The sequence below is a fragment of the Streptomyces sp. NPDC002867 genome (genome assembly GCF_053591895.1).
In genome coordinates this window covers 225,942-281,584 of record NZ_JBSFUR010000003.1, presented here as the reverse complement: position 1 = coordinate 281,584, position 55,643 = coordinate 225,942, and the positions used below count along the sequence as shown (strand labels likewise).

Below are 55,643 nucleotides of genomic sequence, written 5' to 3'. Positions count from 1 at the left end.
GTGGCCAGGCGGCTGGCCGCGAAGCACAACCGGATCCTCGGTGTCTTCACCTACGAAGCGGTGTTCCCCAACGACACCAGCGATTTCTACCACCCGTTCCTGGTCGGCATCGAGGAGGCCGCCGAGCGGGTCGGCTGTGATCTGCTCCTGCTCACGAGCGCGTCGGTGACCGGTGGGCGGCGGCGCATCTTCGGCGGCGACAACCGGCTCCGCGTCGCGGACGGCTGCCTGCTGCTCGGCCGGTCGCTCGACCGCGACGACCTCACGCGGATGGTCGCCGACGCCTACCCGTTCGTGACGGTCGGCCGGCGCGACGACGCCGGTGGTCCGGTGCCGTACGTGGGAGCCGACTACGCCAGCGGCGTCGGCGAGTTGGTGCGGCTGGCAGTGACCCACGGGCACCGGCGCGTGGCGTACCTGGGGCTGCCGGCCGACGTGGAGTCCTCCGCGGACCGGCGGCGCGGCTTCCTGCGGGCCACCGAGGCGGTGCAAAAGGACGGTGTCGTCGTCGCGTTCGACGTGCTGTCCCCCGGGCGCGAACCCGACGAGTTGCTGGCGGCGCTGCTCGCCGCCGAGGCCACGGTGGTCCTGGTCGAGCACTTCGCCACCGCCGTGGGACTGGTCGCGGCCGCACAGCGCCGCGGCCTGACGGTGCCCGCCGACCTGTCGGTCGTGACGCTGGGAGATCCGACGACTCCGGTACCGACGGACGTCGACTTCACGGGATTCCGCATCCCGCGGGAGGAAATGGGCCGACAGGCCGTCGCGCTGCTGACCGAACTCCTCGAAGGGGCGGAGGACACGCCACAACGGCTCCTCCCCTGCGAACTCGTGACCGGCGCCACCCTGGCGCCGCCCCGCACCCCGTGAACGGGCCCTGGGACGGGCCGATCAACCGAGCCGTGGGACATCCGGCGCGACAGGCGAGGGGACACAACGGTGGAAGGAGCATGCATGGAGGCGGAAGTCCTCGTCATCGGCGGAGGGCTCGGCGGAGTGGCAGCGGCGCTGGCCGCGCTCCGCGCCGGCCGGAAGGTGGTGCTGACCGAGGAGCTCGACTGGCTGGGCGGCCAGCTCACAAGCCAGGCCGTGCCCCCGGACGAGAACAGCTGGGTGGAGCAGTTCGGCGCGACCGCGAGCTACCGGGCCCTGCGGGAGGGGATACGCGACTACTACCGCCGCCACTTCCCGCTCACCGAACGCTCCCGGGCGTGGCGTCAGCTCAACCCCGGTGCCGGGCACGTCAGTCGGCTCTGTCACGAGCCGCGAGTGGCCGTGGCGGTCCTGGAGGCGATGCTCGCGCCGTACCGGGGCAGCGGACGGCTGCGTGTGCTGCAGCCGTACCGCCCGGTGTCCGCCGAGACCGACGGCGACCGGGTCAGCGCCGTGACGGTGGCCCACCGGGACGGGGACGGCGAGATCACGGTCACCGCGCCGTACGTCCTCGACGCCACCGAGACGGGCGAGTTGCTGCCACTGACGGGTACCGAGTACGTCACCGGGTTCGAGGCGCAGTCCGAGACCGGCGAGCCCAGTGCCCCGGACGTGGCGCAGCCGCTGAACATGCAGGCCGCGTCGGTGTGTTTCGCGCTGGACCACGTGGACGGTGATCACACCATCGACAAGCCGGCCCGGTACGGCTTCTGGCGCACGTACCAGCCGGACTTCCGGGGTGGTTCCCTGTTCTCGCTGAGCGCTCCTCATCCGAGAACGAAGGAGATCGTCGAGCGCGAGTTCACACCGAACCCGGACGACGACCCGCTGGCCGTCGTCGCGGACCAGCGCCTCAGCCCCGGGGACAGCAACCTGTGGACCTTCCGGCGCATCGCGGCACGGCGCAACTTCACCGACGGCGCCTACGAGAGCGACATCACGCTGGTCAACTGGCCGATGATCGACTACCTGCCCGGCCCGGTCTTCGACGTGCCCGACGCCGCCGAACACCTCGCCGCCGCCCGTGAGTTGTCCTACTCCTTCCTGTACTGGCTGCAGACGGAGGCCCCGCGGTCCGACGGCGGCACCGGCTACCCCGGGCTGCGGCTGCGCGGTGACGTCATGGGCTCGGGCGGACGGTCTGGCGCAGGCACCGTACATCCGCGAGTCGCGGCGCATCCGCGCCGAACGCACCGTCGTGGAACAGGACCTGTCCCTCGCGGTGCGGGGCGACGCCGGTGCGGTGGAGTACCCGGACTCGGTGGGCATCGGCATGTACCGCATCGATCTGCACCCCTCCACCGGCGGCGACCACTACCTGGACGTGGCGTCCTGCCCGATCCAGATCCCGCTAGGGGCGCTGCTGCCCGAGCGGATGGAGAACCTGCTCCCCGCGGGCAAGAACATCGGCACCACGCACATCACCAACGGCTGCTATCGCCTGCACCCCGTCGAGTGGAACGTCGGCGAGGTGGCCGGCGCACTGGCCGCCTTCTGCCTGGAGCGCGGAACCTCCCCGCGCTCCGTGTGCAAGGGCGGGTCTCGGGGTCTTCGCCGGGCAGGAACCTGGACCTGGCCAAGGAGTTCTTCCTGTACTCCACCAACACGGAGAACGCCGCGGAACTCGCCCGGTTCTTCCCGCCGCCGCGCGCCTCGCTGCTGACGGCCGAAGCCCTCGCCGAGACGAACCCGCTGCTCAGCAAGGACCAGCTCCAGGAGGTCATCGTCGACTCGCTGATGTCCGGCACCGTGCGCCCTGGGCACACGGGGTACGCCCAGCTCTCGGAGCAGACGCGGGCCGGCCTCGACGCCGCCTGGAAGCCGAAGGCCGACACCCGCAAGGTCCTGCGTGACCTGTGCACCTCCATCCAGCCGATCCTGCGGACCGGGTCGTGAGTCTCCTCGTTCGCAAGGCCCCCCGCGCCACCCTCCCGGCCCGCCCCTGCCCCCACCGGGGGCGCGCCGGCGCGCAAGGACGGCTGGCGGCCGAGTACGTCGCCGGAGCACACGCGCGGCCGTGGACCGGCGAAGGCCCTTCGTCCGACGCGCGGTTCGGGGTCCGGTACCGCACGCCCGACTCGGCGATCACCACCGAGGTCACCGTCACCCGGCAGACGGTGCGCCGTGTCGTGACCACAGGCTCGGCGGCGACCGAGCTGATCCCGCTCGTGGTGCACCCGGCCGATCGGGTGACCTTCACCGACGGCACCTCGGCGTCCTACGGCTCCGCCACGACGGCCATCGCGGACGACCTCACACTGCGCCGGGGCCGCACCACGGTCCAGATCCGGTGGGCTGCCGTGCGCACCGCGAGCCTCACCGCGATGCCGACGACGTACTTGCGCGGCGGCGCGCGGCGCGCCCATCTGCTGCGCATCCCGCATGACGGCACGCTCCACCTGACGGTCGGCTTCGGCTGAACCACCGCATGCGTCGCGGCCCGCGTCGCAACGCCCCCGATGACGCCCGCATGCCTGACGAAACGTCCCGACGTACCGTAGGAAACGGGTGACGTCGTGAAGGGACCGCCATGCTTCGTCGGCCGCCTGTCGCGGATCACGGGCTCATCGGGGACCTGCGCACGGCCGCACTCGTGACCTCCGAGGGGGTGCTCGACTGGTTCTGCACTCCACGATTCGACTCACCGAGCATGTTCGCGGGGCTGCTCGACCATGACCGCGGCGGTCACTTCGCGATCACCGCGCAGACGTCCGGTGCCACCACACGGCAGCTGTACCTGGCGGACACAGCAATCCTGGTCACACGGTTCATGACCGCCGACGGAGTCGGGGAGGTCATCGACTTCATGCCGCTGGGTGAGGCCGAGGCCCCGGCGGACCGGCACCGCATCGTCCGCGTCATGCGCGTGACCCGTGGCACGGTCGGCTTCCGGCTGGCGTGCAGGCCCCGGTTCGACTACGGGCGCGCCGGACACGACCTGGTGCTGGAGCAGGGGGTGGCGTATTTCCGGGGCCCCGACCAGACCGCCTGCCTCCAGGTCGACGGGCCGATGACGCTCGAGCGTGACGGGCAGGACGTGCGGGCGGACGTGGTCCTGCGGCAGGACGAGCGGGCCGCCGCCGTCCTCACGGTGTGCGACGGCCCTCCCGGGCCGCTCGCGCCACTCACCGAGGGAGGCATCCAGCGGGAGTTCCGCTCCACCTACGACTACTGGCACCGCTGGCTTCACCGCAGCCGGTACCGGGGCCGCTGGCAGCAGTCGGTCAACCGCTCCGCGATCACACTCAAGCTGATGACGTACGCACCCACGGGCGCGCCCGTCGCGGCGGTCACCGCGGGCCTGCCGGAGCAGCTGGGCGGCGAACGCAACTGGGACTACCGGTACACCTGGGTGCGTGACGCGGCGCTGTCGGTGAAGGCTCTGCTGGACCTCGGGTTCGAGGCAGAGGCGGATGCCTTCCGGCGCTGGCTCGGCGCCCGGATACCGGCGGGCCCGACCGTAACCGGTGAGCCGCTCCAGGTCATGTACCGGGTGGACGGCGACCCGCACCTCGCCGAGGAGGTCCTCGGCCATCTGGAAGGTTACGGTGGCTCGGCGCCGGTCCGGATCGGCAACGGTGCGGCCGGCCAGCTGCAGCTCGACATCTACGGCGAAGTGGTCTTCGCTCTCACCCATGCGCCCGACGTCGCTCAGATGGCCGGGTACGACGGCTGGCAGCACCTGCGCGCGCTGCTCGACTGGCTGGCGCACACCTGGGACCGTCCCGACGAGGGCATCTGGGAAACCCGCGGCGGCCGCAAGGACTTCACCTTGAGCCGTGTGATGTGCTGGGTGGCCTTCGACCGTGGTATCCGCCTCGCAGCGCAGGTGGCACGGCCGGCCGATGTCGCCGGCTGGACCGCCGCGCGCGATGCGATCTTCGAGCAGGTGATGGACCGGGGCTACAGCACGCGTCGCGGTGCGTTCGTCCAGCACTACGGAGCAGAAGTCCTCGACGCCGCACTGCTGTTGATGCCCTGCGTCGGCTTTCTCTCCCCGAAGGACCACCGCTGGCTGTCGACCCTGGACGCCATGGAGCGTGAACTGGTCTCGGACAGCCTCGTCCACCGCTACGACCCGGCCGCCTCACCCGACGGACTGCGCGGCAGCGAAGGGACCTTCTCCCTGTGCAGTTTTCTGTACGTGGAAGCTCTGGCCCGCGCCGGTCGCCTGGGAGTGGCCCGCTACGCCTTCGACAAGATGCTCACCTACGCCAACCACGTCGGCCTCTTCGCCGAGGAGATAGGCCCGACCGGCGAGCAACTGGGCAACTTCCCCCAGGCCTTCACCCACCTCGCGCTCATCAACGCGGCATTGGCCCTCGACGAGGAGCTGGACCGTGCCGAGACGTGATCCGGCTGGTCGCCCGACGGGGCAGGGCCCGACTCCTGCGGCGCCGCGCTCGCCACTGCGTGCGGTGCGGCCCTCGCTCCCCGACCGGCTCGTGGTGTGCGTCGTCGGCGACGGTGAGGCCGCGACGGGCCCCACGGCCGGTGGTGCCTTGCACTCGTCCCACCCGCCGGGCTCCGGCAGTGCGGTCGGACCGACGGCGGGGATTCCACCGTCTCGTCCGTACGCCGGACGGCTGGTGTTCGGGACGCGCCTGGATGCGTTGCCGCTTCGCCGAGCGGGAGGACCGCAAGCTGCCTGGGCATGACCGCCTCCCCCCACGTGGAGTCCGCAGCCGGCGGCACGCCCACCCTGCGCCAGATCCTGCTCAGCCCCGACTACCGGCGCCTGCTGCTTCTCTGTCTCGTGCTCGGCGTGCCCATCGCCCTTGCGTCGTACTTCTTCGTCAGCCTCCAGCACGCCCTCGAGGAGTGGGTGTGGCATTCCCTCCCCCACGCCGCCGGCTACGACCGCGCCCCCTGGTGGTGGCCTCTGCCCGCACTGCTGCTGGCCGGACTGGTCCTCGCTCCGGTCGTCACCCGGCTGCCGGGCCACGGCGGCCATGTCCCGGTCGACGGGCTGGGCGGTCCGCCGATCGGCCCGAAAGCGCTTCCCGGCGTGGCTGTCGTCGCGCTGGCCGCTCTGCCGCTCGGCGTCGTCCTCGGCCCCGAGGCTCCGCTGATGGCGGTCGGCAGCGGCCTGGCCCTCCTCGCCGTGCGCGCGTTGCACCGAACCGCTGACGCGAGATCCACCGCTCTCCTGGCGACCGCCGGGTCCACGACGGCCATCTCCACCATCTTCGGCGGGCCGGTGGTGGCCGCCGTGATGGTCGTCGAAGGCGCCGGACCCGCCGGAGTACAGCTCGTGGCCCTGTTGCTGCCCTGTCTGTTGGCCAGTGCCACCGGAGCCGTGGTCTTCACCGGCTTCGGTCACTGGACCGGCCTGCCCACCGGGGCACTCACCCTGCCCGAAGTGCCCCCGAACGTCACCCCCGACGCAGGTGACTTCCTGTGGGGCATCCCCGCCGCCGCGCTGATCGCGCTCGTCGTCGCGGCGGGCCGTGCGATCGGCCGCCGGACACAGGCCGCGATGCGTCAGCACACCGCGCTGCGCACGATGGCCGCCGCGGTGGCCGTGGGCGTCTGCCTCACCGCCTACGCCCTGCTGACAGGCCGCTCCCCGGCAGAGGCCGCCCTGTCCGGCCAGGCCGTCCTCGGCGAGCTCGCAGCCCGGCCCCAGTCCTGGTCGGTCGCCGCCCTGCTCGCCCTGATCGCCTGCAAGGGGCTGGCGTGGGCCATCTGCCTCGGCGCCCTGCGCGGCGGCCCCATCTTCCCGGCCGTGCTCATCGGCGCGGCGACGGGCATCGCCTGCGCGGGACTTCCAGGACTCGGTACGACGCCGGGGCTCGCGCTCGGCATGGCCGCCGCGGCCGCCGCGGTGACCGGTCTGCCGTTGACCAGTGCGGTGCTGGCCGTGCTGCTTCTCGGCCAGGACGCGCACCACCAGATGCCGCTCGTCGTCACCGCGGCCGTTGTCGCCTTCGTCACCGCGCAGTTGGTGCAGCGCCGTCCGGCGGGCCGACGCCTGTAGCGGCCTTCGGTGTGACGAGTCCGGCGAGAAGCTGTGCCATGCCTGGCTTGGCGCGCTGCGGCGCACCCTGGCGAGGCAGGTCGAAGTGCTCCACCGCGCCGTGTGCGTGGGCCCGTTGGACACCGGAGCTCCAGGCTGCCTGCCGCACGCATCACGGTCGTGGACCTGCACGGGCGCCACCCGCCGCCTGCCGACGGGCGAACGCCCCTTGGGCATCGCGGTCCTCTGAGCGGGCCACGTCCTCGCCGGCCACGACGGAGCCCACGTCACGGACCCCACCGGTCCTGCCCCGCTCCGTCCGGCCTGCCGCCCGCGAGCGTGAGCGCGAGCGCCGCCTGGTCGTCGTCGCGGTCGCCACCCCGCCGGGCACCATCGTGCCCAGGCCGAGCGGCAGCGCGGGGGCGGTGGTGAGCCGCCTGGCGCCGTCCGGGCCGACGACGACGGGCGGGGGATCCACGAGAAGATCGGCCACGACGGCGACGACCGGCAGCCACCACACCCACCGCTGCCGCAGCAACCCGGCGGTCGGCGTCGTCACGGCCGCGACTCCTCGCGGCGCATCGGACCTGGCGAAACATGCGCCGAGGCAGGCATGATCCTCACCTGCTCAGGCTGGGTCCGGCGGTCTGCCGCCGCAATCGGCACCCGCCCGGGAACACCTGCGGCCTCAGCGAGGTTGGAACTTCCGAAAGCCTTCCCCAGCACCGCCGTTCGGTACCGCGCAGACGAAGGAGAGCACATGTCGCCGGGTCATCGCATCACGATCGAGCAGGGCACGCAGCATGTCCGTGTGGTTCACGACGGTACGGTCCTGGCCGAGAGCCGCCGCCCGCTGCTCCTTCACGAGACCGGCCTGCCGGTGCGCTACTACCTGCCGCCCGACGACGTGAACACCGAACTGCTGACGCCGTCGGACTCGCGCACCCACTGCCCGTACAAGGGGGACGCCTCCTACTGGTCGCGGCCGGGCGCGGCCGATCTCGTCTGGGCGTACCTCGACCCCAAGCCCGATGTCGCCTCGATCAAGGGGCACTTCTGCTTCTACGACACCGAGATCGTGACCGGCTGACGTCAGTCGGCACTCCGGTCCCGCTCGCCCGGCTCGTCGTCGCCGGTGCGGTGGGGCAAGGGACCGGGGGCGTCCGTCAGCAGCTCCAGGAGTGGGGCGATCGGCCGGTCGCCCTCCGCGGGATGGCGGAACTTTCCTCCGGTGTCGATCTGGTACCTGTTCCGTCTGCCCTCGCGCGTGCGGGTCAGGTAACCGGCCTGCTCGAGGTCGGTGAGCAGCGCCTGCACGGTCCGTTCGGTGAGGTCGAGCGCCGACGCCAGGTCGCGGATGCGAATCCAGGGGTTGCGGGCGATCGCCGTGAGGACACGGGTGTGATTGGTGACGAAAGTCCAGGTACTGCGCGAGGGGCCGGACATCTCCATACATCGATCGTACGACCTTCCATACAGGCATCCAAAAACCGGAAATACGTTTCAGGTGTCTTGACGGCCGTACGGGCGCGTCCGAGCATGGGAGGGCAGGTGCTCCGCCCGGAGAGGAACTGCGCATGACCACTCGTGACAGTTCCCGCTTCGCGGTGACGGTGACCGGTAGCGGACGAGGCCGCTCCCTCGCCACCGTCACGGGCGAGGTCGGCTCCGAAGCCGCCGACACGTTCCGCGAGACGCTGACCGCCGCGCTGGACGCCGGCTCCGGCCTCGACGTCGATCTCAGCGGCGTCTCCTCCTGCGACGCCTCCACGGTGCGCGTGCTCAGGGAGGCTTTCCTGCGCGCTCGTGACGCCGGACGGACGCTCGCCGTGGTCGCGGTGTCGCCGCCGGTCGCCGGCCAGCTGGAGCTGCGGGGCGCTACGGACCTGTTGGAACAATGCGCTCCGAAGGACGAGGCCGACGGCGGCCCCGACGACCTGCTGGCCGCGGTGTGCGGTGCCCTGGCCGCCGAGGGGTTCGACATCTGCGCGCCCGACCGGACGGACATCTCGGGCCTCACCGTACGGCCGGGCCCGGACGGTGTCGTCGTGAGCTGGGCCGATCCCCTCGACCTGCGCGCCCGTGGCGAGTTGGTCCGCGGCCACCGGCGCGAGGGGCCGCCCAGGCTGGAGGGCATACTCCGTGCGCTGCACACCGCGGTGACCGCGGCGCTCACGCACGCCGGGTTCATGGTGGAGGAGCAGCCGGGGCAGCGCCGGATCGTCGTCACCGGCCGTCTGGAGCCCGTCGGGCGCCCCGGCCCGGCCGACCACGCGCAGGATGCTGCCGACGGCACCCACGAGACGCCGGGGAGCGACGGCAAGGCCACAACCGTCCTCGGCCGGGTCAGGGACGCCGTCGGTACCGACGCCGTGATCGCCGAAGCGAGCGGCATCATCGCCGCCACGTCGAAGGTGGACGCGGCCGACGGACGGGCCGCCCTCGTCGACGCGTCGCGCCGCATGGACGCATCCGTGCCCCATGTGGCGGAACTCGTCATCCGCTGGGCCGCGACGGGCGAGATCTCCGCGGACCTGCGCGAGGCGCTCCGGCAGAGCGTCACCGTGCCTCACGTCGAAGGGTCCCCCGGGGCACCGGTGTGACGCCGAACGGCCGGTCCTGCGGACGCCCGTCGTCGCCCGGGTCATCAGCTGCGCCGCGCTGATAAGGACGGGAACGGCTCACTGCTGGGCCCGGAACGGCTCACGGCGGGAGTCGGCGGGGCGGGAACTCGTACGACCCGGGGCGCGGCTCGGTCGGGAACTCGTACGACTCGGGGCGCGGCTCCATCTCGGCCACCATGTCGGAGAACCGTGTGCAGACCTGTTTGATCTCCTCGTATGTCCTGTTGCGTTCGGTGATGACAGCTGCGAGGAGGAGAGCCGTGAGCGCCGTCGTGCCGTTGAACGCCTGGAGCGTGACCATGCTGGAGAACAGGTCCTGATCGGCGAACGGTCCGCTTTCCCCGGTCGCGGCCAGAATCGCCAGCGTGGACGCCGCCAGCGCGCACGGTGCGGCGCCGGCCAGCTGGAAGCGGAGGGCCGCCCAGATCAGCACGGGGAAGACGAGGAAGAGCAGGGTCGAGTGCGGTGTGCGCGTGGCCAGGCCCGTGACGAGGACCGTCGCGGCCACCAGCGCAGCTCCCTCGGCCCATCGGCCGGGTCCTGCCCGTCGCGGCCACCGCGCTCCGCGCAGCACGAGCAGGAACGGCGCGACGACAAGGACCCCCATCGCGTCACCGGTCCACCACACCGACCACGTCGGCCAGAACTCGCCCGGCTCCAGCGCCCCGGAGAGGACCAATGCGCCACTGCCGATGGTCGAACTGATCAGCATCCCGGCGAGAGCGCCGAGGAAGACCAGGGCCAGTACGTCGCGCAGGCGGTCCAGCTCGACCCGGAACCGGGCTCTGCGCAGCATCAGACAGGCGCAGACCGGCGCCAGGGTGTTGCCCGCGGTGATGGCGAGCACCGCGGGCACGGAGGGTCCGAGGGACACATTCACCAGGAACGCACCGAGGGCGACGCCCGGCCAGACACGCAGCCCCAGGACGAGCAGCGCGGCCAGCGCGACGCCGGTCGGCGGCCACAGGGGGGTGACCTGGTCGCGTACCAGCTGCTGAATAAGCCCGATCCGCGCGGCCCCGTAGTAGACGGCCGCAACGACGAGGATCCGCAGAGCAGCAGACCCGTAGCGACCGATGTCCGCACTGCGCACGACAGCAGTCTGCGCTCGTCCCGGCTCCCCGGCGACCCCTGGCGGTGCGACGAGGTCAGCCGGACCCCGGCGGGCCGTCGTAACGCACGACGAGGACCGCGGCATCGTCACGGTGGCCGGTCAGGTCGGCCACCTTGACGACGGCCGAGGCCAGCACCTCGGGGTCGGCGTCGAACCCGGCGCGTACCAGCTTGGCCACCTCGTCCAAGCCGGCCTCGATCGGGTAGTCGGGGCCTTCCACCACTCCGTCGGTGAGCAGGACGAGCACTCCCGCTTCCGTCAGACGCCGACGGGTCACCGGATAGCGCTCGCCCGGCACGATCCCGAGCGGCGGCCCACCGCGGTCGAGGGCTACGCCGGATTCGCCCCCCGCCGTCGCCCAGACCATCGGGACGTGGCCGGCCCGGGACACCGTCAGGTCACGGCTGACCGGGTCGAAACGCAGGAAACAGCAGGTGGCGAACAGGCCGCACCCCATCGAGATCAGCACGTCGTTGGCGCGGCTCAGCACCTCGCGGGTGTCGCTGGTCGCCTCGGCGATGGCTCGCAGGCTGGTGCGCACCTGCCCCATGAAGGCGATGGCCTCCACATCGTGTCCCTGCACATCACCGATCGCGAGCGCCAGTGACCCGTCCTTCATCACGAAGGCGTCGTACCAGTCGCCTCCCACGTCGAGACCGTCCCGTGACGGCGTGTATCTGGCGGCGAAGTGCAGCCCGGGCAGCTCCGGCAGCCCGGGCGGGAGCATGTGGCGCTGCAGAGCCATGGCCAGCTCGACGCGGGCCCGCTGGAACTTGATCGATTCCAGGGCCTGATCGACGAGCTGCCCGAGAGTGATCAGGAGTTGCTGCGCACTCTCGGGCGGGTCGGGGCGATGTCGGTGCATCACAGCTCCGGGTGCTCCCGCGGGCTTCTCACCTCACCCTAGACCCAGCCCCACCGGCGATCTCGGCGGCCGCAGCGGCTCCGCGGCGGCCCAGGCCGTCACGGGCTGTCGCCCTCCCAGTCGAACCGCTGGGGATCACCGGGACGCGGCCCGTACAGGGCCCGCCCGCCGGGCCCGTAGCGGCCGAGTTCGGTGGTCAGTGCCGCGCCTTGCCGGAGCCGCTCGGCTGTCCATCCGGTGACGTCCAGGAACAGGCCGTCCAGCGGACCGCCGACCAGGTCGGCATAGACGCGCCCGGGCCGCCTGCCGGCGTCGGGATCGTCGTGGTCGGCCCCGTAGACCCGCCCTCGCATGATCTGCTCGTCCATGCCGGAAGCTTCTCAGCCGCCACTGACAGAGCGAGGCGCCCAGCCGCCGGGACGGCTGCGTGGCGTGGGCGGGGTCCGCACCACTCCCCCGGGGTCCGCTCCCCCGCGGTCTCGGACCGACGCGAGGAGGCTCGTCGAGCGCGACGGCGGTCAGATCCGGCCGCGGGCCAGACGCGTCAACGGGCCGGTCGGGGGCTTCGCCGTGGATCGTCCCAGGGCGAAGGCGGCCCCGGCGACACCCGCGACGCCCGCCGCCGCCCCGGCGGCGATCGCCTTCCTGTGCTTGACGGCCTCCCAGGCGGTACCCGCGGCAGTGGCGGCCTGCGCGGCGTTGGCGGTCACGGCCTGCTGCCCGGTCTGGAGACCCGCGGCGGCGGCGCGCCCCACACGCCTGGTGGCTTCGCCTGCCGCTCGCACGGTGGCCGAAGCGGACTTCCTGGCATCCTGCGCCGCGGACTCGGCTTCGGCGGCGGCGGTCTTCGCCTCGGACCCGGCCTGCTTGCCGGTGTTTGCGGCAGTCTGCTTCCCCTGGGAGGCGGCGGACCGGGTGCCGGTGGTCTTCCTGGCTTTCGCGGCACCGGAGTTCCGGGAGCCGTTGCCTTCAGCGGTCATGACGTTCTCCTTGCCTGTCAGTTGCCTGTCAGGGTCCGAGCGTCCGGGGAAGATCTCTCGCCGAACGCTCTTCCGCACTGCATGACGCCGGTTCGCCTGCCCATACGAACCGGACGTATGCGTGACGTCGCGGCGGGCCGAATCCGGCGGCGGAAAGCCGACGCCCACGTCCGTGCGATCTCTGCTCCATGCATCGGTGACAGACCCTCATCCGATGCCTCGCCGCCATGAACGGCGAGGCCCCGCCTGCCCGTCGACGAATCACCGCGGCCCGCGCGGGTACCCGAGGCGAAGGCCGCGACGTCGAAGGAGGCCATCTGCCATGGAGATCTCCGGGCTCTTCACCGCTCTCGTCATCGGCACGACGATCGGCCTGCTGGGACGGCTCGTTCTGCCCGGCCGTCAGCACATCGGGGTCCTGTGGACGCTCGTCGTCGGTACGGCCGCCGCTCTCGTCGGCTCGCTGGTGGCGTCGGCCCTCGGTGTCGCCGACACCCGAGGGATCGACTGGCTCGAATGCCTCGTCCAGGTCGCCCTGGCAGCGCTCGGAGCGGCCGGGCTCGACCGGGCGTTGGCAGGAAGCACACGCCGCCACGTGAGGTGACTCCGGCCGCGCAGGCGTAAGGACGCCGGTCGGCGGCCGTCCTCCCCCGGCTGCCGCCCGCGCCCCGGTACGCACCGCTCCAGCGGCGCGTACCGGGGCCACGCCGTCCTCCTGACGGAGTCACGGCGCGGGCGGCCCCGGCGAACACCAGGTCCGCGGCCTCATCGGCCGGCCGGCCGGCCGGTTGCCCGCCGGACCCAAGGACCGCGTACCGGTGTCGGCCCCGATGGACGGCTCACGCGATCTCGACGAGGAGGTCGCCGCCCTCCACCTGTTGGATGCGGGTGATGGCCAGCCTGGTCACCCTCCCGCCCTTCGGGGCGGTGATCGCCGCCTCCATCTTCATCGCCTCGATGGTCGCCACCGTCCCACCGGCTTCCACCTCGTCGCCCTCGGCGACCGCGAGCGTCACCACGCCGGCGAACGGCGCGGCGACGTGCCCCGGGTTGCCCCTGTCGGCCTTCTCGGTCGCCGGTACGTCGGCGGCCACCGCGGTGTCGCGTACCTGGATCGGCCGCAGTTGGCCGTTCAGGGTGGACATCACGGTGCGCATGCCCCGCTCGTCGGCCTCGCCGATGGCCTCCAGCTCGATGAGCAGCCGCACGCCCGGTCCGAGGTCGACGGCGTACTCCTTCCCGGGGCGCAGCCCGTAGAAGAAGTCCTTGCTGTCGAGCACGCTGGTGTCGCCGTAGGTCTGACGGTGTGTCTCGAACTCCTTCGCCGGTCCGGGGAACAGCAGTCGGTTGAGCGTCGTCCGCCGGTCCTTCTCGAGGCCGGTGCGGTCTTCCGCGGTCAGCTCCCGCACCGGCTTGGGCTCGGCACGGCCCGCCAGCGCCTTGCTGCGGAACGGCTCGGGCCAGCCGCCCGGCGGATTGCCCAACTCACCGCGCAGGAAGCCGATGACCGAGTCCGGGATGTCGAACCTGCCGGGCTCCGCCTCGAAGTCCTTCGGGGACACGGCGGCACCGACGAGGTGCAGCGCGAGATCGCCGACCACCTTCGAGGACGGGGTGACCTTCACCAGCCGGCCGAGCATCCTGTCCGCGGCGGCGTACATCGCCTCGACCTCCTCGAAGCGGTCGCCGAGGCCGAGTGCGATCGCCTGGGTGCGGAGGTTGGAGAGCTGGCCGCCGGGGATCTCGTGGTGGTACACGCGCCCGGTCGGCGAGGCGAGACCGGCCTCGAACGGTGCGTAGATCCTGCGGACGCTCTCCCAGTACGGCTCCAGGTCGCCGACCGCCTGGAGGTCGAGTCCGGTCGGCCGCTCGGTGTGGTCGGTCGCGGCGACGATCGCCGACAGCGACGGCTGCGAGGTGGTGCCCGCCATGGAGGCCACCGCCCCGTCCACGGCGTCCGCACCGGCCTGGACCGCCGCGAGATAGGTGGCGAGCTGGCCGCCCGCGGTGTCGTGCGTGTGCAGGTGCACCGGCAGGTCGAACTCCCTGCGCAGCGCGGACACCAGCGTGGCGGCGGCCGGGGCGCGGAGCAGCCCGGCCATGTCCTTGACGGCCAGGACGTGGGCGCCCGCGGCCACGATCTCCTCGGCGAGCCGGAGGTAGTAGTCCAGGGTGTAGAGGCGCTCCGACGGATCGGACAGGTCGCCGGTGTAGCACAGCGCCACCTCGGCGACCGCCGACCCGGTCTCGCGTACGGCGTCGATGGCGGGCCGCATCTGTCCGACGTCGTTGAGCGCGTCGAAGATGCGGAAGATGTCGATTCCGGTGGCGGCCGCCTCCTGCACGAATGCGTCCGTCACCTCGGTCGGGTACGGGGTGTAGCCCACGGTGTTGCGGCCGCGCAGCAGCATCTGGAGGCAGATGTTGGGTACGGCTTCGCGCAGCGCGGCCAGGCGCTCCCAGGGGTCCTCCGCGAGGAAGCGCAGGGCGACGTCGTAGGTGGCGCCGCCCCAGCACTCCAGGGACAGCAGCTGCGGCAGGGTGCGCGCCACCACAGGGGCGACGGCGAGCAGGTCCTTGGTCCGGACCCGGGTGGCGAGCAGCGACTGGTGGGCGTCCCGGAAGGTGGTGTCGGTGACGCCGATGGTCGGCGACTCGCGCAGCCGGCGTGCGAAGCCCTCCGGGCCGAGCGCGGTGAGCTGCTGCCGGGAGCCGGCCGGCGGCTCGGTGGCGGGCAGCTGTGGCAGCTTGGTGGTCGGCGCGATCAGGTCGGGCCGCGGGCCGTGGGGCTTGTTCACCGTGACGTCGGCGAGGTAGGTGAGCAGCTTCGTGCCGCGGTCGGCGGAGTGGCGCGCGGTGAGCAGGTGCGGCCGCTGCTCGATGAAGGAGGTCGTGACGTGCCCGGCCCGGAAGTCCGGGTCGTCGAGCACGGCCTGGAGGAACGGGATGTTCGTGGACACGCCCCTGATGCGGAACTCGGCCACCGCGCGCCGGGCACGGCCGACCGCGGTCCTGAAGTCCCTTCCCCGGCAGGTCAGCTTGACCAGCATCGAGTCGAAGTGGGCGCTGACCTCCGTACCGGCGTGTGTGGTGCCGCCGTCGAGGCGGATGCCCGAACCACCCGGCGAGCGGTACGCGCTGATCATGCCGGTGTCCGGGCGGAAGCCGTTGGCCGGGTCCTCGGTGGTGATCCGGCACTGCAGCGCGGCGCCGCGCAGGACGACGGCGTCCTGCGTCAGGCCGAGGTCGGCCAGCGTCTCGCCGGCGGCGATGCGCAGCTGCGCCTGCACCAGGTCGACGTCGGTCACCTCCTCGGTCACCGTGTGCTCGACCTGGATGCGCGGGTTCATCTCGATGAAGACGTGGTTGCCGTCGCGGTCGAGGAGGAATTCCACGGTGCCCGCGTTGCGGTAGCCGATCCGGCGGGCGAACTTGACGGCGTCGTCGCAGATGCGCTCGCGCAGTGCCGGGTCCAGGTTCGGGGCGGGCGCGAGTTCGATCACCTTCTGGTGGCGGCGCTGCACCGAGCAGTCGCGCTCGAAGAGGTGGATGACGTCGCCCTGCCCGTCGGCGAGGATCTGCACCTCGATGTGCCGGGGCTCGACGACGGCCTTCTCCAGGAAGACGGTGGGGTCGCCGAACGCGGATGCGGCCTCACGGGCCGCCGCCTCGATGGACTCACGCAGCGTCGAGGGGTCCTCGACGCGCCGCATACCGCGCCCACCGCCGCCGGCGACCGCCTTGACGAACACCGGGAAGCCGATGCCCTCGGCGGCCGCGACCAGTTCGTCCACGTCGGTGGAGGGCTCCGACGAGCCGAGCACGGGTACGCCGGCCTCGCGGGCGGCGGCCACGGCACGCGCCTTGTTCCCGGTCAGCTCCAGGGTCCGCATGTCCGGACCCACGAACGTGATGCCCGCCTCCTCGCAGGCACGGGCCAGTTCCGGGTTCTCGGACAGGAACCCGTACCCCGGGTAGACGGCGTCCGCACCGGCCAGACGTGCTGCCCGGATGATCTCCTCCACGGACAGGTAGGCCCGCACCGGGTGTCCCGGCTCGCCGATCTCGTATGCCTCGTCGGCCTTGAGCCGGTGCAGCGAGTTGCGGTCCTCGTGCGGGAAGACGGCGACCGTGCGCGCACCCAGTTCGTAACTGGCGCGGAACGCGCGAATCGCGATCTCCCCACGGTTGGCGACCAGCACCTTGCGGAACATTCCGGATCCCTTCAGCCTGCCGGTGACGAACACCATGGTGTCGGCGACGCCTCTGTCGTGCCACACGGGTCCGGGCCGCTCCCGCGGACCACGCCGGGCGGGATGCCCGGGCGCTCGACCCGGCCGCAACGCTACGGGTGGGACGGGGGTTTTCTGAAGGGCCGGGGCCCGTCGAGCGGATCACACTCGGGCCGTGATCGGCTCATCGGCCGAAGCACGACGGTGCTCCGTCCTGCCGGTGCCCGACAGGCGGGCCGACGGTGATGTCATCGCCGTCGACTCCGTCCGGTTCCGGTGTGACGGGACGAGTGCCCCGACGCGTGCCGCCCAGTCCGGCTCGAGCGCCGGCCGTGCCCGGCCACGCCGCTCGGACACTGCCCGGTCCTCGGGGTCCGCGCATCAGTCGGCGCCCAAAGGCCCCGCCGTCCCGTCCTCGTCCCTCGCTCGCGGGGACGCTTCGGGCGCCGCTTCCTCGTCCCGCTCGACGGCGGAGAGCTTCTCCGGGTTGGTGACGAGGAAGACGTCGCAGACCTGGTCGCCCTCGTGCGTCAGGTCCATCACCATCACCGCGTAGGGCGCATCCTCCGCGAAGATCACCGCTGACGTGTCGCCGTTGACGCGGCGATAGCGCACATCGAGGCCGCGCGGCGGGCGGGACGCGTAGCCCGCCAGCAGGCGCGCGACCTTCTGGCGGCCCTGGACGGGGCGGAGCGCCGAGCGCGCGTTGCCCCCGCCGTCGGTCCACAGGGTCACGTCCGGCGCAAGGATCTCCATGAGCGTGGCGACGTCGCCGCCCAGTGCCGCGGCGACGAACCGTTCGGGCACCTGCTGCCGAATGCGCGGTGCGCTTGATAGGGGGCCGGCGCGCCTGCGCGTGTTCACGGGCCCGGTGGGCGAGCCGGCGCACGGCGGACGGGCTGCGGCCGAGGATGTCCGCGATCTCGGTGTGGCGAAACCGAACGCCTCGTGGAGGACGAACACTGCCCGCTCCAGAGGGCTGTAGGGTCTCCATCACGACCAGCAGCGCCATCGACACCGCTTCGGTGCGCAGCGCCCGCTCGGCCGTGTCGGTGGTGTCGTCGCGCGGGCCTGCGGCTTCGGGGGTGATCAGCGGTTCGGGCAGCCACGGTCCGATGCAGGTCTCGCGCCGACGGCTGATCCTCGCCCGCCAGGCCAGCGCGTGGTTCACCGCGATGCGCACCAGATAGGCGCGCGGATTCCCGATCTCCGCCGCCGAGGACCGGCGGCCACTGCTGCCCGCCCATGACAGCCAGGTCTCCTGGGACGCCCCACCGGCCCGAGTGTGACATCCGCCCCCATCGTGTCCGCCTCTCGGCGCGGACCCGGTATGTCACACCCACCGCCCCTCGAACCCTCCTGACAGCAAGACCGTCGTGACGACCCGGCCGTGCCACCACCGACGCCATGGCCAGGCATGGCGTCCGGCGCCTGGTCTGCGTGACCTCCACGGTCCTCTTCGACACGGAGGCGCCCGGCGAGAGCCTCCTCTTCCGCAAGGTCGTCGAGCCGCCCGTCGTGCGCTCCATCGGCCGCACCGTCTACGAGGACATGCGGCGCATGGAACGGATCGTGCGCGACAGCGGCCACGAATGGACCGTCGTCCGCCCCGCCGGCCTCTTCGACGCCCATACCGCCAGCCGCTACCGGACCTCCACCGCACGCCTCCCCGGCCGCTGCACCTCCCGCGCGGACCTCGGCGACGCCCTGCTCCGCCAGGCGGCCGGAGCCGGTCACGTACGCGCGTGCATCGACGTACGCACCACCGAGAACACCCCGAGTTGTGTCGACCTCCTACGCAAGGAAGCGCTCGGAAAGTCGTGAGCGGGCCCGGCTCCGGCGCCGGCAGCCCGTGCCTCCCGCACCGATGAGTTCTCGCGCGCCGCCCGGTCACACTGACGACAGTGATCGGCACAAGGCCCCGCCGCGACGGGGGAACGCGGCGGGGCCCCGCGGTGTCATCTACCCCACCGCCGCCGCCCCACACCCGTCGGCGGACATCTCGTAGGACTCGGCGTGAAGTACCTTTCCGCTGCTGGCAGTTCAAGCTGACGAGGCTGGGTCTCCCTCCAGGCCGCCGAATCGCACCGTCGTGTTTCGCGGCCGACCTGTCCGGTCACCCGCAACAGGAGGCGCGGCGAGGAGCGCCGCGCCACCCGATCCCGGAAGGGAGAGACGCACGTGCTGAACTGGCGTGAGTACGCGGCATGCAGGAACGAGGATCCCGACCTGTTCTTCCCCATCGGTACCGGCGCACCGGCCCTCGTGCAGGCGGAGGCCGCCAAGCAGGTCTGCGCGCGGTGCCCGGTCCGGGAGCAGTGCCTCAAGTGGGCCCTGGAGAACAACCAGGAGTCCGGCGTATGGGGCGGGCTGAACGAGGACGAGCGCCGTTCCCTCAAGCGCCGGTCCCGCCGTCGCGACCGGCACGCGGCGTGAACGGGCCCGGCGGTACGAGCACGTGTTCTAAGATCGTGGGTCACTGCTGCGGCTGGTGCCATGACGGGAGAGCGACGTGACGGATGTGGTCCTCTTTCACCACGCCCAGGGCCTGACCCCAGGGGTCATCGGCTTCGCCGAGGAACTCCGGGGCGCCGGACACACCGTGTACGCGCCGGACCTGTACGACGGCCACACGTTCGACACCCTGGACGCCGGTCTGGCGCACCTGTCGGAGGTCGGCATCGAGGAGATCCTCGCGCGCGGCACGCGCGCCGTCGCGGAACTGCCGGCGGACGTCGTGTTCGTCGGGTTCTCCCTCGGTGTGGTGACCGCGCAGAAACTGGCCCAGACGCGCCCCGGGGCCCGCGGCGCGGTGCTCGTCTCGGCGTGCGTTCCGGCCTCGTACTTCGGGCCCTGGCCCGCCGGAGTCCCGGCACGTGTCCACGCCATGGAGGCGGATCCGGTCTTCCGCGACGAAGGCGATGCCGAGGCGGCCCGCGCGCTCGTCGACGAGGTACCCGACGCCGAACTGCACCTCTATCCCGGCGAGCAGCACAACTTCGCCGACAGCTCGTTGTCCTCCTATGACGCGGAGGCCGCCACGCTGCTGCTCCAGCGCACCCTGGCGTTCCTCGACAAGAGATGAGAGGGCGCGAGTTCCCCCGTGGGAAAAGACGGTGGACAAAGATCGCGCGAGCGGCAGACTGGCCCCATGACCGCATCGGATCCCCAGCGCGACCTCCGCTTCTACCTGCAGTCCGCCCGCGACGCCCTGCTGTGGAAACTCGAAGGGCTCTCGGAGTACGACGTCCGCCGCCCCATGACGCCGACCGGCACCAACCTCCTGGGCATGGTGAAACACGCGGCCAGCGTGGAACTGGGCTATCTCGGCGACACCTTCGGCCGGCCGTCCGGCGAGCCGCTGCCCTGGCTCGAAGACGGTGCCGAGCCCAACGCGGACATGTGGGCCACCGCCGCAGAGTCACGCGAGTACATAGTGGAGCTGTACCGCCGGGCGTGGGCGCACGCGGACGCGACGATCGACGCGCTGGCGCTGGACACGATCGGCAGAGTGCCGTGGTGGCCCAGCGGCAGGGACGAGGTGACGTTGCATCACGCCGTGGTGCGCGTGATCGCTGACACTCACCGGCACGCCGGGCACGCCGACATCATCCGGGAACAACTGGATGGCGCCGTGGGGATGAACAAGGGCAACGACAGCATGCCGCCGGGTGACTCGGCGTGGTGGGAGAACTATCGCGACCGACTTGAGCGCGCAGCTCGGGAAGCCGACCGGGACGCGTAGATCCGGACCGGACCGACCGGGACCCACGCGCCTGCACGCCTCGACGGCCGGCCGCTTACGGTTGCGAAGCGCGACGGGGCCGGGGTGCTGTGGCGGCGCGCGGCACGGCGAACTCACGCTCGCCGCTCATCGGAGCCCCGGCGGCTACTCCGCGCCGGCCGGGGCCGTACGCCGCAGGCGGAGCGAGAGGCGCCGGCGCATCAGCCGGGTTGCCACCGCCGCGTAGGCGATGCCGAACAGGAGTGATGCGGCGAACGCCACGACCGCGAACTGGTCCTCCAGGCGTGTGAAGACCTGCCAGTGCGTCACGTAGATGTAGAGCGAACTGCCCGCCAGGACACCCGCGACACGGTTGACGGAGGCCGGGCTCGGCACTTTGCGGACCCACACCAGCAGCACCAGGCCGGCCATGATGACCGCCTCGCGGGCGGGCTGCCCGAAGAAGCCGGGAACTGTGGCAAGCACCGCCGCTGTCACCAGCAGGCGCTGCCACGCCGTGGTCGCCTTCGCCGCCGCCCACCCGATGGCGAACAGCCAGAAGACGGTGACCGCCAGGGGGACGTGGCCTCGGGCGTCGAGGCCCAACAGGTCGTAGCGGCCGACGAGTCCGAGTGCCGTCAGGGCCATCGGAACGGCGAACGGGTACCGTCTCTCGGCGCGGTCTGCCTGCGGGAGGGCGAGCACCACCGCGACGACGATCAGTGTGTAGAGCAGGGCCTCGATGAACCAGAAGCCGTCGTGCGTCCCGAGGAGGCTGGTGAGCAGCAGGACGCTGGCGGGCCCGTAGTCCCCGGTGAGGAGCGCCACCAGCGCGAGCCAGGCCATGCACGGGAGGGCGATCCGGGCGACGCTCCGCGCCGTGTTCCGCAGGCGTTCGCGACGGTGGGCCTCGGTGAGGTGGAAGCGGGCGAAGTTGTACCCGGCCACACCCAGCAGCACATGGGCGCCGCCCTTGACCATGAAGAGGTGGATGTGCGAACCGACGATGAGCACGATGGCGACGGCGCGCAGAGCGACACCGGTCTCCAGGGTGCGCATGCGGCTGGGGGTCTTCTCGGCCCGCCCCGGCCGCTGCCGGAGTTCGCGGATGGGGAGGATGTGCCAGTCGTCGGGCAGGCGGCCGAGCGCTTCCTCGAGGTTGAGCGACATCTCGACGTAGGAGAGGGAGTCGCCGCCCAGGCCGACGAAGGTGCTGTCCTCCGTGACGTCGTCCCGGTCGAGGACCGTCGCGTAGAGGCGGCACAGGTCGACGGGCTCGTCCGTCGGCGGGACCGGCGCGGCGGTCTCCGACACGGCCAGTTCGCGCACGGTCCGGTAGTCGATCTTGCCGGTGGTGAGCCGGGGCAGTTCGGCGAGGACGGCGACGCGTACGGCTCGGGCCGGAAGGCCGCAGGCGCCGGTCACCAGGCGCCGTACGCGGCCGGTGTCGACAGCACCCTCCCCCACTACGGCCACCACCAGCCGGTCGTCGTCACCCGCGCAGCAGGCTGTGACGCCGTGCCCCGCGAGCATGGTCTCGACCTGCTGGGGGTCGATCCGCAGGCCGAGGATCTTCGCGAACCGGCTGCGGCGCCCGACGAGTTCGTACAGTCCGTCGGGCGCCCGCCGTGCGATGTCACCGGTGTGAAGGTCGTCGACGGTCCGGCCGAGTGCGAGGTCCTCGGGGCCTTCGGCGTAGCCGAGCATGACGTTCGGCCCGGAATACACGAGCTCTCCGGTGTCGGCCTCGGGCCATTCCGGCCGCGGCTCCAGCCGGATGGAGCCCCCGGGTATGGGGACACCGGCGGCCTCGGGACGTGAGACGGCGAGTTCCGGCGGGAGGTAGGCCATGCGGGCGGTCGCCTCGGTCTGGCCGTACATGACGAACAGGTCCCAGCCGGCGGCCCGGCCGAGAGCCGCATAGCGCGCGACCCGCTCGGGCGCCATCCGCCCGCCGGCCTGGGTGACGTAGCGGAGGTGGGGCAGCTCCATGGTGGCGAAGCCGACACGGTCGAGCAGGTCGAAGGTGTACGGGACGCCGGCGAGCGTCGACCCCCGGCCGTCGCGGAACAGCTTCCAGAAGCAGGAGTCGGCGACGGAGAGGTCGGTCAGGATCACGCCGGCACCGCGCAGGAGGTGGCTGTGGACGACGGAGAGTCCGTAGCAGTAGTGCAAGGGCAGGGTCGTCGCCGCGCGATCGGTGTCCCGGATGCCCAGGTAACCGGCGATGGCCTCGGCGTTGGACTGGATGTTCTCGTGCGACAGCCGGACGAGTTTGGGCGATCCGGTCGAGCCGGAGGTGCTCAGCAGCAGCGCCAGCTCGGGGTGCAGGGCGTGCGCGGAGTGGGTGCGCCGCTCGTCGAGGACCCACTCGCCCGAGTCGGGGCGGGCGACGACATCGGGGTCGTACGCGTCGATCAGCGACTGAACGGCGGCGGTGTGGTCGCCGGGGACCAGGAGCACCGGGTGTCCGGCCGACAGTGCGGCGAGATGGACGACGAGGGCGTCGAGGGTGTTGGCGCCGACGAGGAGGATCAGGCGTCTGGACGGGCCGAGCCGCCGGGCGGTGGTCTCCACCCGGGCCGCGAGTTCGCGGTAGGACACCGTGCCGTCGGCGGTGATGACCGCGGTTCGGTCGCCGTGCGCCGCGAGGCCGGCGGCGAAGGGGACGGTTCTGGTGCCTGGGAGCAGGTGGGGAGGGGCTGTCACGTGCGCATCTTAGGAAAGCCTTACCTTCTTGGACAGTCACAGAAACATCACAGGTGATCCACAGGGACCACACGGGACGCACCAGCCCCCGTGGGCGCGCAAGTTGACATCGCGTCAGGACGCGCGTCCGAAACGAGACAGGCACCCCTCTTGACGTTTAGGTTAGCTTTACCTTATTCATAGGTCGTTCACAGGTTCCTCCGCGGCACCGCTACGCCGCTCGCTCCCTGACGACGCGACGTGCGGCGGCGGAAGCGAGCCATGCAGGAAGGCATCCCATGCGACGCCCCTTGGTCCGACGTCTCGCCGCGGTCGCCGCGGCAGCCGTACTCGCTTCCCTGGTCGCGGGCTGCGGCAGCGACGAAGACGACGCCGGGCTCGTGATCTACTCCGGTCGCAACGAGAAGCTCGTGAAGCCGCTGCTCGAGGACCTGGAGAAGGCCATCGGCACCACGGTCGCCGTCCGCTACGGCGACAGTGCCGAACTGTCGGCGCAGATCCTCGAAGAGGGTGACAAGACCAAGGCGGGTCTGTTCTTCTCCCAGGACGCCGGTGCTCTCGGAGCCCTCTCCACGCAGGGCCGGCTGCAGAAGCTGCCGCAGGCTTCGCTCGACCGGGTCGAGGCGGCGTTCCGCGGTGGCAACGGCGACTGGGTGGGCACGTCCGGGCGCGTGCGCGTCATCGCGTACAACCCGGGCAAGGTGGCCAAGGCCCCGGACAGCGTCCACGAACTGACGAAGCCCGAGTGGAAGCGCAAGGTCGGATACGTCCCCACCAACGCCTCGTTCCAGTCCTTCGTGACCGGGATGCGCGTCCTGGAGGGCGACGACGCCACCCGTGCGTGGCTCAAGGGTCTCAAGGCCAACGACGCCAAGGTGTACGAGAACAACCTCAAGGTGCTCGAGGCCGTCGGCGAGGGTGAGGTCTCCCTCGGCCTGGTCAACCACTACTACTGGTACGAGCAGGTCGCCGAGAAGGGCGAGGACAAGGTCGGCGCGAAGATCCACTTCCTGCCGGGCGGTGACCCGGGCGCGCTCGTCAACGCGGCGGGCGTCGGCATCCTCAAGGGCAGCAAGCAGGCACCGGTCGCGCAGAAGGCGGTGGACTTCCTCCTCTCGAAGCAGGCGCAGACCTACTTCGCCGAGGAGACCAAGGAGTACCCGCTGGCCGCCGGGGTCACCAGCACGGTGAAGGGCCTGCCTCCCCTGAAGTCGCTGGAGTCGCCGAAGATCGACCTCGGCAAGCTGGATTCGCTTCAGGAGACCCTGAAGATGCTCCAGGACGTCGGGATGGTCTGAGTCGGCGTGCCCACCACGAAACCTTCCGTTCCGACGGATTCCGTCGCGCGGCCGGCCGGTCCTCTCCGGCCGGCCGGGCGACGCCCGCGTGCCGCGGGCGGCCCCGGGCGCAGACCGCCCGCCGCTCTCGTCGTCCCGGCCGCCGTCGCAGCGCTGTTCGCGCTCCTGCCACTCGGCTACCTCGCGGTGCGCGCACTCGACCGCGGACCGGCCTTCGCCTGGGACGTCGTCGCCGACCAGCGCACAGCGCTTCTGCTCGGCCGCAGTCTGGGACTCGCCGCCGTCGTCGTGACGGTGTGTCTGGTGCTGGGTGTGTCCCTGGCGTGGCTGACCGTGCGCACGCGCCTGCCGGGTGCCAGGGCCTGGTCGGTGCTGGTGACCCTGCCGCTGGCGGTGCCCAGTTACGTCGCGGCGTTCGCCTGGCTGTCCGCGTTCCCCGCACTCGCCGGGTTCACGGGCTCCGCACTGGCCCTCACGCTGGTGAGCTTCCCGTACGTCTACCTGCCCGTCACCGCCGCTCTGCGCGGCATCGATCCCGCGCAGGAGGAGGTGGCCCGCTCGCTCGGGACCGGGCCGCTGCGTACCTTCGTGCGGGTCACACTGCCGCAGGTGCGCCCCGCGGCGGCAGGCGGCTCGGTGCTGGTCGCCCTGTACGTGCTGTCCGACTTCGGTGCCGTGTCGCTCATGCGGTACGACACCTTCACCCGCGGCATCTATACGTCCTACCGGGCCAGCTTCGACCGCACCCCGGCCGCCGCGCTGAGTGTGGTCCTCGTGATCATGACGGTCGCACTCGTCGCCGCGGAGGCACGCACCCGAGGACGCGCCGGTCATGCCAGAACCGGCACCGGCACGGCGCGTCCGGCCGTCCCCGTGCCGCTCGGTCCCTGGCGGGCGCCCGCGCTCGCCTGGTGCGCCGCGGTCACCGCGGTCACCGTCGTCACTCCGCTGGCGGCACTCGCCTACTGGCTGGCCGTCGGCAACTCCGCGACCTGGGATCCCACGGGCCTGCTCGACACCGCCGGCACGACGCTGGCGGTCGGCGCCGCGGGCGCGGCACTCACGACCCTGCTCGCCCTGCCGGTCGGGGTCGTCGCCGCCCGCCACCGGGGCCGGACCGCGTCTCTGCTCGAACAGTCCGCGTACGCGGGCCACGCCCTGCCGGGCATCACCGTCGCCCTGTCGCTGGTCTTCTTCGCCGTCCGCTACGCCGAGCCCCTCTACCAGGAACTGCCGCTGCTGGTCGGCGCGTACGCCGTGCTGTTCCTGCCGGTCGCGGTGGCGGCCACCCGCGCCGCGGTGCTCCAGGCCCCGCCCGTTCTGGAGGACGTGGCCCGCTCGCTCGGCCGCGGCCCCCTCCGGGTCCTGCGCGAGGTCACCGTGCCGCTGGCCGCTCCCGGCGTCGCGGCGGGAGCCGCCCTGACCTTCGTGGTCTGTATGAAGGAACTGCCCGCCACCCTGCTGCTGCGCCCCACCGGTATGGACACCCTGGCCACACGGCTCTGGACGGAGACCGGGACCGGCTCCTTCGCCGCGGCCGCCCCTTACGCCGCCACGCTGATTCTGCTGGCTGCCGTCCCCTCGTACCTCCTCGGGAGGCACCGCACATGACCGACCTTCAGATCACCGGCGTGTCCAAGGCGTACGACCGGGAAACCGGTGCGCCTGTCCTCGACGGCCTGGACCTCACCGTCCCGGGCGGCGCGTTCGCGGCCGTACTCGGACCCTCGGGCTGCGGGAAGACCACGTTGCTGAGGATCGTCGCCGGGTTCCTGCGCGCCGACGCAGGCACCGTCACGGTCGGCGGACGCATCCTCACGGCACCGGGCACCCATGTGCCGCCGGAGCACCGTCGGGTCGGCATCGTCCCGCAGGAGGGCGCGCTGTTCCCGCACCTGACCGTGGCGCGCAACGTCGCCTTCGGCCTGTCCGGGCTGGACCGCACGGCCCGAAGGCGGCGTACGGAGGAGATGCTGGATCTGGTCGGCCTCGGCGGATACGGCGACCGCATGCCGCACGAGCTCTCCGGCGGCCAGCAGCAGCGCATCGCGCTCGCCCGCGCACTGGCGCCGGAACCGGAACTGGTCCTGCTCGACGAACCGTTCAACGCCCTCGACAGTGCCCTGCGGGCCGGTGTCCGGACGGATGTCCGCGCCGCCCTGAGGGCGACCGGCGCCACCGCGCTCCTGGTCACCCACGACCAGCAGGAAGCCCTCTCCACGGCCGATCTCGTCGCCGTCGTGCGGGGCGGCAGGGTCGCCCAGTGCGACACCCCCCAGGAGCTCTACCGCAGCCCGGCGGACCCCTGGGTGGCCGGCTTCGTCGGCGACGCCGTGCTGCTGCCGGGCACGGCGGACGACGGCTGCGCCGAGACGCCACTCGGTCGACTCCCCCTCTCCTGCGCGCCCGGCTCGCCGGCCGGCACCGTGGTGCTGCGTCCGGAACAACTCCGGCTCACCGCACCGGAGTCGGCAGCAGCCCGGGGCACGGTGTCGCAGGTCGACTTCTACGGCCACGACGCCATGATCACCGTGGACGTGGACGGCCTCGACGAGCCGGTGGAGGTACGCGTGTCGGGGCCGGTCGCCGTGCGTCCCGGGGACCGTGCGGGCATCCGTGTCACGGGCGAGGCAAGCCTGCTGACCTGACGCGGTCGCCCCCGCCGGCGCGGTGGCCCGACGGAGCGGGCACTGGTTCGCGGGCCGACCGGTCAGCGCGCCGGCTGCGCGAACCGCTCGAACGCCCCGTACATCGCCGTGCGCATCGCGGCACTGCCCAGGTGTCCGGAGTCCTCGACGACCACCAGTTCCGCACCGGGCCAGGCACCGGCGAGTTCCCAGGCCGTGTCGAGCGGCCCGCTCATGTCGAGGCGGCCGTGGATCAGGACGCCGGGGATGCCCGCCAGACGCCCCGCGTCCCGGATCAGCCTGCCTTCCTCCAGCCAGGCCCCGTGGGCGAAGTAGTGCGAACAGATCCGCACGAACGCCAGCCTGGCCGGGGACGGCCTGTCGCCGTACGGGTTGGGCCGGCCCTGGGGCTCCGCCGAGACGACCGCGTCCTCCCAGGCGCACCAGTCCGCCGCCGCCTTGGCGCGCACGTCCGGGTCGGGGTTCTCCATGAGGCGCGCGTAGGCCCCGACGAGGTCGCCGTCCCGGTCGGCCTCGGGAACTCCGTCCCGGAAACGCTCCCACGCCTCGGGGAAGAACCGGCCCACACCCCGGTAGAGCCAGTCGATCTCGTAGCGCCGGGTGCTGGTGACGGCGACGAGGACGATCTCCGACACCCGCTCGGGATACCGCTCGGCGTACGCGAGACTGAGCGTGGACCCCCACGAGCCGCCGAAGAGCAACCACCGCTCGACGCCCAGGTGTTCCCGCAGCCGCTCCATGTCGGCGATCAGGTGCCCGGTGGTGTTGAGCCCCATGTCCGTGGCGGGATCGCTCGCGTGGGGTGTGCTGCGGCCGCACCCGCGCTGATCGAAGAGGATGATCCGGTACCGCTCCGGGTCGAACGACCTGCGCGAGCCCTCCGTGCAGCCCGAACCGGGTCCGCCGTGGACGACGAGGGCGGGCTTGCCCGCCGGGTTGCCGCACACTTCCCAGTAGACGAGGTTCCCGTCGCCGGTGTCGAGCATGCCGCGGTCGTAGGGTTCGATCGGAGGGTACGGCCCGGCCATGGCGTGGCTCTCCTTCGTCGCGTGCGTCGACAGGCACAAGCCGACCACACTACAAGCCGACCACTGCCCGACGGTACGGAGATTGCCGGCGCCGCCCGTCGCCCGTCGCTCGCCGGGCGGCGAGCGGCGAGCGGCGGCGCTTTCAGACGGCCCATGCCCCGTCGCGCATCAGGCGCCGACCGCGCAACTCGTGCTCGCCGTGCCATGCCTGCACCGCCCGCGGCAGCACTCTGAAGTACGCGTAGGAGCCCGCGTCTCGCCTCGGATCCCAGCCCCACTCCTCCGCGCAGGCGTCCGCCGCGGCGGCGGGTACCCCCTGCACGGTGAAGGTCTCCACCGTCCCGTCGATGAGCACGACATCGGCGGTGTCACCGAAAGCGAGCCGGGCGCGGGCGGATTCGCGCAGGTTGCGTCCGGTCGGATGGGTGATCCGGGTCGAGAGCCAGAGCGCCTCGCCGTCCCACCGGAACCACAACGGAACCAGGTGGGGCGTTCCGTCGGCACCGGCCGAGGCGATCCAGACGTCCCGCTCCCGCTCCAGCCGTTCCAGGAATCGCGCTTGCGCCGGACGGCGGTGCGGGGTTGACGGTCCATGTTCATGATCGGCAAGCTACCGGGCCCGGGAGCGGCGCACATCGGCCTCCGGTCCTGGTACCGCGGACCGAGGCCCTCTGGGGCCACCCAGCGGGGCACGTCCCGGAAGTGCCGCTGCCGGTCGTCACGGGAGGCTGATGTCGACCCGGACAGGCAGGTGATCGGAGGCGTGGGTGGGGAGGACGTCCGCTCGGCGGGCGTCGATGCCCGGGAAGACGAGGACGTAGTCGATGCGCACGTGCGGGTTCAGCGAGTCGTACGTGAACCCGTCGCCTCGCCCGGCGGCGAGCCAGGTGTCGTCGAGGTGCTTCGTGGCCGCCGCGATCTCGGTGGTGCCGGGTGCCGCGTTGAGGCCGACCAGCACGGTGGGGCGGTCGGAATCGTCGACGATGTCGTTGATCGCGTCCACCTGCGCGAGCCGTTCGGCCTGCGAGGTGTGCTGCAGATGCGTGTTCAGGAATCGCATGATGGTGCCGCGCACCATGATGTCGGCTTCCAGCAGGCCGCGCTGTTCGCCCTGTTCCGGCCGGGGCAGGAGCGTGTTGCGGGAGTCGAGGATCGGGAAGCGCGACAGAATCGCGGTCCCGTACTGGCGGCGCGGTTGGCCGGCCTGCGCCGGATCGAGGTCGAGGTTGGCCCCGTAGACCACGTGCATGTCGAGCCGATCGGCCAGCCGGCCGGCCTGGTCGACGAACTCGCTCCGTGAGGACCAGTGCCGGTCGACTTCCTGCAGACCGATGACGTCCGCACCGCTGTCCCGGACGACGTCCGCGATGCGCTCCAGGTCGAGGACATCATGGGCGTCCGCGCCGTGGTGGATGTTGTAGGTCGCGACCGTGAGGTCCCGGCTCGGTGTGGCCGCCGGCGACGTGGGCACGACGGCCGTCGACGCGAGGGTCAGCACTGCGACCATGACGGATCTGCCGAACCAACGACTCATGAAGCACCCCTGTTCCACGACGGCCTTTGAACTGGTCACTTGTTGACAGGCGTTGATGAACATGTCCGCATACCGGCGGAATCACGGCCGTCTCCCGAGGAACCCGCGGGAGACGGCTCGGCGGCGCGATGCCGATCGGGGCCGCACCCCCGCGGACGGACAGCCCGCTCGCGCGCCCCGGTTCGCTCTGCGCGTCCGGGCCGGATCACGGAGGGTGATCCGGCCCGGAGCGCCCTGGTCCGCCCACTGTCCGGCGCGGATGCCCGCCTGCGAGTCACAGGCAGCGGGTGATCCACCGCTGGAGTGCGGCGTGGGTGGTGTCGTCCAGCGTGCACAGTGCCTCGATCGCCGCCAGATCACCCGGAAGCGGCGCGATGCCCGCGGTGGTCAGCGCGGCGTGCAGGTCCAGGCGACGCCGGTCCGCCGGCTCCAGCGGCAGGGGGACGCGCCGGCCGGGGTCGGGGGCGGGCAGCACGTAGTCACCGGACTCCAGGCCGTCGTAGGAGATGTGCGTCGTCCCTGGGTCGTCGACGAGGGCTCCGGGGAAGCGGTAGTGGTCGAACGCCGAGCTCGCGACCGGAGCGATGGTGGAAGCCTGTCCGCTGTTCATGCGTACCTCCTCGGTTGTCGTGCAACTGATGAGGAGGACTGCCGGGCTGGCTCGCGCAGTTGCGGTGCGGGCTGTTTACCACCCGAATGCCCCCTATGGCATCTCGTCACATGAGAGACAAACATATGTGTGCGAGGCGCAAACGGCTCGCCGCGCCCGCGGTGTGAACCCCGCCACCCCGACGAGCTGTTAAAATGAGGGAGTTGGCCTTCGGTGCGGCAGTGCACGCGTCCGGAGGCTTTTTTCATGCCCTCTGACGCCCCCGCTCCCCCTTCGCCCTCCGTGCCCACCACCGGCTATCGCGAACTGCTACGCAACAGCGAGTTCACCGGCCTCTACTCCAGCTTCGCCTTGTCGGTGGCCGCGAGCACCGTGTCGGGCTTCGCACTCGGCACCCTGGTCGACCACGAGACAGGTTCGCCCTTCCTGACGGCCGTGAGCATGTACGGCGCCACGTTCGCGACGGTGGTCGGAGCGCTGACCCTGATGTCGGTCGCGGACGGGAGGCGGCCGCGACGGACCGTCGTCGCGCTCCAGTTCGCCTCGGTCGCGGGCGTCGCCGCGCAGGCGGTTCCGGGCCTGCCCCTGGCCGTCCGGTTCGGACTGCTGCTGGTGCTGGGGTTCTTCCAGTCGCTGGCGACCGGCACACGGCTGGGGCTGCTCGCCGAGGTCGTGCCGGCCTCCGCGTACGCTCCGGCCCGTTCGCTCATGAACATCACCTCCGGCGGCACGGCGATCCTCGGCTACGCACTCGGCGGCCCGGACACACACCGGCGAGCCGGCCGCGGGGCCACCGCGGACCGGCTCCTTCGCGTGCGGCCGGCTCAGGGCATCGGCGCGGTGACCGGTGTCCACTCCGACGGCCGTGCCGAGCACGGACCGCCCTCGTGCACGAGGAGCCGTCGCTCTGCCGGGTCCACCGCGACGGTGGCCAGCGTCGCCCATCGGGTGCCCAGCGCGCCTCCCTCCGGTGCGTGGCAGCACACCTCGGCTCCGTCGTCCCGGTGGGCCGTGAGCAGTCCGGCGAGGTCGTCGGGGCCGTCCGGGCCCGGGTGGCCGAGCACCCGCGCCGTGAGCAGGCGGTGCCGGTCGTAGGTCTCCGGCTCGCGCCGTCCCCGCAGTTCACCGGCGGCGAGGGCGGGGCCGAGGAAGTGGTTGGTGCGCACGAGCCACCCTCCGTCGTCCGGTGTGATCACCGCGGAGCCCGCCGGGCTCGTCTCGACGGACGCCGCGCGGTGGCAACCGGCGGCCTGTGGTACTTCGCCTTCAACCTCGTCTGGGTCACCCTCACCCTCGCCCTCGCCCAGCAGCCCCACTCGCTCGCCCCGTCCGAGATCGGGCTCTACAGCCTGGGCGGACTGCTCGGCTTCGCCGTCCTTCCGCTGACCGGACGGCTCACCGACCGCTGCACGGCCCGCACCGTGATCACCGCCGGCCTGCTGGCCGCGTCCGCCGGAACCGCTCTGTTGGCCACCGGGCTGGGCACCCCCCTGGTCACCGCGCTCGGTCTCGCCCTCTTCGACGCCGGATGCTTCGCCGCCCAGGCGGCCAACCAGAGCTGGATCATCGCCGTCGACCCCGAGCGCAGCGGCAGCCTCAGCAGCGTCTACCTGGTGCTGTACTTCATCGCCGGAGCCCTCGGCACCGCCGTCGCCGCGCCCGTGCTCGGAGCCCTCGGCTGGCGCGGCTCGTCCCTCGTCGCCTGCGCCGCCCTGCTCCTCGCCACCCTCGTATCCCGTTGCGAGCGGCCGCCGCTCACCCAACAGCCGCCCGGCGCACCGCGGAAGGCGATCAGCCCTGTGGCTCCTCCGGCCGGCTCGCGGCCTCCCGCAGCTTCCGGTCCGTGAACCCGGTACGGGTCTCGGTGCGGTGCCCGCGGGCGATGTAGTCGCGTACGACTGCTTCGACGGCGTCCTGCGGGGATCCGATCCCCGCCAGGACCATCACTTCCACGACCAGCTCGGCATCGAGACTGATGTTGACCTTGGCCACTCCGCCCCCTCTGTCCTGATCCCCTTCGGAACTCTAGTCGTCGGGAGGGCTCTGGTCTCGGCGCCGGTGGTGCGGGAGGTGCCGATCCGGCGGCCGAAGAAGCCGCGGCAGGCATACGGGCCGTCGCCTCGGGTACCCGGGGCGACGTGGAACCCACGCCCGTGGCATCCCTGACGCCGCGGGCGCACCAAGTCACCACGGAAGGACGGCATTCGATGTCGAAGGTCGAGCAGTCGATCGAGGTCGATGTACCGGTCAGCACGGCCTACAACCAATGGACCCAGTTCGAGACGTTCCCGCGCTTCATGGAGGGTGTCGAGCGGATCGAGCAGCGGACCGACACGCTCACCCACTGGGTGACCGAAATCGCGGGCGTCAAGCGCGAGTTCGACGCCCGGATCACCGAGCAGATCCCGGACGAACGCGTGGCGTGGACCACCGTCGACGGCGACGTGCGGCAGGCCGGTGTGGTCACTTTCCACCGTCTCGACGACGCGCGCACGAAGGTGATGCTGCAGATGGACTTCGACCCGGCGGGCATCACGGAGAACGTCGGCGACAAGCTGGGGTTCGTCAAGCACCGGACGTCCGGTGACCTGAGCCGCTTCAAGCAGTTCATCGAGTCCCGCGGCGTGGCCGACGGGGCCTGGCGCGGCACGGTCTGACGTCCCGGGGCTGTGCCCCCGCGAGAGCGTCGCGTGAGGTGTACCGCCGGGCGGGAAACCGCCCGGCGGTACACCTGCGTGGTGACCGGGCCCCGTACGGGGCCGGCGCCTCACGCCGGTCACGCCTTCACCGCACCCGCCGTCAGGCCCTGGACGATGTGCCGGCTGGCGAAGGCGAAGAGGACCATGGTGGGCAGGATCGTCAGGACCGCCGCCGCGGACATCGAGCCCCAGTCGATGGTGAAGCTGGAGATGAAGCCGTTCAGTACCGTGGGCACGGTCTTGTTGCCGTCGCTGTTCATCAGCGTGACGGAGAGGAACAGCTCGTTCCAGCAGTTGACGAAGTTGAAGATGAAGGCCGCGACGATGCCCGGCAGCAGGACCCGGAACAGGGCGCCGAACCGTGAGCAGCCGTCGATCATGGCGGCCTCTTCAAGGGTGTCCAGGTGTTCACCATGCCCGAAGGACCGGCGTTCAAGCGCGCGAGCGACGAGGACCACCGGGCGATCGTCACCGCGCCGGCCAACCGCGACCCGGCCGCGGCCGCGGCCGCGAACGCGGCGGCCGCCCACGTCGCGCGCACGGAGCGCTGGCTCCACACGTACCGGCCGCCCATCGTGAGGACGCCGTGCACCACGAGCGCTGACGCACACCTGCGCCAAAGGCACGGGTACCAGGGGCAGTTGCCCGAGCGCGTTCTGTGGGCATCTCCTTCTTCATGACCGATCGAAGAAGCACGGGGAACAACGACCTGTTACCACCTCCCGCCACCCCGCGGGGTGATGTCGCGTGAGGAGGTATCTCGGGCGGGTGCGGATGGCCGAGCCGAAGGTCTCGGCTGCCGAGGAGGAACTGTTCGGGGGGCCGCTCCGGTACGACATGGGCTGGTCCGAACACGAGCGGGCCGCGCTGGACCTGACCATGGTCACGGCCATCCGCGCCATGCCGCGGCTGGTGTTCGGGACGCTGCGCCGGGCCTGGCGCGCGGACCGGCCGTCGCTGCTGGGCGTCGGCATCAGCGAGGTCGGGCAGGGTGTCGCCGCGGCGGTGACCCTGCTGGCGGTCAATGCGGTGATGCACGCCCTGCTCGGCTCCGGCGACCCGGTCGACCGGCTGCGCGCGGCGCTGCCCGCCCTGATCACCGCGGCGGCCGTCGCCGTGGTCAACGCCGGCCTGGCGGGCTGGTCCACGTCCCGGGCCGGGCGCCTGGAGCCGCTCGTGGAGCGGATGGCCACCACCGAGTACCTGGCGGCGGCCACCGCCGTGGAGCTGGAGGCGATCGAGGACCCGGCGTTCCGCCGCCTGATCGACGTGGCACAGTACGGGGCCGCCTCCGCCCGGCGCATGATCGGGGCCTGCGTCGCCGCGCTCAACGGCACGATCGCCCTGATCGCCACGGCCGGCGTCCTGACGGTCCTGCACCCTGCCCTGCTGCCGATGCTGCTGCTGATCGCGGCGCCGCGCGGGTGGGGCGCGATGCGGGTGGCCCAGGAGCGGTACGTGTCGGTGATGACGTGGGTCGAGCACGTACGCGCCGGCCGCCTGATCGGCAGTCTCCTGACCGAGCGCACCGCGGCCCAGGAGGTGCGGATCCATGCCGTCGGCGCGTTCCTCCTGGACCGCTACCGCGACATGGCCGAGAGCGCCGAGGCCGAACAGAGGCGGCTCGCCGACGACAAGGCGGTCACCGAACTGGTGGCCGCGGCGCTCTCCGGCGTGGCCATGGCCGGTACGTACGCCGTGATGGGGTGGCTCATCGTGGCCGGGCACATGGAACTCGCGGTCGCGGGCACCGCCGTGATCGCCGTCCGGTCGGGCTCGGCGAGCCTGGGTGCGCTCGTCATGAACGTCAACCAGCTGCACGAGGAGTCCCTGTACGTCCAGGACCACGACCGGTTCCTCGTCGAGGCGGCTCGGCACGCCATCCCCCGGGGCGGAGCGTGTGTGCCCGCGCGGGTGGACGGCATCGTCCTGGACAAGGTCTGCTACCGCTACCCCGACCGGGACGAACCGGCGCTGGAGTACGTGTCGCTGTCCGTCCCGATGGGGTCCGTGATCGCGGTGGTGGGCGAGAACGGGTCCGGCAAGAGCACCTTGATGAAGATCCTCGCGGGGCTGCTGCTGCCGCACTCCGGGTCCGTTCGCTGGGGTGGTGCGGAACTGGCCGGGCTCGACCGCGCGCAGGTCTTCGAGCGGGTCTGCCTGCTGACGCAGGACTTCCAGCGCTGGCCGGTGACGGCCGCGATGAACATCCGGATCGGGCGCCCCCAGCGGGACGCCACCGACGAGGAGTTGGAGCCGTCGGTCGGCTATGCCGGCGCCTCGCCGGTCGTCGCGAGGCTTCCCCACGGCCTGCGCACGCTGCTGGCCCGGGTGTTCCGCGGCGCCTCGGAGATCAGCGGCGGCGAATGGCAGAAGATCGGCCTGGCCCGCACCCACTGGCGGGCCGGGACCAGCGGCGCCGACAGCGTCCTGATCGTCGACGAGCCGACCTCCGCGCTGGACCCGGAGGCGGAGATCGAGGCGTTCGAGCGCATCCGCCGTCTCGCGGGCCCCCGGCGAGCCGTCGTCCTGGTCACCCACCGCATGTCCGGCGTCCGGCACGCCGACACGATCTACGTCCTCGGCCAGGGCCGCATGGTCGAGCACGGCAGCCATGACGAGCTGATGGCCGCGAACGGGCGCTACGCCGCCATGTTCCGCACCCAGGCGGCCCAGTACGCCCCGGCCGGCAGCCGTACGGTCCCCCGGCCCGGGGCACCGGCCGACGCGTGACGCCACGGACCAGCGCATCGGCCGGACGGGCCGGCGCGTGTACCCCAGGGGTGCACGCGCCGCCTGGCGTACCTCGGTGTGGTGACGCCCTGGCTCCGGAAGGCGCGGCGCGGTGCCGGTCGTTCACGCGGCCGCGGCGGGAGCCGGGGCGAGTTCGGCCAGGCCGAACAGGAGGGCGTAGCCGCGGGGCAGTTCGGCGAGGATGCGGCGGGTGAGGTCCTCGCCGGCGTGCTCGGCGACGAGCGTCAGGACCGTGCTGGTGGCCCAGCGCGCCTCGGGACGGCTGAGGGGAGCGAGGCGCGCGGCGACGGCGTCGACGAAGCCGGGTGCGCTGAGCGGCTGGGTCAGCGGGATCTGACGACTGATCACCGCAGCCGCTTCCTCGGGCAGCAGGCCCGCCAGTTCACAGCGTTCGTCACTGCTGACGTGTCCGCCCAGGACAGTCAGCACCGCGCGCAGAACGCGTTCGGCTTCGGCGCCGGTGGCATACCGGCCCGAGTACCGCACCTGCTGGACGAGTTGCTGCCAGTGCACGTTGGTGGTCCTTTCCTGACAGGCAGTCCGGACACCGCGGAGCAACGGTGCGGGCTGCGTGACGAACACGGTCGGTCGAGTCGGTGGTGCCAAGCGCTTCACCGCGCCCACATTTTTACATGTCGTCCAAACGACGACAAGAGCGATGTCAACCATCGGCTGACAAGGCGCTGTAAGCGGCGCGCCGGACGCCTCGCCGCCGTCAGAGCCCCAGCAGCTCCGGGTCCCACGCGAAGACCGTCTGGTCCCCCGCCCCGAGCTTCTGCTCGGACCAGATGACCTTGCCGCCGGCGGTGTAACGGGTGCCCCAGCGCTCGGCGTACTGGGCGACGAGGTACAGGCCGCGGCCGCCCTCGTCGGTCGTCGTCGCGTAGCGCAGATGGGGTGCGCTGCGGCCCGCATCGGACACCTCGCAGATGAGCGTCCGGTCGAGCAGCAGACGGACCCGGATCGGTGGGCCGCCGTAGCGGATGGCGTTGGTGACCAGTTCGCTGAGGATCAGTTCCGCGGCGAAGGCCTCCTCGTCCAGGCCCTGGTCCGCGAGCCAGCGGCCGACGTCCCTGCGGACGACGGAGACCGCGGCGGGATCGGGTTCCACGTCCCACTCCCCCACGTGCGCCGGGTCCAGCCTGCGAGTGGTGGCCACGAGCAGGGCCACGTCGTCCCCCGGCGGGGTGACCAGCATCGCCGCGATCAGGTCCGCGCACGTCTCCTCCGCGGACCGTTCGCCGCTCGCGAGCACGCGGCGCATCATGGCGAGACCGGTGTCGAATTCCCGCTCGCGGGACTCGACCAGACCGTCCGTGAACAGCACCAGCCGACTCCCCTCGGGAACCCGCAGCTCCTGGGCCTCGAACAGCAGCCCTCCGAGGCCGAGCGGCGGCCCGGCGGGCACGTCCGGCGCCTCCACGGTGCCGTCGGGCAGCGCCAGCAGGGGCCCCGGGTGTCCTGCCCTGGCCACCGTGCAGGTCCCTGCCGCCGGATCGTAGATCGCGTACAGGCAGGTGGCCCCCGTGACGGCCGTGCCGGCCCCTTCGGCGGACTCTCCCTGGTCGATCCTCGACACCAGCTCGTCCAGGCGCGCGAGCAGTTCGTCGGGCGGCAGATCCAGGCCGGCGAAGTTGTGCACGGCGGTGCGCAGCCGTCCCATCGTCGCGGCCGCGTGCAGGCCGTGTCCGACCACGTCCCCCACGACGAGCGCCACGCGCGCACCGGGCAGCGGGATCACATCGAACCAGTCGCCGCCGACTCCGGCCCGGGCGGGCAGATACCGGGACGCCACGTCCAGCGCGCTCTGCTCGGGCAGGGCGCCGGGCAGCAGACTGCGCTGCAGCGTCACGGCGAGGCCGTGCTCGCGCGTGTAGCGGCGGGCGTTGTCGACGCACACCGCCGCCCGTGCCACCAGTTCCTCCGCGAACGACAGATCGTCCTGGTCGAACGGGAGCGGATTCCGCACGCGCCAGAAGTTCGCCATCCCGAGGACGACACCGCGGGCGTGCAGGGGTACGCAGATCAGGGAGTGGGCGCCGTACTCGAGGATCCTCGCCGCCTGCTCGGGGTCCTGCTCCCGCCAGCCCCGCGCGGTGGTCACGTCGGGAACCAGCAGGGAACGGCCGCTGCTCATCCCCACGACCCGGGGATCCGCGGGGACGAATCCCATGTCCCGGCCGGCGGGATGGAAGGGGTGGTCCGCACCCGCCCCCGCGATGGCCGTGCGGCGCATGTCGATCACCGGACCGGTCTCCTCCTCCGCTCCCGGCTCCTCCCCGCCCAGTACGGGCGCGGCGAGGTCGACCGTCACGACGTCGGCGAAGCGCGGGGTCGCCACTTCCGTCAGTTCCTCCGCGGTGTGGGTCACGTCCAGCGTCGTGCCGATGCGTGCACTGGCCTCGTAGAGCAGGAGCAGCCGCTCGCGTACCTCTTCGGCGCGGCCCGCCAGGGCGGTCAGCTCCGTGGTGTCCCGCAGAGTGGCCACCGTTCCGGCAGCCTGCCCTCCCGCGGCCGTGGGACGCAGGTTGACGGCCAGCAGCCGGCCCCCCGCCGCCCGTACCTCGTCCGACGCCGCCCGGCCGGAGGCGAGCAGCTCGGCGGTCGCGGCGTCCAGGCCCAGGTCCGTCACCGTCCTGCCCTCCGCGTCCGGGGGCAGGTCGAGCAGCCGGCGCGCCTCGTCGTTGGCGAGCAGCAGGCTCCCGTCACTGCCGATGATCAGCACGCCTTCGCGCACGGAGTGGAGCACCGCGTCGTGGTGCTCGTACAGCCGCGTCATCTCGGCCGGGCCGAGACCATGCGTCTGACGCCGCAGACGCCGGCTGACCAGCGCCGCGCCGGCGGCGGTGAGGACGAGCGCGGCCGCGGCGGCGGCCAGCAGCACGGGCACGTCACGGTTGGCCAGCGCGTTGACGTTCTCGACCGTGATCCCCGCGGAGACGAGTCCGACGACGGTGCCGTCGGGCCGCTGGACGGGCACGACGGAGTTCACGGACGGTCCACGGCTCCCGGTGAACGTGCTCGTGAAGCCACGGCCCTCGACCGCCTCCTTGTACGGACCGATGATGTGTTTCCCGATCAACGACGGGTCGGGATGGGTGTAGCGGATGCCGTTGCGGTCGGAGACGACGACGTATTCGACGCCGGTGCTCTTCCGGGTCTCCTCCGCGAACGGCTGCAGAATCGCGGTGGGATCGGGGCTCTCCAGCGCCGCGACGATGCCCGGGGAGTGGGCGAACGCCTCGGCGACGCTGAACGAGCGTGTCCGCGCGTCCTGCGTACCGGCGCGCCGGCCCTGCAGCACGAGCGACACCGCCGCCGCGGTGACGAGCAGCACCACGATCGCCAACTGCAGAAGAAACACCTGCCCGGCGACCGTGTGCACGCCGAACAGGGAACGTGAGCGCCGTCCCGGCCGGGAGACCGACGACTGGGAGGCCGATGGCCGGATCCCTGCCGTATTTCGGCCAAAGGCACCCATGAACTCTTTCTACCACCGAAATCCGGACCGGGATCGGGCGGCCGTCGCACGGCTCCTCCTGCCCGAAGACGCGTCGTTCCTCCGCCGCCCGTGTCCTCGCTACCCTGGGACCACGGGGCGCCAGTGACAGGAGGCAGGTCATGGCAGGCGGCCGGCGTTTCCACCTCGATCAGGACGGCCACTCCGTCACGGTGCAGCTCCGGGGCGCACGCCCCGAGGTCGAGGTGCTGGTGGACGGCAAAGTGGTGGCCTGCCGAAGGGGACGGGTCAAGACCACCACGGCGCTCGAGGCCGAACTGCCCGGGGATCCGCCCCGGCCGTTCCGCATCCTGATCGCCCCTGGGGAAGGTCCCGAAGAGACGCCCCAGTGCATGATGGAGAGCGCCGGAGCGCGCTACCTGATGCCGCTCGTCCCCCTGCTCAGCCCTGGACGGCCCCCGCAGTCCGGCCCGTCGCCCACCCTGCTCGTGCGGCGCCGGCTCCGCAGACTGCTGCACCGGCGGGCGGGACGCCGCTAGCGCGTTCCCCGTGCGCGTGCAGGCGGACCGTGCTCGGACTTCCGCCGGACGCGAAGGGGCTGCTCAGGCTGGTGGAGACCGGCCCTGCGGGGCACGCTGGGAAGTGCACCGGATACGGGCACCACGCTCGCGTGAAGGGAACTCGGGATGATCCAGATCGCCGATATCCGTGAGTGGCGCAGCCACAACGTCGTCGACCCGGGCGGTCGCAGGATCGGCGCGCTGGAAGCGATCTACGTCGACACCAGCACGGACGAGCCCGCCATGGCCACCGTCCAGATCGGTCTGCCCACCCGGCAGCGCCTGGTCTTCGTCCCCCTGGACGGCGCGGTCGTGGGACCGGGATACGTCAAGGTCGGCTACGACAGGGCGCTGGTGAAGAAGTGCCCCGCCATCGGCACGGACGACGTGCTGCCCGCCGAGGACGAGCCCGCGGTGTTCGCGCACTACGGCCTCGCCTACCGGCCGGGCGCCAACGGTGAGCGCCAGCTCGCCCGCCGCTGAACGCCAGGGAGAGGGGTCTGCGTCATGACGCTCTTCCTGGCACTCGTCATCGCGGCGATCGTGCTGGGCATCATCGGTGCCGTAGCCGAAGGACTGTTGTACCTGCTCGTCATCGGGATCGTGGTGTTTGTGGGCGCTCTCGTCCACCTCGCCCTGCACTGGCGGCGCTCCGCCCGGCGCCCGACCCGCTGAGTCCGCGGGACGACCGCGCTCACATGGTGTCCTCCGGCGGTTCCTCGAGCAGTTGATCGGCCACTCTTCGTGCGTCCACCAGGAGCGACCCGTACAGGGCCATCCACTCGGGACCGCCGGCGCCTTTCGTCGCCAGCAGTTCGCGCAGACGCCGCTGTGCCGCGTGGACCTCGTCGACCGCCTGGCGCAGACGCAGCCGCGCCGACCTGTCGTCGCCGGTGACGAGTTCCCCGTAGACCTCGACCGCGGCCGCGACGTCGTGCAGGAACCGCGTGTACAGCGCCGTCACCCCTTCTTCCGGCCGCGGCCTGCCGGTGCGGTCGTCCGACGCCTCCATCAGGGTGCGCGTCAGGTCGCTGAGGTAGTCGCTGAGCTGTTCCAGCACGTGGACGGTATGGGTGAACGAGCCGTGCCGGCGCCGCAGTTCCGCGCGGTTGCGCCGGTCCGGGTTGAGCCAGGTGCTCTCCCTTCCGCGGTCGAGGGCGGATCGCGCCTGCCTGATGAGGGAGAAGAGACGGCGTGCCCGCTCGTCCCAGTCGCGGGCCTCCCGGTGGCCCCAGGAACCGTGCAGCCCGTCGGCGACAGCGGTCAGCGTCTGCGTCGCCTCGTCGATCACCGCCCCTACGGCCGCCTGGGTGCTCCGCAGATGCACCGGGGGCAGGACGAGCATGTTCACGCCCACGCCCACCGCCGCTCCGAGCAGCGACTCCAGCAGCCGCGCGGTCGCCGCGTCGACGCTCGGGTCGCCGGAGGTCAGCACGAACAGCGCCGCGGTGGCGCCGTAGATGCCCTGGTCGCCCAGTCTCGGCCAGTTGCCCAGCAGCAGGGTGACGGGCAGCACGACGGCCATGGCCGGCGTCGGGCTGCCCAGCGTCATCCCGCCGGCGGTGGCCAGGACCGTGCCCACCGCGATGGCACCCAGCTGTTGCAGGGCCTGGGCGACGGACTGGTACACCGTCGAGCGCACCAGGACGATCGCCACCCAGGGGGCGATGAACGGCAGCGGGGCCTGCAGCAGCCGGCCGGCGATCATCCAGGCGATGAGTGCGGCGAGGCCCGCCTTGAGCGACTGGAGCACCAGATCGCGCTCACGTCCCGGCCGGCCCCAGGCGAGGCGCACCGCGCGCCCCGCCGACCGGGCCTCCTGCCGCACCGCTTCCGCCACACGCAGTCGTCGCACCATGTCGGTGCATGTGCCACGGAACCCCGACCCCCACACCCGTGCCACGGGGCGGCGGGTCAGGCCAGGGAGACCAGGTCCCGGTACTCCTCGCTCCACAGGTCCTCGTCCGCGTCCGGCAGCAGCAGTACGCGGTCGGGCCGCAGAGCGTCGATGGCGCCCTCGTCGTGGGTGACCATCACGATGGCTCCGGGATAGGAGCCGACCGCGGCCACGACCTCGCCGCGGGAGGCCGGATCGAGGTTGTTGGTCGGCTCGTCGAGCAGCAGTACGTTCGCGCCGGAGTGGACGAGCCCGGCCAGGGCCAGGCGGGTCTTCTCGCCGCCGGACAGCACCGCGGCGGGCTTGTCGGCGTCGTCTCCGGAGAACAGGAACGCCCCCAGCACCCGCCGCAGTTCACCGTCGGTCAGATGGGCGGCGGCGCCGGCCAGGTTCTCCCGCACCGTGCGGTCCCGGGCGAGGGTGTCGTGCTCCTGGGCGAAGTAGCCGATCCGCAGACCGTGCCCGTGCACCACGCGGCCCGCGTCCGGTTCCTCCGCGCCGGCCAGGATGCGCAGGAGGGTGGTCTTGCCGGCGCCGTTGAGGCCGAGGACCACCAGGCGGCTGCCCCGGTCCACGGCCAGGTCCACACCGGTGAGGACCCGGTGGTCGCCGTACGACTTGGTCAGGCCGACGGCTCCCAGCGGCATCCGGCCGCACGGTTCCGGCTCCGGCAGCCGGATCCTCGCGACCTTCTCCGCCCGCCGGACCGGTTCGAGCCCGGCCAGCATGCGGTCGGCGCGCCGCGCCATGTTCTTCGCCACCACCGCGGTGGCCACCCGGGCCTTCATCCTGTCCGCCTGGGCGTGGAGGGCCACGGCCTTGCGCTCGGCGTTGGCCCGCTCGCGGGTGCGGCGCCGCTCGTCCGCCGCGCGCTGTGCGAGGTACGCGTTCCAGCCGGTGTTGTGGACGTCGATGGTGGCGCGGTCCGCGTCCAGGTGGAACACCCGGTTGACGACGTCGGCGAGCAGGGCGGTGTCGTGGCTGACGACCACGAGTCCGCCCTTGCGGCCCTGGAGGAAGGAGCGCAGCCAGCCGACGGAGTCGGCATCGAGATGGTTGGTCGGCTCGTCGAGGAGCAGGGTGCCGTCGTGGCCGGAGAACAGGATCCGCGCCAGTTCGACCCGGCGCCGCTGCCCGCCGGACAGCGTGCCCACCGGGTCGCCCATGACCCGGTCGGGCAGACCGAGCCCCGCCGCCACCCGGGCGGCCTCGGCCTCCGCGGCATACCCGCCGCCGGCCTGGAAAGCGGCCTCGGCACGGGCATAGGTGCGCATCGCCCGCTCCAGCTCGGCGGGTCCGCCTGCCCGGGCCATCGCGGCCTCGGCCGCGCGGAGCCGCCGCAGGGTCCGGTCGAGGCCACGGGCCGAGAGGATCCGGTCGGTGACGGTGACCGCCGGGTCGGCGGCGCGGGAGTCCTGTGCGAGGTAGCCGACCGGGCCGGTGACGGTGACCGTGCCGCCGGCGGGTTCGGTGTGCCCGGCGAGGGCGGTCATCAGGGTCGTCTTGCCGGCGCCGTTGCGGCCGACCAGGCCGATGCGGTCGCCGGGAGAGACGGTGAGGGAGATGTCGGAGAGGAGCAGGCGGGCGCCCGCACGCAGCTCGACACCACGAATGGTGATCATGAATGTACGCTCCGGAACAGCGAAAGGACACACTTCTGGCGCGGAAGCGGGTCCTCGGCTAGGAAATGCGGGGCGTAGACATGCGGCGACCGTAACCGGTGCCCTGTCGGCGGCGCATCCGGTTTTCCGCAGCAGCGGGATACGGCGGACCGCCGGAGGCGGCAGGGCAGGAGCCGGGGAACACGCGTGGCGGGGCTCCGTCCTCTCACCATGGCGCGTCGCGCCCGCCGGGACGGCTCCGCCGTGTGGGGCGAGGCATTTCACCCCCGTGCGTTCCGCCAGGCCGGCCGGGGTGGAACCGTTTCACCCCACCGTTGGGAGCCGTGACCGTTGCATCGTGCGGTGCCGCCGCAGATGCTGAGGGGACCGCTACGCCGGGTCGCCGCGGTGGCGGCAGCGCCCCGCATGTCCACCGGCTCCGGATCCCGACCGCATGTGCTCGCATGCCCGCACGTCTCACCGTGCTTCTCACACCATGGGGGGAACCATGAACGCCCGTATCCGTCCGTCCCGTACCACTGCGGCCGCGGTCGCGGCAGTCGCCGCCGTCGCCGGCCTCGTCGCCACCTCGGTGCCGGCCGCGGCGGCGTCCTCGGCAGCACCGCGGTTCCTCGCGCCCAAGAAGCTGCCGCCGCACCCGACTTCGGCCTGGTACGCCGGTCCGGTCACGGCCGGACAGCCCGATCCGCTCCCCATGTGCGTGGGTCCGGCCCTGCCCTCCATCTCCCAGCACCGGCAGTACTGGACCGAGTTCGACACCAACGCACTCCAGGTGACCGTCGTCGAGCGCAGCGCCACCCGCGCGAAGCAGCTCGCGGCGCTGTGGCGGAAGAACCTGACCGCATGCGCGGCCGAACTCATGGAACAGGACCCGGACGTCACCGCGACGGCGAGGGACTACGGCCGGCTCGACGTCGAGGAAGGTGCGCATGTCCTCGGCATCCACACCCGGCACACATGGGGTGCGTCCGACATCTCCCTCTTCTCGGTCGGCCGGGACGACAGGACGGTGACGTTCGTACGCTGGGCCCAGATGGGCACCTTCGAGCACGCCCAGGTCGCCGACTTCAAGAAGACCACGGTCACAGCCGTGAACAAGCTGCACTGAACCCGTTGTCGCCCGGACGCCCGTGCCGCAGCGTGGCACGACGGAAGGCCGGGCGACGGGTCCGCGCAGGTCAGGTCCTGGTCGCGAGGCACGGCTCGGCCTCTGCGGAGGCCGGTCGGTGGGCTCGCGGGAACGGGAACGTCCGGGTCCTTGAGTGAAGATGCGGTCGCCGCCCCGTCCGAGGCCGCGACCGCGAACCTGACCACGGCACAGACCGCCTCGCTGCAGGCGAAGGTGGACCGCTATGTGAAGAGGACCGGGGGGAAGCAGGTCGCGCTCAACAAGATCGACCTCAACGGCCGGGGCGAACTCCTGGTCACCGTACCCGGCGAGCGGCACCCGAGGGACTTCGCCTCGGGCGACGGCAGCCGGATCGCGGCCGACCCGTGTCTCGAGGGCTCCGTCTACAGCGGCTGGTTCTGCGCCTACAGCGGCCAGACCTACCAGGGCGACGCCCTGCGCTGGTACTACTGCGGCAAGCGGTTTATGCCGTGGGGCGGCTACGGATCGTGGATCAACACCAGACGCGCGGCACCCGGGCGACCTTCTACAACAGCAGCGGCGGCGTCCACTACGTCACGCCCGCACCGTTCAGCTACTCCCGCAGCTACTACTGGACGCCTGTCTGGCACATCAGGAACTGCTGAGGGCGTGACAGCGGCGTTGCACGGGTGAGGCGCCCCGGTGCGCGGACGCGGGCCGCTCCGACGTCCGAGCAGCGGTCCACCGCCCCGGGCCGCGGGTGAGCCCGGTGGGGCTCCGGCCACAACGGCCGGAGCCCCTTCCCGTACGCCCGGTCCCGTTCACAACGCCAAGGTCTCGGAGACGATCAGGTCCGTCACCGCCTTCAGGCCGCCTTCGGCCAGGGCCCGCCGCTGCCGGTCGGCCGGTGTGCCCTGCTGGAGCAACCGGTGGACGAGGGAGACGACCTCCCGGGTGTCGCCCGCGGCGTCCAGCGCGGGCGTGATGTGTTCCATCAGCAGTGCGACGAGGTCACCGGCGCTGCGGCGCTCGCCGGCCGCGGTGATCAGACTGCCGCCGAGGCCGTGACGGGCGGCCTGCCAGTTCGCCGCCTGCAGCACCTCGGGGGCGATGGAGGGCAGGGGCACGTCCGCTTCGGCGTCGCTGATCGCCGTGGTGACGAGGGCACGCACGATGCCCGCGAACATGACCGCTTCGTCGGCGCGCAACTGCACGTCGGGACACCGTACTTCGATGGTCGGGAAGCGGTCCGACAGGCGGGCCTGCCAGTACAACTGCCCGGTGTCGCGGATGATCCCGCTGTCGAGCAGCGTCTCGACGCGCGCCTCGTGGTCCGCGAGGTCCGTGAAGGCGGGCGGGGGCCCGCTGACCGGCCAGCGGCCGAAGACCACGGTGCGCCAGCTGGCGAATCCCGTGTCGTGACCGTCCCACAACGGCGAGTTCGCGGACATGGCGACGAGGACCGGCAACCAGCCGCGCAACCGGTTCAGGACGGCGACGCCGACCTCCGGGGACGGCACGGCGGTGTGGATGTGCAGCCCGTTGACGAGTTGCTCGGCGACGAGCTGCGGCGCCTGCACCTGCATGGCGCGGTATCGCGACTTCTCGGTCACCCGGGCCGGCTCGGCCCCCCTCAGGGGCGGTGTGCCGCAGGCGGCCAGCCGGCATCCGTTCGCCTCCGCGGCGGCCCCCAGCGCATGTCGCAGGCGCAGAAGGTGTCCCCCGGCCTCTTTCAGCTCGGTGCAGATCCTGGTCGCGACCTCGACCTGTACCTGCAGCAGCTCGGACTGCAGCTCCTTGGCGTCCACGAGCGGGGCGAGTCCGGCGGCCGACCTCACCTGCTCCGCCAGCGGCACGGGCAGGCCCGTGTCCGGGTCGAGCAGCAGGTACTCCTCTTCCAACCCCAGGGTGACCGGCTCCACACAGCCCTCGCAGCCTCGCATCGTCGGAAGCCAGGACGCTCGCGCCCTGACGCATGTGGCGCCCGGAGCACCGGCAGCCATGATCGAGTGTCACGGGGCGGAGCGTGCGAGCGGCGCAGGAGCACGGTGGCGTCGCCCGAAAGGCGGCGGTGCCACGGCTCGTCCGCCAGGCGCTGTCCACGTCGCGGACGCACCGGAAGCCCGTGTGGCCGCCGGAGCCGTCGACCTCGCACGCCGTGCGGGACGACCCGCGGGGGGCGCCGCCCGGCCGCTCGACGGCATGCAGCAGCGGGAGCGGCCTTCGGGCGGGTGCAAGGCGTCCTCCTGCACGACCGGAACGGGCGAACGAGGGCGTGCGGGTGCACCGTGTCGTCGCACCGGCCCCGGCCCGGCGGGGGCGTTCGCCGGGGCGGGCGCAGGACGGCGTGCCGTCGTGTCCGGGGCGGCGTAACGTCCCCAGTGATACGGGGCCGCTACCGCGGGGTGGGTGCGTCACACTCCTGGGCGGGTGAGCGCGCCGGTACGGTCCACAGCGCCCTGTGACGCCGGAGGTGCCTCGTGACCAGCACGGGTGGTCCGGCCACCGGCCCCGACCCCGTGGGAGCGGCGGTCGCGGAGACGGTGCGCAGAACCGGTGCCACCATTGGCGCACTGTACCTGCGCGCACCCGACGAGGACGTGCTGCGTCTGGAGGTGCTGTGCGGGGCGCCGAGCGAGCTCGCCGCCCCGTGGGCGAGAGTGCCGGTGGCGTCGCCGGCCCCGGTGGCCGACGCCCTCCGCAAGGACCGTCTGGTCTGGGTGGGCAACCAGGAGGAAATGGTCCGGTCCTATCCGCGTACGGCGATGGCGCTGCCCTACCCCTGCGCGCTCGCCGCCTCGCCGGTCACCGGTGTACGGCCCTGGGGGACGCTGCTGCTGATATGGCCGGCCGGGCGCCCGCCCCACATGACCCCACGGGAGCAGGGCAACATCGCCGCCAGCTGCCGGAGAGTGGCCCGGCTGCTGGAGGAGACCGCCGCGTCGGGGCAGGCACCGGCCCCGGGCGAACAGCCCCGTGTCCTGCCCGTGGAAACCGGCCGCCGGACCGCGGGCCCCGCCCTGGCCGCCGCCGACTTCGCCGAGCGCCTGCCCGGCGGCTCCTGCGCACTGGACCTGGAAGGGCGCATCACCTTTCTCAGTACCGGGGGCGCCGAGCTCCTGGGGCGCGACGCGGCCCACCTGCTGGGGACGCTGCCGTGGCAGTCGCTGCCGTGGCTCGACGACCCCACGTACGAGGACCGCTACCGGGCCGCGCTGATCAGCCGCGAACCCGTGTCCTTCACCGCCTGCCGTCCGCCGGACCGGTGGCTGGACTTCCACCTCTACCCGGATGCCAGCGGCATCAGCCTCCGTATCGTCCCCACCGGCTCGGCACCCCCGGCCTCCCCCGCGCCCCGGCGTTCGCCGCCCGCCGCGCCGCCGGCCCGCGCGGGGCAGCTCTACCAGCTCATGCACCTGGCCGCCGCCCTGACCGAGGTCGTCGGCGTCCAAGACGTCGTCGACCTCGTCGCCGACCAGATCATGCCCGCCTTCGGAGCCCAGGGTCTGGTGCTGTCCACCGCCGAGGCCGGCCGGCTGCGCATCTCCGGGCACCGCGGCTATCCCGGCCATGTCATCGAACGCCTCGACGGACTGCCGCTCGACACCAGCTTCACTCCGGCCGGGCAGGCGCTCAGCAGCGGCATTCCGTCGTTCTTCGCGAACCCGCAGGAGATGCAGCGGATCTATCCCGGGGCTCCGCTGGTCAGCGGCAAGCAGGCATGGGCCTTCCTGCCGCTGATCATCTCCGGTCGCCCCGTCGGCTGCTGCGTCCTGTCCTACGAGCGGCCCCGCACGTTCTCGGCCGAGGAACGCGCCGTCATGAACTCGCTCGCCGGACTCATCGCCCAGGCCCTGGACCGGGCCCACCTGTACGACACCAAGCACCAGCTCGCCCACGGCCTCCAGCAGGCGCTGCTGCCGCACACCCTGCCCCGCGTCGCCGGCCTGAACGTCGCGGCCCGCTATCTGCCCGCCACCCGCGGCATGGACATCGGCGGCGACTTCTACGACGTGATCCGGCTCGGCGACGCCGCCGCCGCGGCCGTCATCGGCGACGTCCAGGGCCACAACGTCGCCGCCGCCGCTCTGATGGGACAGGTGCGCACCGGCGTCCACGCCCACGCGCACGTCGGCGCCTCGCCCGACGACGTCCTGTCCCGTACCAACCAGCTGCTCGCCGATCTCGACCCCGGCCTGTTCACGAGCTGTCTCTACGTCCACCTCGACTTCGCCCGGCGGCGGGCACGGCTCGCCAGCGCGGGACATCCGCCGCCGCTGCTCCGCCTCCCCGACCGCCGCACGGCTCCGGTCGACGTCACGCCCGGCCCGCTCCTGGGCATCGACGCCGGCGCGAGCTACCCCGTCACCGAGATCCCGCTCGTCCCGGGACTGCTGCTCGCCCTCTACACCGACGGGCTGGTCGAGACACCAGGAGCCGACCTCGACGACTCCATTGCCGAACTCGCGCACCGTCTCGCCGACGCCGACGACCACGACCTGGACCTGCTGATCGACAGCCTGATCGGGCCGGCAGGCCCCACCCGGCAGCGCACGGACGACATCGCGCTCCTCGTCCTGCAGGCGGCGACCGCGGGGACCTGACCGCCGAGGCCGAGCGAGTCGGCAATGGAGTGACCGGCGCTGTCGTGGCGGGCGGGTTGGTGGGGCGGACCGTAGCGTGAGAAGGCAGGGACGTCGGGCAGGCCGGACGGAAGGGTGAGGAACAGGCAGTGGCCGTCGCGGGGATCGATTACGCGGCGTTGTTCGCCGCGACGCCGAGCCCGTATTTGGTACTGGGCCGGGACCTGGTGATCGTGGAGGTCAACCAGGCGTACCTCGACGCGACGAGACGGACCAGGGAAGACCTGGTCGGGAAGTACATCTTCGACGCCTTCCCCGACAACCCTTCCGACCCCGACGCCGACGGGGTGCGGAACCTCAGTGCCTCGCTGCACCGGGTCCTGACCACCGGGGAACCCGACACGATGGCGCTGCAGAAGTACGACATCCCCATCATGGGCCGGCCGGGAGCGTTCGAGGAGCGGTGGTGGTCCCCGATCAACACCCCCATCCTCGGACCGGACGACACGGTGGTGTGGATCATTCACCGGGTGGAGGACGTGACCGCGTTCGTCCAGGCCCGCGGCACCGGCGCCCGGCCGCTGGACGGGAAGCTCACCGAGCGGGAAGCCCTGGAGGCCGAGCTGTACGCGCGGGCCCGGGAGCTGCAGCGGCTGAACGAGGAGCTGCGGCAGGCCCACGCCCGCGAGCGGCAGGTGGCCGTCACGCTGCAGGAGGCCATGCTCCAGTCCCCGGATCTGGCCCGGCACGAGAACGTCGCCGTCCGCTATCTGCCCGCGGCAGGATCACTGAACGTGTGCGGCGACTGGTACGACCTTGCCGACCTGACCGACGGCCGCTTCTCGGTCGCGGTCGGCGACGTCGTCGGCCACGGCCTGGAAGCCGCTGCCGTCATGGGAATGCTTCGCAGCGCACTGAACGCCGCCATTCGCGCCCTGGAGCGGCCCGCCCAGGCGCTGGAGGTACTCGGGCTGTACGCCCGCTCGGTCGACGGCGCGCTGAACACCACCGCCGTCGAAGCACTGGTCGACCCCACGAGCTGCCTGATCATCTACAGCAACGCCGGCCACCCTCCCCCGGTCCTGGTGCACACCGACGGCACGTGCGAGCTCCTGGACCGGGCCACCGACCCGCCCCTGGGGGTTCGCCCTCTGCACGTCCCCCGCCCCCAGGCCACCGCCGCCTATACCCCCGGCGACAGCCTGGTCCTCTACACCGACGGCCTGATCGAACGTCGTGGGGAAGACATCTACGCCGGCCTGGCCCGGCTGACCGACACCCTCAGCCACATCTGCCACCTCCCCCCGGAACACATGGCCGACACCCTGCTGGCCCGCCTCGGCCTGGCCGGCGGCGGCCCCGACGACACCGCCCTGGTCATCATCCAGCTGTGAAGTCCTCGGAGTTCACCCAGCCTCCGCGGCTCCACGGGGACACCACGATCATCGGGACCCGGAAGCCCAGCTCGACGGGTTTGCCGTCAATGAGCAGCTCGTCGGCCGTTCCCCTGGGCGGGAGGGGCGGGGCACATGGCCGGAGAAGCCGTCGTTCTCGTCGTCATTGACGAACAGGACGGTGGAGTCGAACACGTCTGCATCGGCGTCGAGGGCCTGCAGCAGCATGTTGAAGGGGTTGCGCGCGCCCAGGCCGCCGATGACCTCTCCCTTACCCCTGCTCCACCACCGCGTACACGACGGACACCGGTGCCGGGGGCCCTTCGTCGACGCCGACGGGTCCGTGATCCCCGACCAGGCGGACACCGTCCACTGACCGGGCCGGGACCTGTTTCGGCCGGGTGCCCGTGGGCACCAGCGCTCAACAGAGAGGTACCCGATACGGACAAGGGGGTCCGGCCCGATGTCAACAGGCACACTTCTGGCGATCATCATTCCTGTCGTGGTTGTGGTCGCCCTGATCGCCCTGGCCGTGGCGATGACCATGCGGCGACGCCGTCGTCTGCGTGAGCGCTTCGGCCCCGAGTACGACCGCACCGTCGAGGACGCCGGGAGCCGGCGGGCCGCCGAGCACGAACTCAGCACCCGCGAGAAGCGCCACGCGTCGCTCGAGATCCAGCCCCTGCCCGACAGCGCCAGGGACCGCTACGCCCGGGAATGGGTCGACGTGCAGCAGGAGTTCGTGGACCGGCCGGTGGACGCCGTGCACGACGCCGACCGGCTCGTGACCTCTTTGATGCACGAGCGCGGCTACCCCACGGAGGGGTACGAACAGCAGATGCGAGACCTCTCCGTCGAGCACGGCCGCACGCTGGAGCACTACCGGGCCGCCCATGAGATCAACACGCTGAGCACGGCGCAGCGTGCCACCACCGAGCAGCTGCGGGGGGCCATGGTGCACTACCGGGCCCTGTTCGACGAGCTGCTCTCCGACGGACATCAGGCCGGGCCCTCCCGTGCCTGATCCGTACACAGTCGCGCGGGAGAGATCATGCGGGACAACGACACGACACAGCCCGCCGGGAGCGGGCTGACGACCGACGACATCGCCCGGGGCGCCGGCGGCGCGGCGGGCGAGGGACAGGACGCCGGGCCGCCGCCCGTCTTCCCCGGCGAGGAGACCGGCGGCATCGGCGAGAACGACACCCGCGCCGCCGAAGCCTCCGGCACCGCGGACACGGATACCGCGGCGGAGGCGGGCGCACCCGCCGGGGCCGAGGACGACACGGAGAAGACCTCCGCGGCGGAGGCGGGCGACACGGCGGCCGACGAACTGCTGGCACCCGACGACAAGGAGAGTTTCCGTACCCGCTGGCAGGCGATCCAGAACGATTTCGTCGACGACCCACGGGAGGCCGTGCACTCGGCGGACTCGCTGGTCGCGGACGTCATGCAGACGCTGGCCGCGACCTTCGCGGAACGCAGGGAGGGCCTCGAGCAGCAGTGGAACCGCGGCGAGCAGGCCGACACCGAGAGCCTGCGCGTGGCGCTGCGCGAGTACCGCTCGTTCTTCAACCGGCTGCTCGCCACCTGACAGGGGTGCGGGCAGGCGGATCTCGTCGTCCGGCGAGATCCGAAGGCTCCGGCCGGTCCTCCGGCCGGAGCCTCCTTCGTGGTCGGGGCCTGGCGAGGCGGGTCCTACCAGGCGCGCATCGGCTCCCCCGCGACGAGCTCGGAGACGAAGCCGGTCGGTCCCTTCGCCGGCCGGGCGGGTTGACGGCCTCGGTGAGGTCGCTGTGCCACCCGGCGAGCGGGGACACCCACTTGCGGCGGTAGTGCTCCTCGAAGTCGGCGCCGTAGCGCTCGGTGTCGGCCTTCGGGTCGACGGTGAGGATCTCCGGGTGGCCCTCGGAGTGGACGCCGTGCTTCCTGCCCGGACGGCGGGTGAGGGAGCCGAAGCGGCGGCCGAAGGCTATGTGCTGGGCATGGTCGATGTCCTGGCCGCGGAAGAAGACGACGCGGTGCGTGAGGACGGCCTGGCGGATCTCGGCCACCGTGACGTCGTCGAGTTCCTCGCGCAGGTCGACGCCGGAGATCTCGGCTCCGATGCGGCCTGCCACCTGCTGGACGGTGATTCGGGTGGGCTGCGCGGTCTGGGTCACGGTTCTGCCTTTCACGAGCGGTTTCACACGAGGTGTCACACGAACGGTTCACAACAACGGACGGTTCACGGTCGGTTCACCACGAACGGCCGGTCTCGGACCTGGGTCAGCCGGCGTGCGCCACCCACTGCATCCACAGCGGGAGCAGGAGGAGCGCGACGACCGAGCTCTTGACGACGAGGGCGGCGGACATGTCGACGCTCACGTCGTAGCGCTGGGCGAAGATGAACAGGTTCTGCGGGGCGGGCATCGCGGCGATCAGGACGAGGTAGTTCAGCCAGTCGCCCCGGACCCCGAAGCCGTAGCGGCACACGGCGAAGGCCAGCAGCGGAAAGACCACGCACTTGAAGGCGATGAGCCACATCTCCTCCACGGTGGTGCCGCGGATTTTCAGCCCCGTCCCGCCGAGGTGCAGCCCGAGGGCGAACAGCGCCACCGGCGAGGCGCTGTCCCCCACGAACGCGAAGCTGTCGAGGACCACCTGGGGCAGCCGCACCGGCAGCAGGTTGAGCACGATGCCCGCGTTGCAGGCGATCACGACCGGGGTCACCAGGGAGGCGACGACGGCGGCGCCGAGTCGTCTGCCGGGGCCTCCGGTGCGGTCCCGACGGCCCAGTTCCATGATCGAGATGATGATCAGGGAAAGGACGCAGACCTGGAACAGCAGCACCGGGAAGATCGGCGCCGCGTTCCCGAACAGCATGATGAACACCGGCACGGCGAAGTAGGCCGTGTTCACCTGGACGGCCGCCATGATGCGCAGGGCCACACCGCGGGGGTCGCGTACGCCGGACATCCGGGCCAGGGCGCCCGTCAGCACGACCGCGACGCCCGCCGCCGCCGCGTAGCCGGTGATCGCCCGCCAGTCGAACAGGGCGCCCAGGTCGCTCCGGTAGATGTTGCCGAACAGGAAGCACGGGACCGCGAAGAGGAAGGCGTAGTCGGCGAAGACCTTGGAGCTCTCGGCCGGCACCACCTTCCGTCTCGCGAGGAGGACCCCGCACCCGAAGGCCAGCACCACCGGTGCCAGTTTCTGCAGAGCCTCTACCGCTCCCATGCACGCGCCCTTGCTCTTGCGGCTCCCGTGAAGGGGCCTGTTCCTCTACCGCGCCGGTCGGCTACTGGGCCCACGCATTCGGCACTTCCACGTCGCTGCGGCCCTCAATCAGCCGTACTCGGAGGCGCTGGTGTAGAACTTGTGCGTCTCGGTCCGGTACTTGTACAGCACGAGGTCGCCGCCGGTGGCGTCGTCCTCGGTCAGGCGCATGTAGAACAGGCCGCCGAAGAGCTTGTACGGCTTGTCGACGTGCGGGCCCCGGTAGGCCGACGGCTTGCCGGTGACGGCCGAGTTGATGACGGCCGTGCAGTCCATCAGGATGTGGTGGGTCTCGAAGCTGTCCCGGTTGCGGCGGCCGACACGCAGGTCGCGCAGGGGGCCGGTCTTCTCCTCGGCCGTGGGCAGGTTGGCGAGGAGGTCCTCCTGGAAGAGGTCGAGGAACTCCTCGTAGAAGGCGGGCGAGGAGTGGTGGGTGACGAAGTCCTTCCAGACCTGTGCCATCGTCGGGTCTCCGAGGACCATTTCGGACATGTAGTTGTACCTCTCGTTCGAGTTGATCGGCTTGCCGATCCGCTCGCCTATGTACTCCGCGGTCGGCATGGACTTCGCCAGCGCGTCGTAGAGCTTCTGCGGCAGCGCGTCGCGGATGACGATGGGCGGGAACGGGTCCCGGCGGATGTCGTCCTTGGTCACATGGGCCAGGATCGAGGTGATGGCGGGCCGGCTCTCGGGTGACTGGGTCATTGCGGGATCTCTCCTAGGGCGTTCAGGGTGTGAGGTTGCGTGCGGAGAGCCAGGTCTCCAGCATCAGCAGCGACCAGAGGGGCTCGGCGGCGTGTGCCCCGGGGCTCTCGGTCTGCAGACGGAACAGGTCGCGGACGGTGTCCTGCCGGAAGTAGTCGCGGCAGCGGGCACCGGGGCCGAGGAGGATGTCGCCGAACATGTCGTACAGTGCCTCGCCCGGTTTGATCATCGCCACGATCGGCAGCGTGAACGGCTGTTTGGGCCGCTCCAAGTGAGCAGGATGGCGGCGATCATCCAGCGCGGCGCGTTCGTGTGGTGCAGGATCCACAGCGGCAGGACGACGTCGAGCAGCAGGTTGTGCATGGACAGCAGCCCGTCCAGCACGACGAAGGTCAGGTAAGGCCGGTCCCGCAGCACGATCAGCGCCGGCCACGGGCGGACGGGCTGCGGCTCGACGGCAGGGAGGAGCAGCGAGAGCAGGCCGGTGATCAGGTACGTGGAGGCGTTGAAGACCACGGCGGCCTTGTAGGCTGAGACCGAGTCGAAGGCGAGCAGCATGCCGGCGAGGGCGGCGCCGACGGAGACGCTGATGTTGCTGGTGGCCCGGAGGTGGGCCCGGACAACGACCCGGTCCTCGGGCGGGATCAGGCCGACGACCATGGCCATCCGCGCACTGCGGCTGGCGCTGTAGGCGACCGCCAACACCACGACGACGTACGTGCCGAAGCCCTGCACGGCGACGAGCGCGGCGGTGAGGGGCCCGAGGGCGACGAAGGACCAGATCTGCACGGCCCGCGGGCCGATCCGGTCGGCCAGGTGGCCGGTCGGGGTGCTCACCGCGAGGGCGACTGCGGCGGCGACGCCGACCCCGATGCCGAACTGGCCGGGCGTCAGGTGGAGGACGGTGGTGGCGTAGATGGCGTTGAGCGCCATCCACAGGCCTGCCCCATGGTGTGCACCAGCGTGATGCCGGTGAGGGTGCGCGCCGGTCCGCGCGCCGGAAGGAAGCGGCTCAGCATGGTCCTGCCGTACCGCGCCCCCGACAACCGGACGTCCGACCGGGGCTCCGGTGGTGACACCGGCCCCCTGATTTTGTGCACGTCAGGTCCCTGACACGCCCCCACCTCTCGTTCAGCACCATTGCCAACGACAAGATTCGGGAATTCACCCGTAATCCGGGGCCAAGATCGTCGGCCCCACGGGGTCTATCGAAACGGGGTGCGCACGGCCGTGTCCGGGAAAGCCCGCTGTGATGCCCGTCACAGTGAATAGCTATTCAGCCGGAAGCAAATTCCCAGAAGACATTGATGGAGATTGTCGCTGATAGCCCATTTACCGGCGAGTACGGTCACGGAAACGCGCC

General features: G+C 71.8%; 53 protein-coding genes and 4 pseudogenes (1 of these 57 only partly in view). 29 read left to right on the top strand and 28 right to left on the bottom strand.

What is annotated here, in order from left to right; translation table 11 throughout:
• The 6 genes and pseudogenes from ACWD0A_RS04400 to ACWD0A_RS04375 form a co-directional block, all read left to right on the top strand.
• On the top strand, window positions 1–870 hold the 3' portion of the coding sequence (locus tag ACWD0A_RS04400; RefSeq protein WP_451294505.1) for a LacI family DNA-binding transcriptional regulator. It extends 183 nt beyond the left edge of the window; only the last 870 of its 1,053 coding nucleotides appear in the window; the start codon falls outside the window, past its left edge; the stop codon is at window positions 868–870.
• 84 nt (window positions 871–954) lie between these two features.
• A pseudogene (locus tag ACWD0A_RS04395) lies at window positions 955–2,596 on the top strand (FAD-dependent oxidoreductase).
• 74 nt (window positions 2,597–2,670) lie between these two features.
• On the top strand, window positions 2,671–2,829 hold the full coding sequence (locus ACWD0A_RS04390; RefSeq protein ID WP_451294503.1) for a hypothetical protein: 159 nt from the start codon (window positions 2,671–2,673) through the stop codon (window positions 2,827–2,829).
• A complete protein-coding gene (locus tag ACWD0A_RS04385; protein ID WP_451294501.1) occupies window positions 2,826–3,353 on the top strand; it encodes a hypothetical protein in 528 nt (175 codons plus the stop codon). The genes ACWD0A_RS04390 and ACWD0A_RS04385 overlap by 4 nt, the downstream gene beginning before the upstream one ends.
• Before the next feature lie 110 nt (window positions 3,354–3,463).
• Entirely contained in the window at window positions 3,464–5,287 is a 1,824-nt protein-coding gene (locus ACWD0A_RS04380) for a glycoside hydrolase family 15 protein (protein ID WP_451294499.1), read from the top strand.
• Between the two features lie 300 nt (window positions 5,288–5,587).
• Window positions 5,588–6,913, top strand: coding sequence for a chloride channel protein (locus ACWD0A_RS04375; RefSeq protein ID WP_451294497.1), 1,326 nt, complete (start codon window positions 5,588–5,590; stop codon window positions 6,911–6,913).
• Between the two features lie 151 nt (window positions 6,914–7,064).
• Here the strand turns inward: ACWD0A_RS04375 and ACWD0A_RS04370 are convergent, their stop codons facing one another.
• Entirely contained in the window at window positions 7,065–7,451 is a 387-nt protein-coding gene (locus ACWD0A_RS04370; RefSeq protein WP_451294495.1) for a hypothetical protein, read from the bottom strand.
• Window positions 7,452–7,652: 201 nt separating this feature from the next.
• Here ACWD0A_RS04370 and ACWD0A_RS04365 point away from each other — a divergent pair, with 201 nt between their 5' ends.
• Window positions 7,653–7,982 carry a DUF427 domain-containing protein gene (locus ACWD0A_RS04365; RefSeq protein ID WP_307717235.1) on the top strand — a complete coding sequence of 110 codons (330 nt, stop codon included), beginning with the start codon at window positions 7,653–7,655 and terminating at the stop codon, window positions 7,980–7,982.
• Window positions 7,983–7,984: 2 nt separating this feature from the next.
• Here the strand turns inward: ACWD0A_RS04365 and ACWD0A_RS04360 are convergent, their stop codons facing one another.
• Complete coding sequence (locus tag ACWD0A_RS04360; protein WP_451294492.1) at window positions 7,985–8,344, bottom strand: helix-turn-helix transcriptional regulator; 360 nt, start codon at window positions 8,342–8,344, stop codon at window positions 7,985–7,987.
• 125 nt (window positions 8,345–8,469) lie between these two features.
• On the opposite strand from ACWD0A_RS04360, the gene ACWD0A_RS04355 reads away from it, so the two are divergent.
• Complete coding sequence (locus ACWD0A_RS04355; protein WP_451294490.1) at window positions 8,470–9,495, top strand: STAS domain-containing protein; 1,026 nt, start codon at window positions 8,470–8,472, stop codon at window positions 9,493–9,495.
• Window positions 9,496–9,595: 100 nt separating this feature from the next.
• On the opposite strand, the gene ACWD0A_RS04350 is transcribed toward ACWD0A_RS04355, so the two are convergent.
• The 4 genes from ACWD0A_RS04350 to ACWD0A_RS04335 form a co-directional block, all read right to left on the bottom strand.
• Entirely contained in the window at window positions 9,596–10,609 is a 1,014-nt protein-coding gene (locus ACWD0A_RS04350; protein ID WP_451294488.1) for an MASE1 domain-containing protein, read from the bottom strand.
• A 55-nt stretch (window positions 10,610–10,664) separates the two neighbouring features.
• Window positions 10,665–11,495, bottom strand: coding sequence for a PP2C family protein-serine/threonine phosphatase (locus ACWD0A_RS04345; RefSeq protein WP_451294486.1), 831 nt, complete (start codon window positions 11,493–11,495; stop codon window positions 10,665–10,667).
• A 98-nt stretch (window positions 11,496–11,593) separates the two neighbouring features.
• Window positions 11,594–11,863 (bottom strand): hypothetical protein, encoded by a 270-nt coding sequence (locus ACWD0A_RS04340; RefSeq protein ID WP_307717230.1) that lies wholly within the window; start codon window positions 11,861–11,863, stop codon window positions 11,594–11,596.
• A 150-nt stretch (window positions 11,864–12,013) separates the two neighbouring features.
• Entirely contained in the window at window positions 12,014–12,475 is a 462-nt protein-coding gene (locus tag ACWD0A_RS04335; RefSeq protein ID WP_451294484.1) for a hypothetical protein, read from the bottom strand.
• A gap of 322 nt (window positions 12,476–12,797) precedes the next feature.
• Between ACWD0A_RS04335 and ACWD0A_RS04330 the strand changes: the two genes are divergently transcribed.
• The gene (locus ACWD0A_RS04330; protein ID WP_451294482.1) at window positions 12,798–13,079 is read left to right on the top strand and encodes a GlsB/YeaQ/YmgE family stress response membrane protein; all 282 of its coding nucleotides are present in this window, start codon (window positions 12,798–12,800) and stop codon (window positions 13,077–13,079) included.
• 235 nt (window positions 13,080–13,314) lie between these two features.
• Here the strand turns inward: ACWD0A_RS04330 and ACWD0A_RS04325 are convergent, their stop codons facing one another.
• Both ACWD0A_RS04325 and ACWD0A_RS04320 read right to left on the bottom strand, forming a co-directional pair.
• Window positions 13,315–16,689: a pyruvate carboxylase gene (locus ACWD0A_RS04325; protein ID WP_451294593.1), complete on the bottom strand. Its 3,375-nt coding sequence runs from the start codon at window positions 16,687–16,689 to the stop codon at window positions 13,315–13,317.
• 399 nt (window positions 16,690–17,088) lie between these two features.
• Window positions 17,089–17,971 (bottom strand): annotated as a pseudogene (locus tag ACWD0A_RS04320) (sigma factor-like helix-turn-helix DNA-binding protein); the annotation flags it as partial.
• A gap of 137 nt (window positions 17,972–18,108) precedes the next feature.
• On the opposite strand from ACWD0A_RS04320, the pseudogene ACWD0A_RS04315 reads away from it, so the two are divergent.
• The 4 genes and pseudogenes from ACWD0A_RS04315 to ACWD0A_RS04300 form a co-directional block, all read left to right on the top strand.
• Window positions 18,109–18,531, top strand: a pseudogene (locus tag ACWD0A_RS04315) (NAD(P)H-binding protein); the annotation flags it as partial.
• A gap of 357 nt (window positions 18,532–18,888) precedes the next feature.
• Entirely contained in the window at window positions 18,889–19,143 is a 255-nt protein-coding gene (locus ACWD0A_RS04310; RefSeq protein ID WP_451294480.1) for a WhiB family transcriptional regulator, read from the top strand.
• Between the two features lie 76 nt (window positions 19,144–19,219).
• A complete protein-coding gene (locus tag ACWD0A_RS04305; RefSeq protein ID WP_451294478.1) occupies window positions 19,220–19,792 on the top strand; it encodes a dienelactone hydrolase family protein in 573 nt (190 codons plus the stop codon).
• 66 nt (window positions 19,793–19,858) lie between these two features.
• Window positions 19,859–20,452, top strand: coding sequence for a DinB family protein (locus ACWD0A_RS04300; protein ID WP_451294476.1), 594 nt, complete (start codon window positions 19,859–19,861; stop codon window positions 20,450–20,452).
• A 144-nt stretch (window positions 20,453–20,596) separates the two neighbouring features.
• Here the strand turns inward: ACWD0A_RS04300 and ACWD0A_RS04295 are convergent, their stop codons facing one another.
• Window positions 20,597–23,140, bottom strand: coding sequence for an AMP-binding protein (locus tag ACWD0A_RS04295; protein WP_451294474.1), 2,544 nt, complete (start codon window positions 23,138–23,140; stop codon window positions 20,597–20,599).
• A 278-nt stretch (window positions 23,141–23,418) separates the two neighbouring features.
• On the opposite strand from ACWD0A_RS04295, the gene ACWD0A_RS04290 reads away from it, so the two are divergent.
• The 3 genes from ACWD0A_RS04290 to ACWD0A_RS04280 are packed head-to-tail and all read left to right on the top strand — an operon-like array spanning window position 23,419 to window position 27,086.
• Complete coding sequence (locus tag ACWD0A_RS04290; protein ID WP_451294472.1) at window positions 23,419–24,438, top strand: iron ABC transporter substrate-binding protein; 1,020 nt, start codon at window positions 23,419–23,421, stop codon at window positions 24,436–24,438.
• A 6-nt stretch (window positions 24,439–24,444) separates the two neighbouring features.
• The gene (locus ACWD0A_RS04285) at window positions 24,445–26,049 is read left to right on the top strand and encodes an ABC transporter permease (protein WP_451294470.1); all 1,605 of its coding nucleotides are present in this window, start codon (window positions 24,445–24,447) and stop codon (window positions 26,047–26,049) included.
• Window positions 26,046–27,086 (top strand): ABC transporter ATP-binding protein, encoded by a 1,041-nt coding sequence (locus ACWD0A_RS04280; protein ID WP_451294468.1) that lies wholly within the window; start codon window positions 26,046–26,048, stop codon window positions 27,084–27,086. Before ACWD0A_RS04285 ends, ACWD0A_RS04280 begins: the two co-directional genes overlap by 4 nt.
• 62 nt (window positions 27,087–27,148) lie before the next feature.
• Here ACWD0A_RS04280 and pip read toward each other — a convergent pair whose 3' ends face one another.
• From pip to ACWD0A_RS04250, 6 genes are all read right to left on the bottom strand, one after another.
• Window positions 27,149–28,114: a prolyl aminopeptidase gene (gene pip / locus ACWD0A_RS04275; protein ID WP_451294466.1), complete on the bottom strand. Its 966-nt coding sequence runs from the start codon at window positions 28,112–28,114 to the stop codon at window positions 27,149–27,151.
• Window positions 28,115–28,256: 142 nt separating this feature from the next.
• On the bottom strand, window positions 28,257–28,631 hold the full coding sequence (locus ACWD0A_RS04270) for a pyridoxamine 5'-phosphate oxidase family protein (protein WP_451294591.1): 375 nt from the start codon (window positions 28,629–28,631) through the stop codon (window positions 28,257–28,259).
• A 201-nt stretch (window positions 28,632–28,832) separates the two neighbouring features.
• Window positions 28,833–29,648, bottom strand: coding sequence for an endonuclease/exonuclease/phosphatase family protein (locus ACWD0A_RS04265; RefSeq protein ID WP_451294464.1), 816 nt, complete (start codon window positions 29,646–29,648; stop codon window positions 28,833–28,835).
• A gap of 274 nt (window positions 29,649–29,922) precedes the next feature.
• The gene (locus ACWD0A_RS04260) at window positions 29,923–30,258 is read right to left on the bottom strand and encodes a hypothetical protein (RefSeq protein WP_307717215.1); all 336 of its coding nucleotides are present in this window, start codon (window positions 30,256–30,258) and stop codon (window positions 29,923–29,925) included.
• Window positions 30,259–30,593: 335 nt separating this feature from the next.
• Window positions 30,594–30,968, bottom strand: coding sequence for a hypothetical protein (locus tag ACWD0A_RS04255; RefSeq protein ID WP_451294462.1), 375 nt, complete (start codon window positions 30,966–30,968; stop codon window positions 30,594–30,596).
• Between the two features lie 114 nt (window positions 30,969–31,082).
• On the bottom strand, window positions 31,083–31,424 hold the full coding sequence (locus ACWD0A_RS04250; protein ID WP_451294460.1) for a hypothetical protein: 342 nt from the start codon (window positions 31,422–31,424) through the stop codon (window positions 31,083–31,085).
• Between the two features lie 69 nt (window positions 31,425–31,493).
• Between ACWD0A_RS04250 and ACWD0A_RS04245 the strand changes: the two genes are divergently transcribed.
• On the top strand, window positions 31,494–32,105 hold the full coding sequence (locus ACWD0A_RS04245; protein WP_451294458.1) for an MFS transporter: 612 nt from the start codon (window positions 31,494–31,496) through the stop codon (window positions 32,103–32,105).
• On the opposite strand, the gene ACWD0A_RS04240 is transcribed toward ACWD0A_RS04245, so the two are convergent.
• A complete protein-coding gene (locus ACWD0A_RS04240) occupies window positions 32,050–32,250 on the bottom strand; it encodes a type II toxin-antitoxin system VapB family antitoxin (protein ID WP_451294456.1) in 201 nt (66 codons plus the stop codon). The genes ACWD0A_RS04245 and ACWD0A_RS04240 overlap by 56 nt on opposite strands.
• A gap of 215 nt (window positions 32,251–32,465) precedes the next feature.
• Here ACWD0A_RS04240 and ACWD0A_RS04235 point away from each other — a divergent pair, with 215 nt between their 5' ends.
• The gene (locus ACWD0A_RS04235; RefSeq protein WP_307717197.1) at window positions 32,466–32,915 is read left to right on the top strand and encodes an SRPBCC family protein; all 450 of its coding nucleotides are present in this window, start codon (window positions 32,466–32,468) and stop codon (window positions 32,913–32,915) included.
• A gap of 119 nt (window positions 32,916–33,034) precedes the next feature.
• Here the strand turns inward: ACWD0A_RS04235 and ACWD0A_RS04230 are convergent, their stop codons facing one another.
• Window positions 33,035–33,337 (bottom strand): hypothetical protein, encoded by a 303-nt coding sequence (locus ACWD0A_RS04230; protein WP_451294454.1) that lies wholly within the window; start codon window positions 33,335–33,337, stop codon window positions 33,035–33,037.
• A gap of 33 nt (window positions 33,338–33,370) precedes the next feature.
• On the opposite strand from ACWD0A_RS04230, the gene ACWD0A_RS04225 reads away from it, so the two are divergent.
• Both ACWD0A_RS04225 and ACWD0A_RS04220 read left to right on the top strand, forming a co-directional pair.
• A complete protein-coding gene (locus ACWD0A_RS04225) occupies window positions 33,371–33,637 on the top strand; it encodes a hypothetical protein (protein WP_451294452.1) in 267 nt (88 codons plus the stop codon).
• 94 nt (window positions 33,638–33,731) lie between these two features.
• Window positions 33,732–35,690 carry an ABC transporter ATP-binding protein gene (locus ACWD0A_RS04220; RefSeq protein ID WP_451294589.1) on the top strand — a complete coding sequence of 653 codons (1,959 nt, stop codon included), beginning with the start codon at window positions 33,732–33,734 and terminating at the stop codon, window positions 35,688–35,690.
• A 123-nt stretch (window positions 35,691–35,813) separates the two neighbouring features.
• Here the strand turns inward: ACWD0A_RS04220 and ACWD0A_RS04215 are convergent, their stop codons facing one another.
• Window positions 35,814–36,224: a DUF2267 domain-containing protein gene (locus tag ACWD0A_RS04215; RefSeq protein WP_451294450.1), complete on the bottom strand. Its 411-nt coding sequence runs from the start codon at window positions 36,222–36,224 to the stop codon at window positions 35,814–35,816.
• Between the two features lie 202 nt (window positions 36,225–36,426).
• Entirely contained in the window at window positions 36,427–39,105 is a 2,679-nt protein-coding gene (locus ACWD0A_RS04210; RefSeq protein ID WP_451294587.1) for a SpoIIE family protein phosphatase, read from the bottom strand.
• A gap of 227 nt (window positions 39,106–39,332) precedes the next feature.
• On the opposite strand from ACWD0A_RS04210, the gene ACWD0A_RS04205 reads away from it, so the two are divergent.
• From ACWD0A_RS04205 to ACWD0A_RS04195, 3 genes are all read left to right on the top strand, one after another.
• Window positions 39,333–39,710, top strand: a complete 378-nt coding sequence (locus tag ACWD0A_RS04205) for a hypothetical protein (RefSeq protein ID WP_451294448.1) — start codon at window positions 39,333–39,335, stop codon at window positions 39,708–39,710.
• A gap of 147 nt (window positions 39,711–39,857) precedes the next feature.
• Window positions 39,858–40,214 carry a PRC-barrel domain-containing protein gene (locus ACWD0A_RS04200; protein ID WP_451294446.1) on the top strand — a complete coding sequence of 119 codons (357 nt, stop codon included), beginning with the start codon at window positions 39,858–39,860 and terminating at the stop codon, window positions 40,212–40,214.
• Between the two features lie 24 nt (window positions 40,215–40,238).
• Window positions 40,239–40,406: a hypothetical protein gene (locus ACWD0A_RS04195; RefSeq protein ID WP_451294444.1), complete on the top strand. Its 168-nt coding sequence runs from the start codon at window positions 40,239–40,241 to the stop codon at window positions 40,404–40,406.
• Window positions 40,407–40,425: 19 nt separating this feature from the next.
• On the opposite strand, the gene ACWD0A_RS04190 is transcribed toward ACWD0A_RS04195, so the two are convergent.
• Both ACWD0A_RS04190 and ACWD0A_RS04185 read right to left on the bottom strand, forming a co-directional pair.
• Entirely contained in the window at window positions 40,426–41,589 is a 1,164-nt protein-coding gene (locus ACWD0A_RS04190; RefSeq protein ID WP_451294442.1) for an FUSC family protein, read from the bottom strand.
• A gap of 56 nt (window positions 41,590–41,645) precedes the next feature.
• A complete protein-coding gene (locus tag ACWD0A_RS04185; RefSeq protein WP_451294440.1) occupies window positions 41,646–43,250 on the bottom strand; it encodes an ABC-F family ATP-binding cassette domain-containing protein in 1,605 nt (534 codons plus the stop codon).
• Window positions 43,251–43,737: 487 nt separating this feature from the next.
• On the opposite strand from ACWD0A_RS04185, the gene ACWD0A_RS04180 reads away from it, so the two are divergent.
• Both ACWD0A_RS04180 and ACWD0A_RS04175 read left to right on the top strand, forming a co-directional pair.
• On the top strand, window positions 43,738–44,358 hold the full coding sequence (locus ACWD0A_RS04180; RefSeq protein ID WP_451294438.1) for a hypothetical protein: 621 nt from the start codon (window positions 43,738–43,740) through the stop codon (window positions 44,356–44,358).
• A gap of 150 nt (window positions 44,359–44,508) precedes the next feature.
• The gene (locus tag ACWD0A_RS04175; RefSeq protein ID WP_451294436.1) at window positions 44,509–45,033 is read left to right on the top strand and encodes a hypothetical protein; all 525 of its coding nucleotides are present in this window, start codon (window positions 44,509–44,511) and stop codon (window positions 45,031–45,033) included.
• A 128-nt stretch (window positions 45,034–45,161) separates the two neighbouring features.
• Here ACWD0A_RS04175 and ACWD0A_RS04170 read toward each other — a convergent pair whose 3' ends face one another.
• Window positions 45,162–46,262 carry a glutamate--cysteine ligase gene (locus tag ACWD0A_RS04170; RefSeq protein ID WP_451294434.1) on the bottom strand — a complete coding sequence of 367 codons (1,101 nt, stop codon included), beginning with the start codon at window positions 46,260–46,262 and terminating at the stop codon, window positions 45,162–45,164.
• 558 nt (window positions 46,263–46,820) lie between these two features.
• On the opposite strand from ACWD0A_RS04170, the gene ACWD0A_RS04165 reads away from it, so the two are divergent.
• Together ACWD0A_RS04165 and ACWD0A_RS04160 are read left to right on the top strand one after the other, a co-directional pair.
• Complete coding sequence (locus tag ACWD0A_RS04165) at window positions 46,821–48,944, top strand: SpoIIE family protein phosphatase (protein ID WP_451294432.1); 2,124 nt, start codon at window positions 46,821–46,823, stop codon at window positions 48,942–48,944.
• 128 nt (window positions 48,945–49,072) lie between these two features.
• Window positions 49,073–50,317: a PP2C family protein-serine/threonine phosphatase gene (locus ACWD0A_RS04160; protein WP_451294430.1), complete on the top strand. Its 1,245-nt coding sequence runs from the start codon at window positions 49,073–49,075 to the stop codon at window positions 50,315–50,317.
• Here the strand turns inward: ACWD0A_RS04160 and ACWD0A_RS04155 are convergent.
• Window positions 50,316–50,542: pseudogene (locus ACWD0A_RS04155) on the bottom strand (alkaline phosphatase family protein); the annotation flags it as partial. The gene ACWD0A_RS04160 and the pseudogene ACWD0A_RS04155 sit on opposite strands and share 2 nt — an antisense overlap.
• A 238-nt stretch (window positions 50,543–50,780) precedes the next feature.
• Here ACWD0A_RS04155 and ACWD0A_RS04150 point away from each other — a divergent pair.
• A complete protein-coding gene (locus ACWD0A_RS04150; RefSeq protein WP_451294428.1) occupies window positions 50,781–51,341 on the top strand; it encodes a hypothetical protein in 561 nt (186 codons plus the stop codon).
• Between the two features lie 27 nt (window positions 51,342–51,368).
• On the top strand, window positions 51,369–51,911 hold the full coding sequence (locus ACWD0A_RS04145) for a hypothetical protein (RefSeq protein WP_451294426.1): 543 nt from the start codon (window positions 51,369–51,371) through the stop codon (window positions 51,909–51,911).
• Here the strand turns inward: ACWD0A_RS04145 and ACWD0A_RS04140 are convergent.
• The 5 genes from ACWD0A_RS04140 to ACWD0A_RS04120 form a co-directional block, all read right to left on the bottom strand.
• Window positions 51,889–52,479: a TauD/TfdA dioxygenase family protein gene (locus ACWD0A_RS04140; RefSeq protein WP_451294425.1), complete on the bottom strand. Its 591-nt coding sequence runs from the start codon at window positions 52,477–52,479 to the stop codon at window positions 51,889–51,891. The two genes, ACWD0A_RS04145 and ACWD0A_RS04140, sit on opposite strands and share 23 nt — an antisense overlap.
• Before the next feature lie 106 nt (window positions 52,480–52,585).
• Window positions 52,586–53,536 carry an AEC family transporter gene (locus ACWD0A_RS04135; protein WP_451294423.1) on the bottom strand — a complete coding sequence of 317 codons (951 nt, stop codon included), beginning with the start codon at window positions 53,534–53,536 and terminating at the stop codon, window positions 52,586–52,588.
• A gap of 108 nt (window positions 53,537–53,644) precedes the next feature.
• On the bottom strand, window positions 53,645–54,280 hold the full coding sequence (locus ACWD0A_RS04130; RefSeq protein ID WP_451294421.1) for a hypothetical protein: 636 nt from the start codon (window positions 54,278–54,280) through the stop codon (window positions 53,645–53,647).
• A gap of 22 nt (window positions 54,281–54,302) precedes the next feature.
• A complete protein-coding gene (locus ACWD0A_RS04125; protein WP_451294419.1) occupies window positions 54,303–54,608 on the bottom strand; it encodes an asparagine synthase-related protein in 306 nt (101 codons plus the stop codon).
• Window positions 54,506–55,213: an MFS transporter gene (locus tag ACWD0A_RS04120; protein WP_451294417.1), complete on the bottom strand. Its 708-nt coding sequence runs from the start codon at window positions 55,211–55,213 to the stop codon at window positions 54,506–54,508. Before ACWD0A_RS04120 ends, ACWD0A_RS04125 begins: the two co-directional genes overlap by 103 nt.
• Window positions 55,214–55,643 lie beyond the last annotated feature (430 nt).

Bases quoted from the DNA above. Each gene is read 5' to 3' on its own strand.
- ACWD0A_RS04390 (WP_451294503.1), top strand. From the start codon at position 2,671: ATGTCCGGCACCGTGCGCCCTGGGCACACGGGGTACGCCCAGCTCTCG.
- ACWD0A_RS04380 (WP_451294499.1), top strand. From the start codon at position 3,464: ATGCTTCGTCGGCCGCCTGTCGCGGATCACGGGCTCATCGGGGACCTG.
- ACWD0A_RS04375 (WP_451294497.1), top strand. From the start codon at position 5,588: ATGACCGCCTCCCCCCACGTGGAGTCCGCAGCCGGCGGCACGCCCACC.
- ACWD0A_RS04365 (WP_307717235.1), top strand. From the start codon at position 7,653: ATGTCGCCGGGTCATCGCATCACGATCGAGCAGGGCACGCAGCATGTC.
- ACWD0A_RS04360 (WP_451294492.1), bottom strand. From the start codon at position 8,344: ATGGAGATGTCCGGCCCCTCGCGCAGTACCTGGACTTTCGTCACCAAT.
- ACWD0A_RS04355 (WP_451294490.1), top strand. From the start codon at position 8,470: ATGACCACTCGTGACAGTTCCCGCTTCGCGGTGACGGTGACCGGTAGC.
- ACWD0A_RS04345 (WP_451294486.1), bottom strand. From the start codon at position 11,495: ATGCACCGACATCGCCCCGACCCGCCCGAGAGTGCGCAGCAACTCCTG.
- ACWD0A_RS04340 (WP_307717230.1), bottom strand. From the start codon at position 11,863: ATGGACGAGCAGATCATGCGAGGGCGGGTCTACGGGGCCGACCACGAC.
- ACWD0A_RS04335 (WP_451294484.1), bottom strand. From the start codon at position 12,475: ATGACCGCTGAAGGCAACGGCTCCCGGAACTCCGGTGCCGCGAAAGCC.
- ACWD0A_RS04330 (WP_451294482.1), top strand. From the start codon at position 12,798: ATGGAGATCTCCGGGCTCTTCACCGCTCTCGTCATCGGCACGACGATC.
- ACWD0A_RS04325 (WP_451294593.1), bottom strand. From the start codon at position 16,689: ATGTTCCGCAAGGTGCTGGTCGCCAACCGTGGGGAGATCGCGATTCGC.
- ACWD0A_RS04300 (WP_451294476.1), top strand. From the start codon at position 19,859: ATGACCGCATCGGATCCCCAGCGCGACCTCCGCTTCTACCTGCAGTCC.
- ACWD0A_RS04290 (WP_451294472.1), top strand. From the start codon at position 23,419: ATGCGACGCCCCTTGGTCCGACGTCTCGCCGCGGTCGCCGCGGCAGCC.
- ACWD0A_RS04280 (WP_451294468.1), top strand. From the start codon at position 26,046: ATGACCGACCTTCAGATCACCGGCGTGTCCAAGGCGTACGACCGGGAA.
- pip (WP_451294466.1), bottom strand. From the start codon at position 28,114: ATGGCCGGGCCGTACCCTCCGATCGAACCCTACGACCGCGGCATGCTC.
- ACWD0A_RS04265 (WP_451294464.1), bottom strand. From the start codon at position 29,648: ATGAGTCGTTGGTTCGGCAGATCCGTCATGGTCGCAGTGCTGACCCTC.
- ACWD0A_RS04260 (WP_307717215.1), bottom strand. From the start codon at position 30,258: ATGAACAGCGGACAGGCTTCCACCATCGCTCCGGTCGCGAGCTCGGCG.
- ACWD0A_RS04255 (WP_451294462.1), bottom strand. From the start codon at position 30,968: ATGAGCGAACGGGCCGGAGCGTACGCGGAGGCCGGCACGACCTCGGCG.
- ACWD0A_RS04235 (WP_307717197.1), top strand. From the start codon at position 32,466: ATGTCGAAGGTCGAGCAGTCGATCGAGGTCGATGTACCGGTCAGCACG.
- ACWD0A_RS04230 (WP_451294454.1), bottom strand. From the start codon at position 33,337: ATGATCGACGGCTGCTCACGGTTCGGCGCCCTGTTCCGGGTCCTGCTG.
- ACWD0A_RS04225 (WP_451294452.1), top strand. From the start codon at position 33,371: ATGCCCGAAGGACCGGCGTTCAAGCGCGCGAGCGACGAGGACCACCGG.
- ACWD0A_RS04220 (WP_451294589.1), top strand. From the start codon at position 33,732: ATGGCCGAGCCGAAGGTCTCGGCTGCCGAGGAGGAACTGTTCGGGGGG.
- ACWD0A_RS04205 (WP_451294448.1), top strand. From the start codon at position 39,333: ATGGCAGGCGGCCGGCGTTTCCACCTCGATCAGGACGGCCACTCCGTC.
- ACWD0A_RS04200 (WP_451294446.1), top strand. From the start codon at position 39,858: ATGATCCAGATCGCCGATATCCGTGAGTGGCGCAGCCACAACGTCGTC.
- ACWD0A_RS04195 (WP_451294444.1), top strand. From the start codon at position 40,239: ATGACGCTCTTCCTGGCACTCGTCATCGCGGCGATCGTGCTGGGCATC.
- ACWD0A_RS04190 (WP_451294442.1), bottom strand. From the start codon at position 41,589: ATGGTGCGACGACTGCGTGTGGCGGAAGCGGTGCGGCAGGAGGCCCGG.
- ACWD0A_RS04185 (WP_451294440.1), bottom strand. From the start codon at position 43,250: ATGATCACCATTCGTGGTGTCGAGCTGCGTGCGGGCGCCCGCCTGCTC.
- ACWD0A_RS04180 (WP_451294438.1), top strand. From the start codon at position 43,738: ATGAACGCCCGTATCCGTCCGTCCCGTACCACTGCGGCCGCGGTCGCG.
- ACWD0A_RS04150 (WP_451294428.1), top strand. From the start codon at position 50,781: ATGTCAACAGGCACACTTCTGGCGATCATCATTCCTGTCGTGGTTGTG.
- ACWD0A_RS04145 (WP_451294426.1), top strand. From the start codon at position 51,369: ATGCGGGACAACGACACGACACAGCCCGCCGGGAGCGGGCTGACGACC.
- ACWD0A_RS04135 (WP_451294423.1), bottom strand. From the start codon at position 53,536: ATGGGAGCGGTAGAGGCTCTGCAGAAACTGGCACCGGTGGTGCTGGCC.
- ACWD0A_RS04130 (WP_451294421.1), bottom strand. From the start codon at position 54,280: ATGACCCAGTCACCCGAGAGCCGGCCCGCCATCACCTCGATCCTGGCC.
- ACWD0A_RS04120 (WP_451294417.1), bottom strand. From the start codon at position 55,213: ATGGCGCTCAACGCCATCTACGCCACCACCGTCCTCCACCTGACGCCC.